A 55275-nucleotide genomic window follows, 5' to 3' on the forward strand; every position below is an offset into this window, starting at 1 on the left:
ACGAAGACGACTCTCACGTCATCGTGATCCCGGAGCGTCGCAACATTGAGCTGCCCGATCGCATTCCCGCCGACATTCAGGACCCTGGGGTTTATGAGGCCGAGACCATCTCCAATCCCCACCCCCTCCTCTCCTCTCCGGGCACCCGCGGTCGTAGCTATCTCATTCGCTACAATCCCGTAGGCATCGTCGACGTCGGAGCGTTCAAACGCTTCGAAGGCTCCGTCACCTTCGACCGGCCCGTCCTCGCCATCATCACGGCCACCAGCAAGCTCGATGCCTCCGACTCTTTCGCCTCCGCCGCACCCCTTCCCGCCACGGCGGAAGACATCACCATGCGCGGCCTCGAAGGACGGCAACCCCCTCACCCCACCGATGGGGTCCAACTTTCCGCCGACCGCCGCACCGTTTCCGTGATCTTCTGGGCAGGCGAATCCGTCGACGAAATCCGCGTCATCACCGCCGAGAACTGACCTCGCTCGGGGGCATTTGATGAAATGATCCCGAACGCTTGGGCGTCTCGTGACATGAACCCTTCAACCCACTTTCAACCCATGCGATTCCTCTTGCCGCTCGTCGGCGCCTTCCTCCTGTCTCCCCTTTGCGCCGCGCCAAGACCCAACGTCGTCTTCATTCTCGTCGATGACATGGGCTATTCCGACCTGGGTTGCTACGGCGGTGAAATCGAAACCCCGAACATCGATTCCCTCGCCGCCACCGGCCTGCGCTTCACCCAGTTCTACAACTCCGCCCGCTGCTGCCCGACCCGGGCCACCCTGATGACCGGGCTCCATCCCCACCAAGTCGGCATCGGCCACATGACCGGGGAAAATGCCAATGCCAATCGCAGCGTCCCACCTGCCTACGCCGGCAATATCAACGACTCCTGCGTCACTCTCGCCCAGGTCGCCAAGTCCGCTGGCTATGCCACCTTCATGACCGGCAAATGGCACCTCGCCGGCAAAGACCAGGGAGATTGGCCACTGCAACGGGGTTTTGATCGCTACTACGGCTGCATCGCCGGTGCCACCCACTACTTCCACCCTTCCGACTTCCGGATCATGTACGACGGCAACCAGCCAGATCGTGAACCGAAGAGCACCACCGACCGCCCCTTCTACACGACCGACGCCTTCGCGGACCACGCCCGGGAATTCATCCTCGATCACGAAAAAGGGCCTTCAAAGGATGAGCCCTACTTCCTCTACCTCGCCTTCACCGCTCCCCACTGGCCCCACCACGCCCACGATCAGGAGCTCAAAAAATACCAAGGCCGCTACGCCATGGGCTGGGACAAACTCCGCCAACAACGGTTCGCGCGCCAAAAAGCCTCTGGCTTGATCCCCGCATCCTGGGAACTCACCCCGCGCGATCCCGAAGTCCCCGCCTGGGAAACCTTGGATCCCCAGAAACAACAGGAATGCTCCGATCGCATGAGCGCCTACGCGGCAGTGATCGATCGCCTCGATCAAAAAATTGGCGACGTCATCCAAACCCTCAAAGACACCGGCGAATACGACAACACCCTGTTGATCCTCCTTTCCGACAACGGAGCCTGCGCGGAAGGATCCGTTCTGGGCCTCGGCGACCCGCGCGCCGACCGCCAGGCTGGCACCGACCTGATCCGCCCCAGCTATGGCAAAGCCTGGGCCAATGCCTCCGCCACTCCCTACCGCCTCTACAAGCACTTCGCGCACGAAGGCGGCGCCAACACCCCGTTCATCGCCCACTGGCCCCTGCACATCCAACCCGGTCGGGATTGGTATCGGGAACCCGCCCAACTCATCGACCTGATGGCCACCCTCGTCGATGTCACCGGTGCCACCTACCCCACCCAGTTCAAGGGCCACGACATTCTGCCCATCGACGGAATTTCCCTCACTCCTGCATTCGATGGCAAATCTCTGGCTCGGCCCACCCCGATCTTTATCGAACACGAAAACAACGCCTTTGTCCGCGATGGCGATTGGAAACTCGTCGGTCGTAACGTCACCCCACCTTCCGGTCTAAAACCCAAACGCTGGGAACTCTACCACCTCTCCGAAGACGGCACCGAACTCCACAATCTCGCCACCGACATGCCCGAGCGTGTCCGCGAAATGTCCCAAGCCTGGCAACAGTGGGCGCAACGCGCCCAAGTCTATCCCAAGCCAAAACCCAAACCATGAGCCGACCTTCTCTCCTCCACTCACTCGCCAGCCTCTCCCTTCTCTGCGCATTCCTCCCGGCCCAGGCCGCCCCTCAGGAAATGCCCGCAGCCATGCCGCGCGCCGAAATCGAGGCAGGCCTGAAATCGCGCGATCACGCCCTCTTCATCAAAGAAGGATGGATCCGCGATCCCTACATCACCCTGGGGCCAGACGACGTCTACTATCTCACCGGCACCACTCCCAACCCAGGCGATCCCCGCGAGCACAACGACCCTTTCAACATCGGGCTTGGTGAAGACTCCATCGTTGGAGGCACCGTCCAGATTTGGAAAAGCAAGGATCTCATCGACTGGGAACCTCTCGATCCCCCCTTCACCATGAAGGACAGCTGGCACAAAGAACCCGGCGATCTCGTTTGGGCTCCGGAAATCCACTGGATTCCCGAAATGAATCGCTGGGCTCTCGTTCATTGCCCCGAACCCAAAGCCAACTTTGCCCTCTCCGCCGGTTCGGATCTATCAGGTCCCTGGACCCATCCGATGGGACCTCGTCTCGGCCGCAAACACGACCCATCCATTTTCCACGACGGGAACCACTGGTGGATGCTCTGGAGCAACACCCTCATCGCGCCCCTGTCGAAAGACCTCAGCCGCTTCACGGCCAAGCCCGTCCGCATCGACCCATCGGGCTCGCGCCCCGGACCGAACGGTCAACCCATCTCTCGCATCGGCCACGAAGGAGCCACCATGATCAAAGTCGGAGACCTCTACGTCCATCTCGGCACCGCGTGGTCGACCGATCGCATGCGCCAGGGTTCCTACAACCTTTACTACTGCACTTCTCGTTCCATCACAGGACCCTATGGACCACGGAAGTTCGCCGGACGTTTCCTCGGCCACGGCACTCCTTTCCAAACCCGCGATGGACAGTGGTGGTGCACCGCCTTCTTCAACGCCAATGTTCCTCCCCTGCCGCGCAAAGACATCGAATCCCGTGACCTCGGTGAAACCGCCCAGACCATCAACCTCCGCGGCACCACCATCGTGCCCATGGAGGTGAAACTCGACGAAGCCGGTGAGGTGGCCATTCGCGCCCTCGACCCCGCTTACGCCACTCCTGGACCCGACGAGTCCGAGACCTTCTGATCCTCCACTTCCGTGCGCACGCTTTTTCTCCTGATGCTTCTCGGCCTCTTTGCCCGCGCGGCGGAGCGGCCGAACTTTCTCCTCATCCTTGCCGACGATCTCACCTGGTCCGACCTGGCCTTCGCCGGAAACCCAGATGTCCGAACTCCCCACCTCGATCACCTGCGTGAAGAGAGCCTCTGGTTGAAGAGCATGTTCACCCCCGCCACCACCTGCTCGCCCACCCGCAACGCCCTCTATACCGGGCTGTTTCCGATCCGCTCAGGGGCCTACCCCAATCACGCTTGGGTTGAAGACGGCACCCGCAGCCTTTTCACCCACCTCAAAGAAGCCGGTTATCGAGTCGCCCTTCAAAACAAGGAACATGTCGGCCCCAAACCCAGCTATCCCTACCAACACATGGATGGGGCCGATGACCTCACCGAAACCCGATCTTTTCTCTCCAAGGACCCAGAACAACCATGGCTCCTCGTTTACGCCTCCAACGATCCGCACTCACCGTGGAATCGCGGCCCCCAATACGACCCCGAGAAAATCAAAATTCCTCCCTACCTCCACGACAACCCCCAAACCCGCCGCCAGCGCGCCAAATACTATGGCGAAGTGAGCCAGCTCGACCAGCAGGTCGGCAACCTCATGAAACTTCTCGAAGAAACCGACCAAGCCGATCACACCGTCGTTATCTTCCTCAGTGAACAAGGCTCGTCATTTCCCTACGGAGGCAAATGGCTCCTCTACGACAACGGCATTCGCTCCACCACCCTTGTGCGCTGGCCCGGTGTCGTCAAACCCGGCTCCACCTCCTCGGCCCTTCTCCAATACACCGACGTCACCCCCACCCTCCTCTCGATCGCCGGCATCGACCCCAGCCACCTCACCGTCGGCCGCCCCCTCGCCGATGGTTCCGACGGTTTCGATGGCAAAGACTTCACCGCCGTCCTCAAAGGCGATGACCAGCCCATCCACTCCTACATTTTTGCCCAGCACACCACCCTCGGCATCTACGGCGCCAAGGAGCCCTATCCCATGCGCGCCGTCCGCGACGCACGCTTCAAGTACATCCGCAACCTCGCCCCGGAAAACACCTACGAGATCGGCGGGATTCATCATTCCCAACCGCTGCAGTCGTGGATCAAAGACGCCAAAAAAAATCCCGACCTAAAGCGCAAAGTCGACTTCCTCTACCATCGCCCTGCCGAAGAACTCTACGATCTCGAGAACGATCCCCTCGAAGAACACAACCTGGCCGGACAACCGGAATTCGCCGATACCCAAAAATCCCTCTCCACGGCTCTGGATGCCTGGATGAAACGTCAGGGAGATCGAGGCATGGCGACAGAAAAAGACGCCCGCCAGCACCAAGACGAACGCTTCCGCAAAGGGAACAAGAAATGATTCCTTCCAGCGACTTCTTGCCTGGCATCCGGCCCGAAGCCTGCTTGCCTCACGCCCATGCTTCGCACCCTCGTTCTCCTCGCTTCCACGGCCGCCTGCGTCTGCGCGGACGTCGAAAAACCGTCCCCGGAACTCATCAAGCAATTCTCGCTCCCCGCGTTTTATAAGAAAGTCGTTCGGGTTGAGGACTTTCCTGTCGTCTCCTCCGATCAAGTTCCAGACGCCGCGCTCGAAGAAGCCGCCCACAATGTTCGCCAAATGCTCGATGGCCGGGAGGACATCCTCCATGGCCTTGCAAAAAACAAAGTGCGCCTCACCGTCATGGCCGTCAGCGAGCGCACCTGCGACGTTCCCGAGCACTCCGACCTCAAGCCCGCCGCCTTCTGGAACCGGCGCGCCCGCGGCCTCGGCGCGAGCACCGAGCGACCCTGCGTTTCTTGCGGCGAGGAGAACCTTCTCCACAATCCGGGCGACCCTTATTCCACCGAATCCATCATGGTCCATGAATTTGCCCATGCCATTCACCAGATGGGACTGAGTGAGGTCGACCCCACCTTCGACACTCGCCTCCAGGAAGCCTACCGGCATGCCATGGACAAAGGCCTCTGGAAAGGACTCTACGCCGCGGAAAACCACTACGAATATTGGGCCGAAGCCGTTCAATCATGGTTCGATACCAACCGCGAAAACGACGCTCTTCATAATCACGTCAACTCCCGCCAGGAATTGATCGACTACGATCCGGACGTCGCCGCCCTTTGCCGGGAAGTCTTCGGCGATCGGGCATGGAGATACGTGCGGGCCGACGATCCATCCCGCCTAACGGAGCCGCATCTCAAAGACCTCGACCGTTCCAAGCTCGCCCCCTTCGCCTGGACCAAGCAGGAAGAAGAGGACTATCGTAAGAACCCCGAACCGAAATAGCCCTCCCCGTGCAAGGCTGGGCGCCGCCTCCCCGTAGGAGCCCGCCATGCATCGCATCATCGGAATGCTGGGAGCCCTCTCTCTGGGCATCATCACCGCCCACGCCGAGGACTCCAGCCCATGGCAGGACCTCTTTAACGGGAAAAACCTCGACGGCTGGTCCGGCGACCCTCGCCTCTGGTCCGTCGAGGATGGCATCCTCACCGGTCGCACCGACGACGGCGAGCGCAAGCTCACCGTGAATTCCTACCTCATTCTCGACGTCGACGTCCCCGCCGACTTCGAGCTTGAGTTCAAAGCTCGCGTCACCGGTGAAAACTCCGGCGTCCAATACCGCAGCTGGAAAGTCAAAGACGTTCCCTTCGGCGTCGGAGGCCTCCAGTGCGACCTCCACCCTCAGCCCGAATACCTCGGCATGTTTTATGACGAGCGCGGCACCGGGATCACCGTCAAGCACGGCGAAAAAGTCACCGTCGGCCAGGGCGTCGAAACGCTTCCTGCCTCCACCAAGCCACCCACCCAACTCGGGGAATGGAACACCTACCGCGTCCAAGCTGTCGGGCGCCACTACCGCCACCAGATCAATGGCCAAACCGTCGCTGAATTGATCGATGCCGACGACTCCCAACGTCCACTCGACGGCATCATCGGCCTCCAGCTGCACGTCGGCGGACCCATGAAGGCGGAATACAAAGACTTCCGGATTCGCCCGCTCGCAGCATGGCCTGGGCAGGCATCCACGATGGTCCCCGTACCCGAAATGCCCGGCACGCAACTCCTTGAGGGCTTTCATTTGGAGAAAGTATATGACATCCCCGCCGAAAGTGGATCGTGGGTCACCATGACCCGCGACGACCAGGGTAACTTCTATTGCGGCAGCCAATATGGCGGCATCTGGAAAGTCACTCTGGACAAAGACGGCAAGGTCACCGCCACCAACCTCAACATCCCCCTGGAGAGCACCCAAGGAGTCCTCTGGAACGATGGCTGCCTATGGATCTCTTCCACAGAGTCCCCGGATGGACGCAATGGGGTGTGGCGCGTGGACCTGCGCCAAGGCACTCCCGCAGAGCCTGAACTCGTCAAACCCGTCCCGCGGGGCGGCGAGCACGGCCTGCACACCTTGCGCCGATCGCCCGACGGCCAATTCATCTACCTCGTCTCCGGCAACCATTGCCCCCTCCCCGAATTTGATCGCTCGCTCGTCCCCGAAGTTTGGGCAGAAGATCAACTGCTTCCCCGTCGCCCCGACGCGAACGGTCACGCGGCCAACGTCATGGCACCTGGTGGCTGGATCGCCCGCTTCCGCCCCGACGGTAGCGATTGGACCCTCGTGGCCATCGGTTTGCGCAATTCCTACGGACTCGATTTCAACGCTGATGGACAACTCTACACCTACGACGCCGATATGGAATGGGACTTCGGCATGCCATGGTACCGCCCCACCCGCATCTGTGAAGTCGTCCCCGGCGCCGAATTCGGCTGGCGCAATGGCACCGGCAAATGGCCCGAAGCCTACGAAGATTCCCTTCCCGCAGCCCTCAACATCGGCCCCGGATCCCCCACTGCCCTCCTTTCCGGTCGCGGTGCAAAATTTCCCGCCGCCTACCAGCGCGCCCTGTTCGCCTTCGACTGGACCTACGCCACCATTCGCGCCATCCACACCGACCCCGGTCAACCTGTGCGTGGCGAAGAATTTCTCGCCGGCAATGGCCTGCCGCTGACCGATGGCGTCGTAGGCACCGATGGTGCCCTCTACTTCCTCTCTGGCGGCCGCCGTGCTGCCTCGGCCTTGTGGAAAATCTCCTACACCGGCAAAGAATCCACCGCACCGATCGCGCCGGCACCTGCCATCGAAGAACCGACCTTCACCCTCGATGAAGCCTGGCAAAAGCTTGGCTCCACCGACCGTACCGATCGCTTCCTCGCCCGCACCCGCCTCGAACTCTACCCGCCCTCCTCGTGGAGCGATCGACTCAAGGGAGAAAAAAATCCCTGGCGGGTCATCGGTGGAGCTATCGCCCTCGCCCGCACCGACCAAAACGACAGCGTTCAGGTCGCCACAGACGCCCTCGTCACCCTCGATTTCTCTGCGCTCGACTCCCACGCCCGCATCAACTGGCTGCGCGCCGTCGGGCTCATCATCGCCCGCCATGGCGCCCTTCCACCCGCCCAGCGCGAACAAGTCCTCGGCTGCGCCAACTCTTCCTTTCCTTCCGGAGATCGTGAAGTGGATCACGAATTGGTGCGCCTGCTCTGTGCCATCCAAGCGCCTGGCATCGTCTCACGCACCCTCGATTGGGCCGACCAAATCGGAGCCCAGCCACCACCCGATTGGCTCGAACTGGCGAAACGCAACGCCCAATACGGCGCCGACATCGAGGGCATGATCGCCAAGTTTCCCTCCGCCGACCGCATCCAGGCCCTCTACTGCCTGCGCGCCGTACCCGGCCCCTGGTCGGGCCCCGAACGAGAGCGTGTTTTCGCTTGGTTTCAGGATCTCCTCAGCATGCAAGGCGGACGCAGCTATGCCGGCTTCATCAAAGACCTCCGCCAACAAATGCTCGACTCCTGCACCCCCGAAGAACAGGAGCGCTATCGTGATGCTGGCAAAGGCAACAGCAACCCCTTCGCCAACCTCCCCCCCGTGCAGGGCCCCGGACACTCATGGACCGTCGATGAAATCGTCGCCCTCGCCAACGAAGGCCTCGATGGCCGCGACGCCCACGCGGGCGAAAACATGTTCAAAGCCTCGCTCTGCTCCGCTTGCCACCGTTTCGACGGTGAAGGAGGCGCCGCCGGTCCCGACCTCAGCGCTGTCGGAGGTCGCTTCAGTATCCGTGACCTCGCCGAAGCCATCGTCGATCCCAACAAACTCGTCTCCGACCAATACGCCTGGGAGACCCTCGTCCTCCACGATGGTTCCCGTATGAACGTCCGAGTCATCGAGGAAACCGAGGAATCGCTCACGGTCGCCACCAATGCGTTTGAACCATCCGAACAAAGCCACGTCTTCACTTCCGACCTCCATCAGCGCGAACACTCCGCCATTTCTCCGATGCCTCCGGGGCTCATCAACCGCCTCAATCCCGAGGAACTGAAAGACCTCCTCGCCTTCCTCCTCAGGAAATCAGCCTGAATTCCAAAGCCCTGCAAGTTGGGACGGATTCACCGTGTATTCGTCCCGACCCATGAAACGCAGGAACTTCATCCACTCCACCGGCATCGCCGCTTTGGCCGCCGGAGTCAGTCGTGCCGCCGAAACCACCGAGCACGCCACCCTTGCCGACCACACAGTCCGCGACATCGAATTCAAAGAAGTTCGGTTTCACTGGCCTCGATTGGTGGGAAAAAATGCCCGCCTCGATGTCCATGGCCAACACCACCGCCTGACCGTCGCCATCGTTCATACCGATCGCGGCGCCACCGGCTGGGGCTCCGGCTGGCGACCGGACGCTGGCATCGTCGACCTCGTCAAAGGCCGTCGGCTTTCTGATCTCATCGATCCCGCCTCCGGAATCCTCAATCCCCAACTGCACTTCCTCGACTTCGCCCTCCACGACCTCGCCGGCATCATCCTCGATCAACCCGTCTATCAGATGCTCGGCGCCAAGGGCCCGAAGGAAAACCGCCTCTACAGCGGGATGATCTACTTCGATGAACTGGAACCGCCCGATCATCCGTCCGGCCTCGACAAAGTCATCGAAAATTGCGCCTGGGACCTCGACTACGGATACCGTCAGTTAAAAGTCAAAATCGGCCGCAGTGGCAAATGGTACCCCCATGACAAGGGCCTCGCCACCGACATCGAAATCGTCAAACGCATTCAGGAAACCTTTCAAGATCGCGGAGTCGAAATCCTCGTCGATGCCAATGATGCTTACAGCGTCGACGACGCCATCGCCTTCCTCAAAGGCATTGAAGGCGTGCCGCTCTTCTGGTTCGAAGAACCCTTCCGCGAGGATCGCGAAAAGACCAAACAGCTCCGCGACTGGATGCACGCCAACGGACGAGAAAAAACCCTCGTCGCCGATGGCGAGGCTAATCCCGATCCCGCCTTCTGCCTCGAACTTGCCCAGGAACACATCCTCGATGCGGTCCTTCACGACACCCAGAGCTACGGCTTCTCCGCGTGGCGGAAACTCATGCCCAAGCTCATCGCCTGCGATACCTTCGCCAGCCCACACGCCTGGGGCGATCGCTTCAAAACCAACTACACCGCCCACCTCGCAGCTGGCCTTGGCAACTGCTGCACCATCGAAGGTGTCACCTGCGAATCCGAAGACGTCGACTTTGGTGACTATCCCCTGAAGGATGGCAAGATCACTGTCTCCGATGCCCCCGGATTCGGGATGAAACTGCGGGTCTGAACCCAGCCCCGCAGCCCACGCCCTCCGCCGCTCAACTCCGACCGGCGGAGATCAGCGTGTTCTTCATCAACATCGCGATCGTCATCGGCCCCACTCCACCAGGAACCGGAGTGATCGCAGCACATTTGGGCGCCACCTCGGGGTAAGCCACATCACCCGTCAGTCGGAAGCCACTCTTGCGGCTGGCATCTTCGACTCGATTGATGCCCACATCAATCACCACCGCTCCTTCGCGCACCCAGTCGGCCTTCACCATTTCCGGTCGACCCACGGCCGCGATGACAATGTCTGCCTGACGGCAAATCCCCGGCAAATCCTTGCTACGCGAATGCGCCACCGTGACCGTCGCATCCGACCCTTTGGCCATCAACAACAGCGCCATCGGCTTGCCGACGATCATACTGCGACCAATCACCACCGCGTTGGCACCCTTCGTTTCCACGCCCGCTTCCTTCAGCAACCGCATGCAACCCGCGGGGGTGCAGGGCACGAATCCGCTCGGATCTTCCAGAGCCAGCTTCGCCACATTCTCCGGATGGAAACCGTCGACGTCCTTTGCCGGATCGATCGCCCGGACAATCGCTTCCTCATCAATGTGCGGCGGAGGAGGACTCTGCACCAGAATCCCGTGAATGGCGGGATCGGCATTCAATCGCTCCACCACCGCCAGCAAATCTTCCTGCGTCGTCTCCGTCGGCAGCACGATCTTTTCGGAATGAATCCCCAGCTCACCGCAGGTCCGAACTTTCGATCCCACGTACACCTGAGAGGCGGGATCCTCCCCCACCAACACCACCGCCAAGCCCGGTGTCACGCCCCGGGCCTTCAATTGCTCCACTTCCTGCCGGCACTCTTCGAGCACCGCTGCAGCCACAGCCTTGCCATCAATGATCTTGCTCATGCTTCTGGGTTGAAATCATCCACTCCGGACCGGAGCACCGCTTCAATTTCCGCGCGCCGGTTTTCAAAGCCATCCTCCCCAAGTCCAGGGTCCACGGCAAGCGCGGCATCAAATACCACCCGAACCTTGCTGAACGGCTTGGGAATCACAAACCGATCCCAGGACTTCAACCGCCACGCCGAGGAAAATCGAACATGGATCGGTACCAAGGGAGCCCCCGTCGTTTGCGCCAACTTCACCACCCCCGCCTGCAGATGATACCGCGGCCCCCGGGGCCCATCCGGCGTCACGCAACAATCCCATCCCTCCCTCAGGGCTCTGCGCAACGCCACCAAGGCCGCCACGCCACGTCGTGAACTTGAGCCCCGCACCGAACCAATCCCAAACACCCCTACCGCCCGGGCAAGCATCGCTCCATCATGGCTGGCACTCGTCAACACCACCGCCCTTCGCCGCCCATGCACCAAGGCATCCCACGCCTCAGGCACCGCAAAAATCCGGTTGTGCCACATCGCCAACACCACCGGCCGCGCCATCGCCGCGACCCCGGCACGATCCTCAATCTCGTAGCGCAACGTGGTGCACCAAACCCGCATCAGCCAGCCCGCGGCCGTTCCTAACAAAGTCGCCTTGCGGCTCTCCCGAATCTCCGATTGATCCCCCATCACAAAAAGCCGCCTGCGTGCAAAGTTTCTACCAGATACTGTTGGCGGGCAAGCAACTGGGCATACAAATCCCTCCGGCCCGGATCAGGTTGACGCCGGGACGCCTCCACCGGCGTCACCACATATCCAGCGATTTCATCGAATCCCAAAGTCTCGCCTTGCTCGTGGAAATACACGGCCGCCGCCTGCATCGCCGCCCCCAATAGGGCCCCGCCGCCGCCTTTCACCGGCACCGTCGGCAAATCGCAAACATCCGCCAGCAGCGCCCCACCCGTCGGTCCCGGATCATGCACCAAACGCAGCTCGTTCAGCTCAAATCCCATCTCCCGCAGCCGACTCACCGCATATCCAAATGACAACGCCACCCCCTCCGCCGCCGCCCGCGCGAGATTGGCCGGAGTGAAGTTGTTCAAAGTCATCCCGTGGATCAACCCTTGGGCATCCGGAAGCTTCGGCACCTCTTCGCCCCGCAAATACGGCAGAAACGTCAGACCCTCCGCACCCGGCGCCGCCGAGGCAATCGCCTTCTCAAACTCCGCCTTACTCCACCCGTAGTGCCGACGCACCAGCTCAGGAGCCGCCACGATGTTGCGCAGCGCCATCCGCGTGAAACCATGTCCGGAAACCTCGCATCCGATCGTTCCCTCGCCGAGAAAATCCACCAACGGCTGCTCACTCACCGCCGCCATCCCTCCATCCGCAGAAAGATCCGCTACCCCCTCACCCGGTCGCGCCGTACCACTCGCAAAAAGCATCGCCGCACGTGCTCCCAAACCCGGCGCCACCCATACCCCCTCGCTCAACCCCCACGCCTGCGCCAACGCCGGACGCAACCGACCCCGAGGAGACGTCTCCACCAAGCCCGATGGGAGCATTTCTCCCACCGCAGGATCGATCCACTCCGCCATCTCCCGGCACCAAGAACGCGTCGGGACGGAAAACAACCCCGTCGTCGCTGCCGACGAAGCCGAACTCCCGCCCTCCCCGGTCAGCCAATACCCCACAAAGTCCTGAGGCGTCAGCACCTGCGCCACCTGCTGAAAATGCCGCGGCTCGTGATCGCGCAGCCACAACAACTGCGATGCCAATGAGCCCGCTTCCGGCGCATTCCCAATCAGCTCAATCACCCCCGGAGCCCCCCCGAACTCCCGCGCAATCTTTTCCGCCTGACTCTGCGCCGATCGATCCACCCCGAGCTTTGCCGGGCGAATCACCCGATCCGCCGCATCCAATACCACCAATCCTCCCTCCGCCGCCGTCACCCCCAGCGCCACCACCCGCTCCCGCCCCGCTCCCAGCTTCTCCAATACCTCGCGAACCGCTTGATCCAATGCTCCCAACCAACGAGTCGGATCTTGCTCCACAAAACCTTCCGGCAGCCCCTCAATCGCGCTCAGGGGGGCGGTCGCGATGATCGAAGCATCAGCACTTTCCAGGTCGAGCGCCATCACCCGGGCCATCAATGGGCCCATCTCGATTCCGAGAAAAAACATGGTTGGGGTGCCTGCGAGCCTCCCTTCCTCCCCGGGGCTTGGCAAGCTCTGGCTTGATTCGGAGCCGCTTGACGCCAAAGTTCTTCGCCGATGAGCGATTTTGAGGACAAAGTGCGCGAGGCCCTCGCCCAACCGCAGAACCAAGGTGAAATGAGCGATGCCGACAGCGTCGGCACCGTCGGTTCTCCCGACTGCGGCGACATGCTCCGTATGTGGCTGAAATTCACCGAAAAAGACGGCAAACGGGTCATCGACCGTGCCTCCTTCCAGTCCTTTGGCTGCCAAACCGCCGTCGCCGTCGCCTCCATGGCGACCGAGCTTCTCAAGGGCAAAACCCCCGAGGAGGCCGCCCAACTCTCCGCCGATCAACTCACCGGCGACCTTGGCCCTCTCCCTCCGATGAAGATCCACTGCGGTCAGCTCGTCGAAGGAGCCCTTCGCGACGCCCTCGGCCAAGCCCCCGAAAAGACAACGGCGCCCACCACCGCACCCACCCTCTCCTCCCAACTCCAAGCCCCCAAAGGCAAAGTCCGCATCGTGCCGCTCGACGAGTAAGGCGACCGGAAAACCTTTGCTAGGTCCCCGCCATCAAGAGCCCCTCTCACCGCTTCTCTTTGGTGAGATCGAACATTGTATCCGTCAGCCATTTCCGAAACGACTCGTTGTCCTGGAACTGTTTGAAAAGCTGGGCGTCGTCTTTGAACATGGCGGTGATCACCCGCAGCCATGCTTTGTCGCCCTTGCTTTCGAGAATGCGCTGGAAGTTGGCCGGTGGCGGCAGATGGGTCCACAACGGGTTCCAGACCGGCAGCACGGGTGCGGGCGGTTGCCGCCGATTTCGAGCAGGCGAATCCGATGATTCGACGTCGAGGCCTCCACGTCTTGATACCTTGAAAAATCAGTTTAGTCCTGATTTTCAACGTAATACTTTTCCTCTTCGAACAACATCCCGCCGTCGGAAATGAAGGCGGGCCGCTCCCCTGTAAGCCGGATTCTGTCAATCCTGAGGCCATTCCCTCAGGTGGACGATCATTTCTCTAACCTGCCGTTGCCAGCAGGTTCCCCGGTTTCCCGAGGGGCGACTAATACCCGGGGATCCAACGGGCGGGCAGCCCTTCCCCTGTTCTGTCTTGCACCGCGCGGGGTTTGCCGTGCCACCGTCGTTGCCTCCGGCGCGGTGGGCTCTTACCTCACCAACGTTCCCGGGGAAATCAATTCTCCACGTCCCACATCGATTTTTACACCCGTTTTACACCACTCCTGCAGAGGCGCTTCAGATCTTGTTCAGGTAGGCAGAGAGGGTAAGGTTTCTCTCCTCGTTCTTTTGAGGGACTGTTCCCGAGATCACCGTTACGGAAGAGGCCAACGCAGAAGCGTGCACCTCTGGGGGAGGTGCACGCTTTCATTTTCGAGATTCTGATCCTTCGTCATCGGGGGCTGAGAAGAGTCGAATTTGCGGGGGGAACTCGAAACGACGCTTGGGGGAGCGCCGCTCGACAAGGGGAGACTCCGATATTCTTCCCCAATGCGCTATGCCGAGATCGGGTGCCCGCATTTGGGGGGCCTCATCACTATGCCCGCGGATAAGGAGCACTCGGAGGCGTGAAGCTGTCGTCCGTCGTGTAGCGCGCGACGCCTTTCGTCACTCGCAATTCGTCAATCACTCCAATGAAGTCGTTGTTGTTGTCCTCCCCACCCAGGCGGACAGGGCTGCTGCCGTAGCCGACGTTGATGGCGCCCCACCCTGTATCCGACTTCACGAAAACGCCGTCGACGAACATCCGGATGGTGTCGCCCGCACGGCAAACTGCGATGTGGACGAAATCGCCGGTACCCACAGTCACCCCAGTTGACGAGATGATCTTCGAGCCGGTATCCCGTGCAAAAAAGCTCACGACCGCCGGCAATCCTGAACCCGCAGAGTAGGCAGCGACCTGAATATTGAATTCCCCTGCCGTCGGGGAACTCTGATTCCCATTGAAGCTACCGAAAATCGTGATCGCATAGGTGTTTGAGGCCGTGTTTCCGATCTTGGCGTAGAGCTCGATTGTAAAGTCCCCAGTCCCAAAATCGCACCCGCATGCTGAGGCGGTGCCTAGAACGACAGTTTCGGACCCGGTATTTCCATTGCCTCCCGACGAACCAAACAGCAACGCTCCACTCCCAACGATCGCATCAGCACCACTTATCGAGATTGCTGATCCTGTCCATGTCCAGCTACCACCAGTGGGGGCAGAGTTCACTACAGCACTTCCCCCTGGGCTGTCGAAACCGAGAAGCAAGGTCACATTGGCAAAATAAGGATCAGGTTCGACCGTGGAAGCGGTCCCACCGAAAAAACCACAAGGAAAGAGGATCATTGGAAGTCGAGGGCTGAAACGAGGTAAAGGCTGCCATCGCCAAAACTCAGGAAGGTCAGCACGTCGACCGAACCTGCGGCCGTCGAGAGCACCGGAGCGGTGCCGCCGGGAAACTTGAAGTTCGCGCCGTAGCTCAGCGTTCGGGTGCCGGTGCCATCCTGAATGACTCGCAGCACGTAGGAACCTGCGGCCACGTTCGTCGGATTCTCCAACGCGCGGTTCCCGGCCAAGGTGACAGACGCCATGTTCCCATTCGCGCAGTCCCAAGGGATGTTCGCGCCGTCCGTCAACGTGACGACACCAAAGCCGACTCTCGCCGAAAAGGTCTGCTTGCCGGTCAGGGTGTTGTCCTGCTCTTTCGCAGCCGCTTTGAGCGCCTCACGGAGGGGTCCCACGGTTGCCTCGTCTGCTCCATTGATTTCGATTGGCATGGTGATTCAGGGGGAAGGGTTAATCTTCAGTGAAGGAGATGGGTGAGCCGCTGTAGACCACGGCCTCGCCGCCGAAAATCAGCTCGAACTCACCTGCAGACGGGATCTCGAGTTCTGGATCGGGTGGAGGATTCTCTCCCGGATCCCCGCTAACAGAATCCACCAGCCACACGATGTTGTCGTTGCCCGACGCTCTGAACCGATTGACGAGATCCCGATAGGCGTGGCGTAGCGGCGACCCGAGTCGATAGGTCTTCTTCCCCGTCGCGATCGAATAGCTGTAGCCGCTGATCAGCGCCCTCATGTTCGCCGTCTCGGGGCGGAATCCGGCAATGTTCATTGCACTACCGAGAGGATGGCCGCTCGGCGGATCGGCATCCTGAACCGCGGAAACAGTCCCCTCCCACGGCAACCAGTTCTGAGTCGACAGCAGATTGTCTGCGAGGCCCTCCGGAGGATTGACGAATGCGTAGTCTTCGGGACGGATCAAGGTGGTGTCCGCAGGCCAGGACGTCTTCACCGCAATCGCACGGCCTGAGACCAGCTTCCAGTCGTACCGGTAGTGGTTCCCGCCGTAGATGGTTGCAAAGGTGTCGGCACCGAGTAGCTCGGCCCACTCTGGCCTCTCAGGCGTCGCATCGGGATCGATGCGTTTGCTGTAGGCGATCGCAGACACAACCACCTCCTTGTATTCGATCCCAGCCTGCGCCCACCAATCCTGAGCATCCCCCTTGGTGAGGAAATGAGTGAAGCTCGCCGGAACTACCCCTCCATCGGTGTCCGTCATTCGGACCGAGTAGGCATAGAGCTTTCTCAGGGAGTTCGCCGGATCTGGGCCCAAATACTTGATGCCAGGAACATTGATGTGGATCGCTCCCAGCTGCTCATAGAATGGTCCCACACCGGGATTCGCAGCGGAGGTCGCCGCAAAAATTGGCTCTATTAGCCTGAGGAGTTCGCCTCCGTTCCCAGAAAACGGCAACGATCTCACCACCACCGAGTCGGTGAAATCCTGAGGCAACCAGGTATCAATCTCGGGGCCTGAGACGAGGTTGAGCTGACGTTTCGGTAGGGCGCTCGTCACCACGCCTGCCGTTGCTGTCGTCCAGGTAGTCGCCCGCTTGTTGTCCACCGTCGTCCGAGTGGCAGCGAGCACCTCCACCTGCTCCAGCTCGAGATCGAGGCGGGGTCTGATGCGAATCAAAGGGACCACCGTTTGACCAGGGGTGATCGTCAATGTCGCGGCCGCCGGCCGCCGCTGCATGCACAACGCGGGATACCCCTCCACTGTGTAGTCGAAATAGACGATACCATCGGCAACCCAGCGCATCACCTCAGAGATTGCCTCACTGATCGGGATGTTCCTCAGGCTGAGGCGAGGGCAGGTGAAAACACTGGCGATCGACCCTTCCCGAATTGGGCACCCGAGAGCGACCGCACGGGCGATGAGTGCAATCAGCCAGGTCCTCGGAGAGGCGGTCGCCAGCACGAACTGTGTACGCTCGGATTCGGAGTCTGTTTGATCTTCGACCTCACTGGATAGCGGTGTCTTAGAAAGCCACCACCACGGACCCTCGACTACGATGTTCGCGTAGGCGTTCTCGCCATCGAAATCAATCTCGCGCGTGGTCACCCATCCATCAAATTGCCGCACGTCGTCCCGCCACAGGCTGATCTTCTGCCCGAGATCGGGCACGAGGATCGTCGCGGATACCGGGTCATCGAGCCAAATTCTCCACGCCAGCCGATCGGAAGCGAGACTCTGATATTCCGGCTCAACTCCCTCGGCCTGCACGTCCGCGAGACTCCGCGCCGTCTCGTCGACCGCCTTCCCTGCTTCGCCCTTGATCGTCCAGGTTGCCATCGGTTACGGGTTGGGGTTGCGGGCTGACTGCTCTAGAGCCTCTATCCGACGTGTAAGACTCGAAGTCGCTCGCTCCATACTGCGATGGGCGGTGCCAATAGCATTCTCGGCTGCTCCAAGCGCGTCCACAGCAGCGCGATATGCTGCAACCTGATTTGCATCACGGTCGCCAATCTGGCTGCTGAGCTGCTGGATCAATTGAAGGAGTTGATCGCTTTCGCCAGCCTGAAAGCCATTTCGCAGGATCTCATTGATCTTGTCCTGTGCTTCCTTTGCCACAGGACTATTCGCCCCGTCGACCAGGCCACTGACTATTTTATCAATCTCACGAGCGATGAGCTCCCCGCTCATTTGCTCCACCTCTGAAATCCCTGCATTCGCCACATTAGCGTTCTTTGTGGCCACCTCATTGACCTGCTGGCTACGTCGCAAATCAACTGCATCATCCGCCGCATTTTGTGCACGGTCCACGGCAATGGAAGCCTGCCGAAGATCTTCCACGGCTTTGGACAGGTTCTCCGCCGCTTTGGTCTCAGTCTCTGACGCCAAAGTTGCATCCTCCATCTGCTTCTGCAGCGTCGGGATGAGAGACTTAATCTCAGAGAGCAACGGTTGATCACTAAGCTCAACACCGGTCCCCTTTAGTCTGCCCACAACGTCCGCAAAAACCGAGTTGTAACTGTCTACCTGCGCCTTGCTTGGTGCCGCAGGCCCAACCGCACCCACATAGGTTGCTGGAACCGATAGGTTGGTAATGTCTTCCACTAAATGCGAAAGAGCCTCTGCCTGAGCCTTCGCGATCTGAGCGTCTTCAAGGGCCTGCCTTGCATTGTTCTTTTTAGCCACGGCTGCTGCTGCCTCTGCTTCGAACCTCTCAACGTCGAGCCGACCAACTCTCTCAAGACGGGCGATCTCCCTTTCAGCAAATCGCTCCCGCAGAGCTGACACCCTTGCGGATGCTTCGTCTTGACTGATCAGGCCCGTAGCAGCCTGCCGTTCTAACTCCCCAACGGCAAACTCGGTTCTATTCTTGTCCAGCTTTCCTGCCTGCTCCTCAAATTCCTGGCGCTTCTGAATGTTACGCTGAATTGCCTCCGTCTGGATATCGATCGCCGTGCTCTCTGCCTGAAACACACCAACCGTGCTGTCGTTCGAAATCTTCTTCCACGTTTCATCCAGCTGCTCCCACCTCTCTTGGATGCCTTCAATCGAGTCTCCAGCTTCTTCTGCACCATCCTTCGCTCGGCTCATTGCACCATAGATCGCAGCTCCAATTGCGAGTGCGGCCCCCGCAAGGGCTCCTCCCGGACCCAGAAAACCCAGCAGCTGCGATCCCTGCTGTGCAAACGCTGTCATCGCATTTGTGCCCATGCCCACCTGCACCGCAAAGTCTCCAACCTGATAGCCTGCTTGTTGGGCAAGCGCTCCAAAATTTCGGACGCCCCCTGCCCCGCTGCTACTTGTAATCGTTGCTCCTAGACGCCGAGCTTCCGTAGCCGCGTCAGCAAGCGCCGTCTCAGCTGCACGGACTCGAGGCACCATATCGAGAAACTCCTGAGACCCGACATCCAGCTTCATCAGCTCTCGCTGCAGCTGGACGACCTCCTGCTCAAGCGCGTCAATTGATCTCGCCGCCTGAGAAGATTCCTCGGGAATACTCTCAATCTCCTTCGTCTGATTCCGATAGCTAGCAGCAATCCTTTCGACTTCGGCCACCTCCCGCTCAGCAGCTGTGAGGAATTGCGCTCGATGAGCATTTCGCTCCTGCTCGGTCTTTTCGACAACCTCCAACGACCTGTTGAGTTCGTCCACTGCCTCTTTGGCGCTCGCCGCTCCTTTGGTGTCGGCCGTCGTCTTGATGCCGATCTTGAAATCTTTGTCGTTTGCCATCAGTCAGCCTCGGTAAATGTTGGTCGAGGATCCGCGACGAAGGTCCACTGCTCCCACGTCGTTGCTCGTCCGTAGAACGGAAGTCCCGGCGTCACGCCGGCGCAGACGGCCGGGCCAAAAACCCACCTTGAGCCGTCCTCAAAGGAGAGCTGCAACACGCCGGCGGCTCCGATGGGAAGGCCGCTTTCACCGACGTCGAGGTGTCGCGCCTGCTGCGTCTCACGATCGGCGTGCTCAACCTCAACTCCCAGCGTGATACGCGCAGTCGCCCCGCCAAGAGGTTTGAAAAATCCCCACATCGCGAGGACGCCGCTCGCCTCAAACATCCTCTGCGAAGCAATCGCCTTCGGAGCACCAACGATCCAACCACCGGCGGCTACGAATTCATATTCGTCCCCATCGATCGCAAATGCCCACTGTGCTGCTGATTCCAAAATCATGCGTCGACCATGGGTGAGGCGGTTCCCCCAGATATCGTCTTCGGAGCACCGGTCGGGTATCTCTGCGAATCCCTCTCTTCATCGGTTCCTTCGACTCCGGCTCCTAGAAGGGTGAACAACACCATCCCTGCCCGTGCAGTGGTAGTATTGGAGCTGCCTCCTGCGTATGTCTTGCTCGCACGATTCGCGATTACCACCTGATGGCTGTCGATGATCTCACCATCCTTCCGCAGTTCAACCGTGACTCCAACGTCAACAGTGCAGGTGCAATTCGATCCCTCCGGACCGCCGTTCGCGTAGCTATTGCCAGAGGCGATCACGAGAGGATCGAGGACAGGAGGGGTATTAGTGGAATACCACCAGTTTTGATAGATCACGAACGACAGGCTCCGCGCCCCTGTTACCTGTCCATCCCCGTTGGCATCCAGGGATCCTAGGCTTTGCCACGCCCCGCCCTGAACCCGATAGGAATAGGCACCGCCTGAGCAGCCCACGAAGTGGATCTTATACGCTCCCGTCACGGTATGAGTGCCACTTTGCCCTCCTCCGCTCACTTCGTAGGTCTCCACCGGAGGCTCGTCATGGTCTGCATCCACTTCAAGGGACTGGCCACCCGCTCCCCCATTACCCGTTCCGCCTACTGTGTAGACCCCGTCATTGATTCCAGCGACACCGGTGATTTGGACCTTGTCTCCAGGATTATAGTCGTTTCCTCCCGGTCCACTGCCGCTAGGAATCTCAATAGTGATGGTTCCATTCGGAGTCTCGTCAGTCGGTGGATTGTAGTAGCCGCCAATAATCGTGACTCCATCGCCCGCTTGCACGAGGCCAATACCGATGCGGAAATCCCATGTGTGCTGAGTGCGCTGAAATTCGATCACCTGATGGTCCGACGTTTCCAGCGCAGCTCGAAACCATCTCGCCGCGCCTTCTCGCGGCATGACTTTGAGGAGCTTCTTTGCTCCCCATGGATCAGCTGCGATGGCGCTGCACCAGCCATGCAGGACCTCGGCACTGCTTCCGTGCTCGGTCACTTTCCCGATCTTCAATCGCTTGATCCGGTTTCCACCTCCCGCTGGCTTGCCAGTCGGCGCGAGATCGAAGCGACCGACAGTCACAGTTTGGGCAAGCGACTGCGCGAGTTCCTCTGGCATCAAATCGCCAAAATCCAGGATCACCCATGGTGACTCACCATCGGGATCCCAGACCACTCGCCAGTCACTCTCGCGCATCAGACCGCCGCGGGGAAAGTCACTCCATCAAGCTCTGCCTCACCACTGCTGATATACTCAATCTGGTAGGTAGGCATACCGCTCTCATTCTTCCACTCGGGCACGTCGCCGAGGCGAAGGCGAACCCAGAGCTCGAAGGTGCAAAGCTCGGTGCCGTCTTCCTTGATGGCCTTGATCTTCATCCAGCCGTCCAGATGACGAAACGACTTCTCAAAGGGCTTTTGAGTCGTCCCAGGGGTCGGCGCCGTCGCGAGACCGAAAGCGAGCTGGTGAACGATCTCGTTGTATTCGAGCGTTTGGAAGGTGAACTCGTCGCGGATGACCCACTCGCGCTTGCGCTCAAAGTATCCACCTTCTGGCCGGGAGGCCTCGCGGGTTTCTTCCTTCTTCGCGGGAGCATGCTGAACGCGGTTGATCGAGCCCAAGGAATAGCCGTCGTAATCAGTCAGGTCGGCAGGCTTGGAGTCGATGGCCACGGCTTCTGCCGGATCGCCCACCTCGGTTCCAGCGGGAACAAAGTGGATGAGGGCGCCAATGAGGAGTTCTTCGGTGAGTGGAAACATCAGATGAGGGTGTTATGAGTTGAGGATGCGAATCTTCTTTTCGGCGGCAAGCTGCCTGGCCTTATCGGCGTCGAGAGTGATGCGAGCGCCTTTGCCTTTGTGGTGGCCTCTGATTTGAGTGCGGGCCACCAGAACGACAGCCTTCACGGATTTCGCCTCCTGAAGCTTCGGCTCGGGTTCGGGTTCGGGTGTGGTCTTCATGATTATTCAAATGAAAGGGTGACGCCTTGAGAGGGCAGAAGGACACGCATCTGCCAAACGGCGTGACCTTCGAGCCGCGCAGGGAAAAACTCAGGGACGACGAGGAATTGCTTTGTTTGAGAACTCGGAAGATTCGCTGGTTCGAAACCGTGGATCGCGGCCACCATTGACTCGATGACTTCGTCGGCTGCCGTGCTATCCTCGTCCTGTAGCAGAGCTGGCGCGTAGAGCGTCACGAGATAGGAAAGAACGAATCGAGGCTTTCGGAAGTTCTCGGAGCCATTGCGGCCCCTTTGCGGCGAAACCACGCAATAGATCTCTGAACCCTTTCCAATTGCGGCGTCGATCATGGACGCCAGGTTGTTTTGCCTCTCAACCATGCACGCGTCAGCGAGCTCGGGAATCTTGTCCCGAAGCTGATTCTTAATCGCCGAAGCAGTGGAATAGATGCACGTGCTCATCGTCAGAAATTGAGTTTACGGTCACCACCCCAACAGACACTCGAAGGACGGCTTGAAGTGCTCTCGTGAGGGTCGACGAACATTTCCCCTGGTTGATTCGGGATCGAGTCGATGAACTTGCGTGCATCGCGGTACTCGTCCCGACGCGGATCGATCTCGCCGATGTCCAGCGGGACTTGAGTGATCATGGAATGCCGCGCAATGATGGCGGCAGCGGAAATGCATGAGTCTGGCAAGGTGCCATCCGGACCCAACCCAGCGACATCTGGATTGGCTCTGATCTTGCCGCGGATCTCATTGCAAACCTGCGAAACTATTTCGGTGATTCGCGCCTCCGCATCTTCGCCGTCAGCCTTCGACTGGTTGACATAGTGATTCAGCTCTCGTGCTGAGAGCCTCAATTTTACTTGAGCGGGTGTGAATTCAATCCAGGCCATGGCTTTCAAAAACAAGCCCCCACCCGCAGGTTCGGGCGGGGGCCATCATGCTTTGGGTGGTGTGGAATTATTTCTCGGACTCCGATTCTATCGGGTCGGGCGGGTTGTCTTCGCCGCTCTCAGCGCCATTCGGTTTGGAGTCATCAGAGTCCCCGTCCTCCTTCTTTCGGGCCTGCTTCTTGGCCCGCTTTTTGGCGGAAGGTTCATCGTCGTCCGATGGGGATTCGGCCTCCTTCTGCTCAGGCTCGTCGACTGCATCGACCTGTCCAAACCGTCTCCAGGCGATAATCTGCGAACTCCCGGGATGGGCGGTGATTTGCTTTCCCTGCGGAATTCGCTTTCCGTTCAGGAGAACCCCGTTCGGATCTTTCACGATGAATTTCATGATGATCAGCCGAGGACGTTGGAAAGGTGGTAACCGCAAGCAGCCGCCGCGATCTTCTCGTCGACGTCGTGCTTGAGCTGATGGATGAGCGCGGGCGGGTTGTTTTCGCGGTAGCTCATGACCGCGATCTCGCCTCCCTTTGCTCCTGTGTAACCAGACCATGCAAAGGTCCGACCGAAAGACGGGCTCTCAAGATCCAGCGTTGCTGACACATGCGCCAGCACCACCGAGTCTCCCCATACTTTTGCCACGCTGATGGCTTGGCCTTCGGCGGCGGCATTTTTCACCGTGCCTGCGACCACGACACGATCCACCTGGAGGATTGCAGCAAGGATCTGCGCAGTGATGTTCCCACCTTGGGTGTATTTGTATTTGTCCCGAATCTGATCGAGTTCAATCAGGATGTTGAACACGTCACGAGGGATGATCGCCACGTTCGGGTCGAGACCGCAGTTGTCGTGAATCACTTCGCGTGCGGCTTTGATGTCGCCAATAGGATCGCCTCCAGCGGCATCCCACTTCGTGCCGGGAGAGGAACTCGGCACGCCTCCACCGGTGGCCAGATCATGGCAGCGCTGTTCCTTGTTGAGCAGCAGAATGCGAGTGCCCCGCTGCACCTTGCCCCGGTCGGCGTCAAGAGCACTTGCGTAGATCGCTTTCTGCCGGTCATCGAGTGGCAGCTCGATACCGTAGTCACGAGTGGCAAAAGTATCTTCGTCGAGTGTCAGGTCGGCACGCTCATACGGCGCACCAGCAGCTCGAGGCTTGACGGCAGGAACGGTCAGCAGGTTGTCCCTTAGCCACACTGGAAAGCGAGCTGCCTGCACGGCGGCGGGGAAGACGGGGAACAACGCTCCCGCTGCATATTCCGCCTCATTGACGGCGTATTCCGAAGCGGTGCGAGTGAGGACGTGATTAAAAATTGCGGTCGATTTCATGAAGCTTCAAGGATGAGGTTTTAGGGGACAATGACCGGCTCGATGACATCAATGATCTCAACGACGTCATCTTCCGCACTGTTGCCCATGGCGGTCTTCCGACCGAATGTGCGATAGGAGCCTGCGACGGCGGGCTGGGTGATTACCTTGGCACCGGCGCCCCAAATCACGCGGGCATCCTTGGCAATCACTCCGCCGGCCTTGACCTTCACTGTTCCGCCCTTGCCGAGCAGCCGCACTGCGACCTCGCGAGATTCCATGCTGGTGCGCTGATGCAGGACGCCGATAGCGGCATCACCTGAGGTGGCGAGTTTGACGGTGTTGTCGGCGTTGCCGAGCATCACGAGGAAGCCTTCCTTGTCGACGAGATCGCCAAGCGTCTCCTCCTGGAAGCTCTTGTAGGGTCCTTCAGAGTAAGTATCCATGATGATTGAGAGAATGAAGGGGAAGAGTTAGTTCTGGGTATCGAACTGCTTGCAGTAATCCTCGTAGAGTCGCGGGTTCGAGGCGGCGACTTGTGCGTAAGCCTCATCCAAACTCGTAGCCTGTTTGGCCGAGATCAGCGCTTCAGCCCTCTTCTCAAACTCGCTCACGGAACTGCGCCCATCGCCGGCAGCAATCTTGAGCGCTGGCGTCTCAATGTCATCGGCACCATGGGTCGCCGGAATTGCATTGAGAGCGGCAACCGCAGTTTCCCCACCGTTCTCGATCGTGTTTCGCCAGAAGCTCTTAGTCGCTTCGTCTTTCGGCGCGATGCGACCTGCCTTCACCGCATCTTCGACAGCAGTCTCAGCTCGTTTCGCTTTAGCCTTCTTGTCTGCTTCCTCCATGTCGGAGAGGCGCTTCTTGAGATCCGCGTTTTCTTTGTCAGATGCGGCCAGCTTCGCCTCCACATCCTTCAGCTTTTCACTGTCGGATCGCATGGCGGAGATTCGGGTTCGAGCGAGGGTCTCGGCGGTTTCGAGCGCGGCCTCTTTCTCGGAAAGCAGGCCACAGGTGGCGAGGATGAGGGCAGTAGCCATGGGGTCAGGTTGGTTTGATTTGAAGTGGTGCTCGGCGTTGGCCGCGGCAATACGAGGGATTTCGCGGAAGGCGGGATCATTCACCAGCCCACCCAGTGGTCCCCGCTTTGGGAGGCCCGTTGGCTCACCTGTTTCTTGGTTGAGGAGGAACTCGGGCGAGAAGTATGAGAAATCCCGTCCCTCGACCGCACGGCGACCACTGTCCGTCCAGTCGACGGCCGCAATCACGCCGCGGCCCACCTCATATCGAAAGCCAGTCGGAATAGCTGAGGCGGCACCGTTCTTGTGCTCGAAGTCAAAGATCGGACGAACATTCTCACGCTGGCGCTCCGCAAGGTCCTGCTGAAGCTTCGCCGCGATGGAAGGGCCACGATCCGGAGAGACTTTCACAGTCAGCCTGCCAGCCTTGCCGTTTACGAGAGGCGTGATGGTGTGAGTGCCCTCGGGGAAATAGACAATCTCGGCCGGCGCTGAATTCCCGTCGGGGAGCGCCATCGCGAAGGCGGTGACATGAGTGATCATGCCAAAATGGAACAGTCCCCCTTCTTACTCTCCCAGCCGTCGCGATGGTCCCCACCATCAGAAGGGAATGCCACCGCTCAAAATCTCCGCTGCGACAGGTTCGAGAGCCCCATCACCGGTTCGCCTCGGGAGGAGGAGCCAAGCCAAGGTCTCCCATCCCTGCAATCATGTATTCAACTTGATCCGCCGTCATTCCTGCGGCCATCAGTCGAGGGCGCGCCTCCTCGAGAGAGATTTCACTCCTCATCAACTCGTCGATGATCTCGTTCAGTTTCTCTTCGTCGCGTTCCATATCATTCAAATGGGATTCGGAGCCATCCACGGCGGGCAAACAATCTCCGCAGCTCCTCACGGATAGGCTCAAAGTCTGAATCTGTCCACTGCGTCGCCCCTTGGCGGCGTCCCTCAATGGCCGCCTGTTCGGCCCGAAGCGCCTTAAGCATTCCTTCATCCCCCGATTCAATGGCAATCCACTGGGCGTAAGCCCGTGCAAACAACTCGTGAGGTTCGCAGGCGTATTCTCGATAGCGAGATGGAAGGTTAGGGTCGACGCTCAGAGCCTTGTAAGCCTCCGAAGCCTCCACAGCCTGCCGGAAACCCGCGAATTCGTCTCCGAAACTTCCCCATGTTCCAAGTGCTGGGGCATACGGAGGAGGATTAAAGTTGGGAGGTGGTTTGATGGGAGACGGGTCCCCTTTTCCATTCCAGAAGGCCCAGTGGTCAAGATAGTGGCCCGTTTCGTGAGCAATCGTCAGACCGCGATCAGGGGTTTCCGGGATGGGTGGAGTGATGCGGATCTTCGGGGAGTCGAAGGGATTGAAGTCACCTCTCGTTCCTCCCGGCGCTCCGGGTCTCCGCTCATAGGAGCACACCGCAGCGGCAGAGTCTTTGAACTCCACACCGTGCACTCGATCGATGGCCTCAAGAGCCCGCCGAATCTGCTGCCCCATCTCCCCTCTCACCCGAACACTGGCATTGGAGCTGATGTCGACTCCTGAGACCCCTTCGGCCGTTTGCGGATTCGCTGCGACCTCGGGCTTGATCTTCATCTCGTCGCCTTCCCGGTTGGCGATCTGCCGCAATCTCTGCGCAAGCCTTCTCCGTAACTCGGGATCGAGCTTCCCAACCTCAGCCCGCAATCCTTCGTTGAATCCCGGTGTCTTGGGCGCCGGTTCGTTCACTTTCAGGCCGAGTCTTTCTGCTTCTTCGCGCCTGACATCTTGCTGACCCATGCCTGAATGAAATCCGTAGGGCTCCCACGGGACCCCGAATCCTCCGATCAGCGGATCATTGTGCCACTTCGCCCAGAAGTCGAAATCGGTTTTGAGGCGTACGTCTCCCTCTCCTGCAGCATGACGGAGCCGAGGTTCCTTCACCCCGCGGACCCTGACGAATCGAGCCGCAGGAAAGGCGCGGCGGACCGCTGGCGACATGCTTTGACGCCATTTCCCATACCCAAATGCCTGCCGGATGTTCGTGTCGAAAATCAACTTGAGCCGGGCAGCTGAGCGAAGGTCCGTCACGTCGTTGCGATTCACTTCCCCGAATCCCCCCTTGGCCATTCCCTCCTTCAGCATGAATTCCCGGATCTTCTTCACGAAGTCCGCCCTTGATCCGACTTTGAGTGCTTTCCGTTTCACTCCGTCCGGACCGACGACCTCCTCCGTAGCTTGAGTCAGGAAGTCCAGGAGCAGCTGGCGGGTACGTTCAGCGAAGCGGGCATCTTCGATGCCTGCCGACCAGATAGCACGCACCCGCACAGCAGCGCGCTGGTTCCCCCACTCGGCCGAGTCCCAAAGTTCTCCTCGCGGAACCTTCTTCTCGATGAAGCCCAGCGTCTCCATAAATGGCTTGGGTCGGGTAATCATGGCATGTCAACGATCGTTGCGAGTTCCTCAAGCCAACCGCGCCGAAAGGCTTCAATGAGGTCTTCTTCCGGGGGCAATGCACCCAGCCAAGGGTCCTGAGTAATGCCCCGGCTCAGCAGGTAGACTGCGCGAACTGTGGACCGCGCCGCCAATCCTGCATTGCGACCGTTCCTTTTTCGGATTCGCGTAGGAGTAAGAACTGAGAAATCCCCTTCGTTCTCAACCCTCTCGAAGAGAGCCATTTTCCCGGGAATCATGAACAATCGGCTGCTGAAATCCCTCGAGTAATCGATCGCCCGACGACCATGGGCCTCGGGCACAATGGGAATGGTGAGGAATTTTACCCTCTTCGGTGTGATAGGTCCGCCCTTTACCTTGTGGCGGTAGAGTGGCGCGCCATTAGCGATGATTGCGCCAGTCGCATCGGAGGAAGCGACATGCCAGGCAACAGCGATGTCCTCGCCGAAGCCCGTCGACTCGCGGCCTGGCCCATGTGTGCCAAGGCTGGGATTGTCCCATTTACGATCCTGAGCAAAAGCGAGGTGATAGTCCCGGGCTGCAAGAACCGCCGATTGGGCTGCCACCTGATTGAGTTCGGTCGCCTCGGAACCAGTCATCGCTCCGATCAGGCGCTTAAGCTCCGCATCCAGCTCGTGGATTCCCTCGAAGTTGACCTCAATGTGGATCACGGCTTAAAGCGATAGGTCGAGCCCTCCAGCATTGCCGCGGCCATTGAGTCTTCGAGAGCGTCGCTCAGCGCCTCTGTGTCGAGGCGATCAAATAGCTCCGGCATCTCTCCCTGAGCTTTCTCGACGGCCTCAATCAGATCCTCATCGCTGACGTTACCAGACTCAGCCAGAGCAGCGAGACGTGCGAAGAACGGCTGCACATTGCCGAGCCATTCGGCGGACACTCCCGTTAAGTTCTCAAGCATCGAATCGACGATCTTCTCAAGGCCATCTTCTGGAGGCGGCGTTTCCTGCTTCGCTGCAATTTTCGTGCTCGGCATCCGGTGCAGGAGCATCAATGCCCTCATGGCAGGCACTCCAAGCATCTGCGACTCAATCTGAGCTTCGGGATCCAGCTCAAGTTGGGCGAGCCAGCGGTGATGTCCATCGATCACGTAACCGTCGCTCGACGTGAGAATCGATCCTCCTTTCAACGTCCCGTCAGACATCGCTTGCTTGATCGCATCGACCTTATCCCGTCGGAAATTCTTCTGCGATGGTTTCAGGTCCCCTGCTCTGGGAAGAGTCAGCGAAGCATCGACACCCCGAGCACGAAGGAATTGGACCAACGCTGATCGGTTGCGATTGGTGGTTTGGGGCATCTCCGACCGTGGCACTCCCAGGCTATCCTCGAACTCCTCCCATACCTCCTCTGCCGCTCTTTTCGCTGCGGCCCGGGCAGTTAAATCGGGAGCACCAGACGGAGGAGTGTTCGCCACAGGGGCAGCACCTGCTGCGGGACCTCCTTGCTCACGACTACCACCAGCAATGAAGGTATCGGAGACGTCTTTCGGCTTCTCGATTCCGTATCGCTCCCGAATAGCCGACTCCGACCACTCCAGGCCGGGAAAGGCACGGACGATGATCTCGTCACGCTCCGCCATCGCTTTCTCGTCCTTGTTGTCGGGCCAATCGGGATAGATTTCAGGAGCCTCTTCGTGGGAACCGTAGTTGAGACGGAGAATGTGCCGCCCGAGCTGTCGGGTGAGAATCCCGCCGATGAAGTCGCAAACTCCCTCAATGACATCCTGCCGGATGTTCTGGTGCACCATCCCGAGCGACCGGTTGCCGTTCTCGCCGGTATCCGTGGTGAGAGTTTGCCCAAGAATGAATGCATCGCACTGCCGGTCAGCCAGCTCGATCAACTCCTTCTGTGGGATCTGGCTTGCGCCCTTCATCACGTCGAGCGGCTTCAACTCCATCCCGCTGGGTCCCACTCCGTAGCCATTCGCGGCCATCTCAGCCAGCATTTGGCAAACCGGGTCTCGATCCGGGTCCGACTGATAAGTTGCCCACATGTAGGGCGTGCCGAACTTCTGGGTGTATTGAAGGAACCACTTCAGGCCATACTGCGCAGCAAGCCAATATGTGGACAGCGCCCGAAGTGGTGCGGCAACCGTCGGGTGTCCGAGGTGCCCTCGCTTGATCGCTACCAAGAATCGGTTGCGGTATTTGCCTTCGTTGAACGGAACAAGATTGGTCCATCCCGTCAGGCCTCCCTCAGGATCGAGCATCAGTTGATCCTCGATGTCCCCGAAAGTGCCGGTAGAGGGGTAAGCGCAGAATCTCGCTGGCGTCAGAAAATAAGCCCGTGGGACGATCATCCCATCCTCCCGCTTCTTCCAGCGCACTTCGGAAACCCCGATACCTGTGAAATACTGCCAAGTGAGCCATTCAAAGAGATCCTCAATCGCACCTTCGCTTTTCTCCTCAAGGGGATCAGCTCTCCAAAGGATTCGCCGGAAGAAGGCCGCCTTCTCCTCAGCACTGGACGTCGGTTCAGTGTCCTCGTCCTCGGTCCAGGCCTTGATCTTCCATGGAGCCTTACGGGCTGCCCTTGCCAACTCGCTGATCGCCTTCTGCAGGTGTGGCCACCGGTCGGCCATCGTCGCAAAAAACAGGCTTGAGGCCTGAACGTCGCCATTGATCGCGCTATCGACAATCAGCGCAACGTCATCGGGCAGCATATCCCGCTGCATCCGCTCAAACGAGCGATCCCGGGGAGTTGGGGAAACGATGGGCCTGATGCCACCTCGCGGCGCCCGAGCAGAAGGCAATGCGATTGAAGTGTCAGCTGCGGTAACACGGACGATTTCGTCGCGACGCGGAGGAAGGCTTGATCCGACTGGATTCATCGCCCGTATTCAGAGCTCGAACCCAATCTTAGACGAAGCCGTTCAAGCGGTCCCCATGTCCGAGGAAAGACGGGTCACTTTTGAAAGCGGCTTTAAGACCAAACGTTCACCCCTTTTGGGTTGAATGGAAATTAGACATTTGCTCCTACTCCCGAATGAAAGTTTGTCGACTCAGGACGAACATTGAGCCAGGTCAAAATCCCGAAAATCTCCCAATGGAATCCATCTGTGATGAGTGCATTGAAGAAATGAGCACCGTCCTTATGCCAGGCGATGAGCCTCTCATTTTGAGCAGCCACGAATGGAACGACTCTTGTCCCGACATCTGTTTTATTTGCGACAAGACCAAGCAGGAAGAAGACAACGAATAGAATACTGCGCCCCGCCCAGATCACCTCTTCCCCGTTGAAATTGCGCACCTTACTTCCGATTTTCGCTTCTCCTTCTGAAGTCCAAGTATTGCAGCTCGTCAGGTAGGCCGGTTTTAGCCACCCTTGAGCCTTGCTGATCAAAGACCGCAGCAGAAACTGCTATTCGCCAAAATATATGAGTACCATTGGATCGTTCTACTTGCTCAGTGACAACAATCGCGCTGGGGTAGTCGAGGCGGCCATGTCGCAATCCAAGGCGCTTCGAAAAAAGCGATTCGGCTTCTTGCCGCCAAAGCTCCCTCTCCATCCAGACCCATTCTGGGCGTTCATTCGCTCAAATGCGCAAGAATTGGATGACTACCCGTATTCTGGGCACTTGCTCTTGGATGTCGAATTGATTGCCCCTGACACCCTCGCCTCAACGGACCAAATCGGGAAAGATCTCACCCGAATTGTAAAATCGACCTTCATTTCTTTTAGACCCGAAGATTCTGCACAGTCTACGGCGATATTGGAATCCGCCGATTTTTCTGAGTCCTCAATTAGGTCGTTCCTCCTCCAAGAAGGGAGAGAACACGAATTAGCCGACTTTATTGGACCAATCAAGGTGACTGTCGAGCACCTAAAGAGTTGGCTTGGAGCGGTTACTCATGGATACGTCGGGATACTAGCGATCGGGTAATGACACACCAGAAGCCACGCTCTCGAGCAAAATGACACGGGGCAGATCTTACCGCCTCTTCCAATGGCAGCTCTCCATTCCGCAGCCTTTGGCCATGCGTTCAACGTCGGCCTGGAGGCGTTCAATGATCTTGTCCTGAGCTGAGAGACGTTCCTTCATCGTCGACCAGAGAAGCCCGGCGAGCGCTGAGATAACGCCGCCGAGCACTCCGATGATTCCGAGGATCCAGGCAATGGGGAGTTCGATCATTGGCTGAGCAGATCGGCGTCGACGTAATCGGCGACCTTGTTCTGGGCGTTCGAGAGAAGCGTGACGGCTTCGGTCAGTAGGGGATCGGCACCGACCTCCTCCACGGCATCCAAGGCGGCGTGGATGGCCTTCTCCGCCGGTGTCCAGCGGAGCATGTCGTTACGGCGCGGGATGACTGGAAGTGGCGAGACGGGCAATTCAACCCCAAGGAACCGAAGCACACCGGCAGCGATGGCAGTGGCTGAGCGCTCCTGGAAAGCTGCATCGTTCAGCAAGGACTCGCCGGCGTCGGTGTCAATGAACTCCAGTTCGAACAGGATGGCGGGGCCACTGGTGCGGACCAAGACCGCGTAACCTGCCTCCTTATCAACGTCTCCGTCGGTGAGGTCGACTCGGCGAATGCTGCCGGGGTTGGCTGATCCGAACTCCTCGAACACGAGAGTCGCAGCGCGATCGCTCGTAGTTTCGCCACGTGAGGTGTAGACCTCGAAGCCCGTCCCTCCTCCGGCATTGCAGTGAATCGACACGAAGAGATCTGCAACAGCACGATTGGCGATCTCCGCCCGCTCTGTCAGCCCAAGGAACACATCCGAGTCCCGCGTGAGGATCGAGCGCACCCCCGCCTCGATCAGGATCGCGTGAACTCTTTTCGACACATTTAGGGCAATGTCCTTTTCCTTCGATCCTCCGGGCCCGAGGGCTCCAGAGTCATGGCCACCGTGGCCGGCATCGATAACTGTCGTGGGAGTTTTCATTAGGAGATTACTTCGGCCTGGATTTCATGGGGCGGCCGGTGTCCCCACCTTATGTTGGAGTGCCTTCAGTGGGTGAGGACTCGCCAGAGGATCACTTTCCCGAGTCGACAACTTCAGCGACAACATCGACCACGGTGCCGACATCGTAGAGTCCGCTCACAGGGAAGGCTGTACCGGCCTCCCGCGCCTTCTGAGCGGCGACCTCAGCTTTGAGGACATCGACGGTTGCCACCTGGAAAGGTTCGGCAGTGGGTTCGTCGAGTCGCAGGACTGCGACCGACGCGACAGGCTGCCCGGTGAGCCCCGAGATGACTCCCGTGCAGGATTGGAGGGTCAGGAATCCGACGGCAAGTAGCAGAGGAAGCAAGATTGCCGAGAGCTTGCCGAAACTGTCGTTCTTCTTCCCGTCATCGAGATAGTCCCCCACCAGCAAAATGACGTGACCGAGGGCAATGGCCGCCACAGGCAAGATGGCGATGACTCCGGCCACGTTCTCAGGCAGGATGTTGATAATGCCCTTGAGGTCGAGACCGCCGAGGGCCGAGCAAGCAGCCGCTACGGCGGCGAGGATGTGGAGCGCTTTCTTCATAGCACTTCCATGGTGGCTAAGGAGTTCATCCCGGACCACGCAAGGCAGTGGTCCCCGAATAAGTCAGTTCCACATAGCAAGCCTAACTTTATGTAGTTTTTTGACCATCAGTGAGTTTTGAATATCCCTATCGACTCCACTGTGGGGCGCGAATATGATTTGGCGCATGGAGACGTTCGGAGGCGAGCTGAAGAAGCTGAGAGAAGAGCGGGAGGTCTCGCTTGAGATATTAGCCCAAAGAGCCGGAACCTCACCTGCGCATTGTCGCGAGGTCGAGGAGGGGAGAGTTATCCCCACTCCTATGGAAGCTTTCCTCCTCTTGAGAGCGTTGGGATTCCCTCCTTCCGAAGTCTTGGAAATCCTCGGTAGTCGGAGGCACGAGGAGCCGTGAAACTCATGCCCAAACCCGATCAGGATAGTCAGGCCAGTCGGGTCGGGGTGCGCCGGAGTCGCTGCGCCAAACGATGACGGCTGCCAGATCGGGAGGGAGTTCGAGGGCAAGAGGATGGTCTTCGGCGACGCGGCCGAGCACCCACCAGCCGGGAACTTCTGTCATTTCGGGTGCCTCGTCGGTGCCGCCGGTGCGGTAGGCATGCCGCCCGATCACCGAGAGATTGAGGCCTGCGGCGAACGGGAATGTTTCAGCGGACTCTGGATCGGTGGTCCCGAGCGCTACGCCGGCCGCGGTCGCGGTTTCAACGTCCGGATATTTCATGAGGAAGTCGATCATGGCATGGAGTCGAGGAGGGCCCGCACCTCGGAGGGAGTGTAGAGCCCGGGAAGGAAAGCGAGGTTTCGGAGATGTCCGTCGAGGTTGCTGCCGATGGACATGCTTGCGGGAGTGGTGCCGGAGAAGTTGCCGATGTTGGCAGAGGATGCCGCCGCGCCGTCGCCAATGCGGCGGTGGAGATAGCTTCCTCCAGCGGTGGAGAATGAGAGAGCGACGTATTCGCGAGCCGAGACGGTCGTCGTTCCGGCGTTTGTGGGGCCTGACAAGCTGGTACCATTGCCAACGTATGCATGCGGGTAGCCTGGGCCGGTGTCGGCCGCGCGAAGGATGATTCGATCGTTCCCGCTCCCGAGTGCAATGATTTGCCGCGCTTGGCCGGTCAGGCTTCCCGGATACGCGCCCACTTCGGCGAGGATGACGCCAGCCGAGGGGTCAAACCAGTCCATGTCAGATAGACTCATGACGTCCTGTTGGCGCGTTGCTGCCGCTGCACCGGTCGGAATGTAGGAAGAAACTCCCCCCAGTTCCATCTGCCCACCAAACGCGTGGACTCCGGCTGGAGGGGTAATCGCGGGAAGTCGCGCAGCCGCAAGTCCTGTAGACAGTGCAGGAGCCATAACCCCATTTGTCCCCGCCGAAGCAACAACCCGGTGGTTGCATCTGAACCACCCATTTACCAGGGCTCTGATATTGCCTACCCCACCAAACGCGGTCAGAGTTCCGTTATTCAGGTCAAAATTGGTGTGCTGTCCCGTCCCGAATGCTGCACTGCCGCCCGTAATTTGCAGAAAGTTGGTGAGACCAGGTTTCCCAAAACAAGATAAAGAATACGTCGAATTTTGAACAACCGTGGCAATGCGGCTCACAAGAATTCCAGCCGCTGCGCCCGCTGATTCTAGAGTTTCGGCAAGGTTTGTCCCGGCAGGATCCGTAACCGTATTTGGAGTGACATCTAGAGCGCTTGGGTTCCACGCATTAGTGTTGTTCAGCTGATCGCTGTGCCATTGCAGGTTGGTGCTTTGACGCTCAAAAAGTGCGCCTAGGAAAGCTCCGGTGAGAGGGTCGTGGTCAGAGCGAAGTTCGTTGGACGCCGCAAGTCGCAGGAGGCCATCAGCGTCGAAGTAACTGGCCTGCGAGGCGCGAGAGACCGCCGGGATTTCCGGACCTCGGATCGATTGAAACCGTCCGCCTTTGGGTCCCCAAAACAGCGTCGCCCCCCGCGCCCATGACGGTAGGTTGCCACCGCCAAGTAGGCTCACCAGCATTGGAGCTTCCGTCGGCGTGAGGACGGCTGGGATTTGAGGTCGAAGAATCACTGGTTATCGGTCACCCGGATTTCGTTGGCCTCGTCACTCAGGTTGACCACCCTGATCTCAGGAACTGGAGTAACCACGATGCAGCTTCCGTCAGCCTGAGTGCGTCCGAGGAATCGCCAAGTTCCCGGAGACCGAAGACCCTGGACTTCTGCAGGTCGCTCGGACATCACTCCAACGACAGCTCCAGTCACGGTTTCGAGTTCCCCGGTGTTTCCACTGGGGGCGACATCAGCGGCAGCGTGTAGTTCAGCCATGGGAAGACGATGCCTTCAGTTTGGCTCATATTGAACTCGGCGGCGTGGTCCCCGCTCAGAAGCGCACCGTGCGGCCACCAAATGGGTTTGCTGGAATCACGCTGGATTTAGCAGACTCAGCGGTCAGAGATCCTGTCATTCTTGCTCCGCACATGATGGACATGAGGTAGGTGTCTGCCCGGTCGGGACTCTTCACGCCCCGCTCCTTCATCTTCTTCTTTGACTCGATTCGAAGGCGCCCTCGATCGTCCCATTCAAGGCGGCGAGTCGTGAGTTGCTCGAACAACTCGGCGCTGAAATCCCCTCGAGGCCCGAGGTGGATCTTCCCTCTCTCGATCAGTCGGCACCCTTCAATCCAAACCTGCGAAATGAGGTTCGTGTACTTCTCGTCGTCAATCGCCGGAAAGCCGCCCCGAAACTCCTGAGGCTTGAAACCTTCCTCGGCCATGTCCTTCACGATCGGAATACCCATGCCATCTGCATCCGCCCAGACCTGCCAGGGTTTGAGGCCATGAACTTTCGTGTAGAGATTCACATGCTTTCGACGCGACTGGACCGTGTCGCTATCTCGCCACGCTTCGACGAGCCGCGGAAAGTTCCCTCTTCTGATCGAGATCGTGTCCTCATCACCTCCAGCCGCGAAGTCCGAGGCCCCGACAATCTCCCCTGCTTCGTCTTTCTCCGGTTGCCTCACAAACGCCAACGTCAGAGCTTCCGGGGTGATGACGACCCGGGTGTCTAGCGAGGTAAACTCAGCTAGGTGCATCGACCTGAACAATGGAGAATCTTCCCCAAGCTCCTCCCGGTCGAAGGCGATCTTTGCAGGGTCGATGTGAGGGCACTCAGAGGACGGAATCCGCCTCGTCCAGTAGAGTCCTGCGTTTCGATTGAACGCCTGGAAGAATTTCCCCTCAGGCTTCCCAGGTGAACTGGTCCAGAGTTGGAACTTCCGAGTGCATCGCTGGAAGGCACCAAAGATCTCATCCGGGACTCCCTTTGCCTCGTCGACGATGATGAAAACCGGATCATCAGAAAGACCCGACAGCGGATCTCGAGGCAGCTTAGGGTGCCATCCTTCAGCTCGGTTGGGATCGTTGGTGGAGAATCCGATCACGCCACCAATTCCGCTCTGCCTTCCCGTGGGTGTGGTGACTGTGCACTCAGAACCTCGCCGGACACGCCAGCCAGGATTCAACCGTTTCAGACCGGCGAGCGAAGGCCATAGCTGATTCTTGAGCTGATTCCATGACCCTGAAGTCATGATCACCCACCCTTGCGGGAATTTCCTCAGAAACCACGAGATTGCCGGCGCGATAACGTCGTTGGTCTTTCCCGATCCATTTGCAGCAGCGAGCGCGACAGGTGGCCCTCCGAATTCCTGAAGGCCAATCGCCTCAAGGGCTGCGATTTGCCAATCGTAAGGGTTGCGTCCCAGCTCAAGAATCGCGTGCTCTGCGGGCGTAAGACAGTATCTCATGCTCCGTCACCCTCGCGCTTTGCCGACTGCGTCTCCCGGATCTGTCGCACTCTCTCAACTGCCTCTAACTGCTCCGGTGAGAGCCCCACCGCAGAATTGAGTGGCGCCCCATCCGGACCACTGTGCTCGATCCCCTGCGCGAACATCTTCAGGTGCCTTCCAAGGAGTTCCAGTTGCTGAGTCTTGCCCGCAAGCTTGAGCGTAAAGTTTCCATTCCGGTCCCATGACCAGCCAATAATTGCCCGCCGAACCTCTTCCGGAAGCTTGGCGATATCAGCCGGACAGTTGATGCTGGCCTTTCCAAGATCGCCAGGATCGTAGAACGCCATCACCTTCAGTTCCTGAAGCACTCGATCTGCAGTCAGCTCGACCCGCTTCGACCGCTCGACCATGAGCCTCTGAACCTCAGTCTGGATATGAGGTTTTGTGAGGTTTTCGAAACCGATCTCCTTCGCCGTCGCTTCACTGTATCCAGCCCGGATGGCAGCCTGAGTTGCGTTCAGGTCGACGAGATACTCTTCACAGAACATCTGCTGCTTAGGCGTCAACGATGGTTCCGAGATGCGGCATTCACGAGTTACACGCTTCTTCGCAGCCTTCTTGGCTGGGGCGTTCTTCTTCGGCTGGCGCTTTGTCGGGCGAGTCACGTTGGAAGTACGCGACGCAACGGAAAACAGGTCAACCGGGAGCCGTGGTCCCCTTCCTACACCAAAACGCGAGAGGGCATTATAAATTCAAGCTCCTATTTTAGCTGCCGTCCCTGATCAGAGAATTAAAATGGCGAGCGTGGACTACTTTTCGATCCTTCGCTCAAGCATTTCCGTGATCGCCGCGACACTGGCGTTAACGGGAATTTGTTACGGCACTAGATGCCCGGAGACAGGCAGATTCACGAAAGCCGGGCGTATCATGGTTGTACTGATCGGGATTTCATGCATCCTAACCATTGCGCTAGAATTCCTCGCAAGCCATAGCAGTCGAACGGAGCGGGAACGAGATCTTGCAGCATTTTCGGCTATTGAGCGGAAAACATTCTCTGAGACCGTAAGGTACGGTCGCTTTCAGGACAGCACCATAAAGGGTTGGCCCGAGGGAACCGCCTCATATGCTCTCAATTGGTTAACCTTGCCAATCGACGAATTAAACCTTCAATCAAAAACAGAAACTTCCCGCGAAAGATGCGCTCGCGTCTATAATGGAAGAACTTCAATGATGGCAAATGAGAACGGAGATGAAGTTTTCGCCTATTATGGCCAGCGTGTTCGGCTCCGGTTCAGCCCTAGAAATTCTCCTATATCCCAACAAGACTGGCTCGCAGCCAGAATCAAATACAAAGAGCTGGCTGATATTCAACTCAAAAGCAAAACCACCTACGCGATATCATGGGAACCAAGGGATGACAAATCCTATTTCGAGTTCCTCGAATGGTACCATGATTTCTGGTGCAATCCACCTTCTCTTCCGACTACCGTGATGATTGGAACTTGGGAGCACACCTTTGACTATAAAGAGTCTCAGACAGATTTAGTCCTCGCCTCCCCCATTGGGGGGACACCTATCCCTCGAAATGTAAAAATGCCAGTTCTGGTGAGAACTTATAACCATCCATTCACGTTTGATATTTCGGTTGAGATCGTTGATGCCGTCCCCCAAGGCGACACCATTCACTACTCAGATTATGTTCGCACCGATGCCGCTCTTGGCACAGTCGCTCACATGCATCGCTACTGGACTGTGGTAGATGAAATTGCCGAAGAGAATTGGCCTGAATAGCTCAAGCGGAATTCATAGTGCCGAATTAAGATCCGAATAAAACGAGGTGTTCTCAATTTTCTACCCATTTGAGATTCGCTCTGCCTTTTCCAACGCCGCGATGATTAAGTCGCGGCGCTCAAGTGCCTCCCGTAGATCTCTCGTCCCCAGCCCCTGTGTGATGCGTACTCCGACGAGCTTTGGCCCTCGATCGATCGTTGCCCTCATTTGGTAGAGGCCGCTCGGCTTCCTCTTGATGTGATGCACTTCCTCCAGGCGAATCCGCATGTAGTCGCTGCTTTCGAGGGAGTGGATGGCAGCAAGAACAGTTGCTTTGGCAGGACTCCTGCGACCAGAAAACCACTTCCTAAAAGTGCTCTCCTCGAAACCGCAGATTTCCGCGGCTCTACTGATTGCAACACCAGTCAATTTAATGATTTCCGAGAGACACAAAACTGGATCTCCCGAAGTCCTTAACCGGGACTCTGTCCCGGTTTTCCTCGCGCCTGAAATATTTTTTCGGTCACTCATTTATCGAACGGGGACGATCAGGGTGTTGTTGATTAGGCGAGAGAGGATTGGCGCGAACCGGTTGCGCTTCGAGGCCACGCCATCTGGGTCGAGTGCCGCCGTCAGCACCTCGGGCGACGAGAAATCTTCGTCGATGTCGTCCGGCTGAGGGTTGAGGCTCCAATGGGTCACCAGTCCCTCCCCGTGGCGATGTTCGAGGATTTCGAATAGCGCTGTTTCAAGTGGCGCCGTCCATGCTGACTTTCCCAGGTCATCGAGGAAGAGAACACGACAGCGCTGCCACACCCGGAGCTGCTTGCGAGCCTCTTCGCCGAGCCTCCTGTCGGTCCGATCCCGCCACGCCTGCTCAAGCTTGAAGGTGTTCATCCACCCGATGGTGCGGTGACGGTGAATCATCTTCTTCGCCACGAGGGCCAGGATCCGCGTTTTGCTTCGGCCTGGAGGCCCGACGAGCCCGATGGAACGCGATTCCCATGCTTCGTCACGGATTCGCATCCAGACCCGGCGGTTGAAGTCGGCATGTTCGATGTCGGTGGCCCGATAATCCGCAGGCACGATGGCCTCCCACTTCGCTTTCATGTCCGCGATCTCCTGCTTTCGGTCTTCCTCAGCCTGTTGCTCCTTTTCCCGGGCTTCGCAGGCATCGCAGAGGTGCCGGCAGTGAGCGAGCATGTCCTTTCCGAACATGAGCACAGGCTCGTAGGGCGACGGCGAGCCGCAGGAATCACAGGCCCGGACCTCGATCGTCGAACGCTCGTCGTCGGTTTCAATGGTGGTTGTGGGATCAGTCATCGAGGTTGAGAAGTTGAGGTTTGCGACCACCGACATCGATGGTCGCGGGTTTGTTCAGGCCGACCTTGGCAGCTCGACGCGACTCCCAGCTTTCCGGGGCTCGACGCCATTGGTCGTCCCGGAAGAACTTTTCGGCGCTTGGTGCCCAGGCGATCCGTTCGTTCTCGGGCCAACGCCTGACTGCCGCGGTCGCGGCTTTGGTGGCTTCAAGAATCTCGTCGAAGGTGTGGTTGCCGTCGTGCCGCTTGATGCACTTCCTTGCGGCCTCAAGGGCTGGCATGGTCAGATCAGGTCGTGGACAGGCGGATACCAGCGACTCCGCCTCGCGGGCGCGAGCTGCGGCAGCAGCTTCCCTTCCTTTCCTTTCCTCATTCCCTTCCCTTCCCCTTCCTTTCCTTTCCGTTTCAGCGATTTCGAAGCGTTGGGATTCCGTTGGGTTTTCCGATTCGAAACCGGGTGGTTTATTTTCGGTTACCTCCGGGGTATCGGGTTGGGTTTTCTTTTTCGGCCTTCCCCCTTTTCGGCCATTGGCACGATTGGTTTTCACCTCGGTTTCCTTTTCGACCGGGTAGAACAGAACCACGAGGCTTTCCCCGTCCCATTCCCAAAGCTCCGAATCGGTTTCGATCTCGCGTCTGGTCACACGGACCAGCTGCTGCCACTTACGGTCTTTCCAGTCTTTGCACGACTCGATGCGGCCGCCGTTCTCCTGTCCGATGCAGAAGCGCTGGAGCTTGAGCCAAGTAGCCTGATTCACCGGTTCCTCGCCCACGAACTCAGGCGAGTCGAGAACGCTGCTGTGTAAATTGAGCCATTCCATAGAGTCAGAAAAGAGTGCCCTGGGTTCCAGAACTAGAGAGTCGGGCCGATTCAGTTGGGGCGAAATCTGCTGCTGCACGAATTGTCTCAAGTGGAGAGGTCAGCTTGTGCGTAGCTCGATCCTTCTCCTGAAAATGAAGTGCCGTGAATTGGAGCACCTTCCACCCAAGCCGCTGGGCTTCGTTGAGCTTCTCACAGTCACCGGACATACCCGTGATGGATGCGTGCCGTCCGATGTGCCCGCCGCCGGTCTGGCCGTGCCCGTTATATTCGACCGCGAGCATCTTGTTTGGCACTGCGAAGTCGAACCGCCAACGCCTCGTCGCGTGAAACCGGTGCTCCGTTGAGACCGAGTCGCCGAAGATACTCCGGAGAATCTGCAGGAGCTGAAGCTTATTGCGGTCTCCAGATTTCATGCGGACCTCCTCTCAACTCCAAGGCACTCAGCCGGGATTCCTGCCCGTCGTATTGCTTCATCCAGGCACGCTTGCGAGCGGTGACGTTGTCCCGGGCTTGCAGTGCTGACGTCAATCGAGCAGGACCTCCCCGCTTTGAAGTCTTCGCGAATCCAGTCAAGGAATCGCACCGTCAGCGCCTCGTCCTGACGCTCAATGATCGCGGCATTCTCAAAAACCTCAGCCTCGAAAATGTGGAAAGGTGCGATCGCTCGACGCGACTGAGCCGCCTGCTGCTTTGCCCTTTGGTGGAGATCGAGCCAATATCGCCGACGGTAGGCAGGCTGAGCCACCCACCATCGCATGTCTGAATCATTGGGCGTTGTTCCCTGCATCCATGAGAGGCAAAGGCGCTCAGGCGTCCAAAATTCACGCTGCCGACGCGCATTCTCCGACCACTGGAAGCGCAGGCGCGTCTCGAAGTCATTGCCTTCGAGATCGAGATTGAGTTGATCGCTCATGCAGCGGCCTCCTTCCCTTCCTCTGCGTCCACGAGGTGCGAAACGTCCTCACGTTGCCCAACAACTGCGGCCACCAGAGCTCGAGCGAGCCGACGAGGAACCGCATTCCCAATCTGCTTCACCTGATCAGTCTTCGTGCCGGTGAATTGGTAGTGGGATGGGAATCCTTGCGCCGCCGCCAATTCGTGCGGTTGAAGCATTCGAAAACGGATGTCGAGCAAGTAGCGGTTGCCATCAATGTCGATCACCGGACGGACCAGGCCGAACCTGTCCTTGCAGGTGACGGTTGGTGCTGGCTGGTCGATGTCATGTGGTTGACCGTTCCCGTAGAACGAAACAAGGAACGGCTCCACGAGAGCAATTGCTCCTGATGTCGCCACGGTCGGAGCTGGTTCACTGATCGGACGCAGCCTTCCGTCGCTCTGCTGTGGGAGGAGATGAGGTTCAATTAGCGCGAGATCTCCACGCTCGCCGCAGATGGTCGGGGTGGGATCATTGAGCGACTTGACGCGACTCGCCTCCCCGGCACGGCTCATGCCGTTCGCGGTCTTGATCAGGAATGGCTCAACAAGTCCCAAGTGGGCACCCCCTGCCGTGACGGTGGGAGCTGGATTACTGAGACTCCGGGCCGTGCTGTTGATCTGCCCAGCGGCCGTGCCGCGCAGCTCGACAAGGAAGGGCTCAGCCACTCCGTGTCTCGCTTTTGTGACCACAGTCGAGATCGGTTCTTCAATCGAACTGATGCCTCCTCCCGGTCCCCCGCTTTGGTTGTCCCAAGCGACGATGAACGGCTCCGCCAAATGAAGGTGCCCCTGAGCAGTGACAGTTGGCAGAGGTTCGCCGAGCCCGTGGACACGCGGCGCCTGCGTTGGTCTCTCGCCATTGCCCGGCGTGATGAACGGTCCCAGCCCGAACTTCTTCAGCCCCGCCATGATCCGAGCCATGGTCTTGTCGCTCAGTGGACGCTTCCGCTCGTAGATCGAACCGGCCGGCAGCGACCAGTCGATGATCTCCCGCGCTGGAGTCCAGCGGCGTGTTGCAAACAGGTCATCACCCTTCGAGTGTGTCTTCTCTGGCCACACGATTTTCCTCCGGCCGCGCACCGCTTGAACAAAAAGCCGCGTCCGAGTTGTTGGATCGCCGTAGTCGGCGGCACACAAGAGCCGAAAATCGGTCTTGTATCCCAGAGATCTGAGAGCGGCCAGCCAAGCCTGAAACGTCTCCCCCTTTTTGGAGGCGAGCGGACGCCCTTTGCTGCCGATTGGCCCCCAGGTCTGGAACTCGGGAACATTCTCAATCAAAATCACCGGAGGCCTGAGGGCCTCAGCCCACCGGACTACGCACCACGCGGTGGCGCGGCTTTGGTCATTGATCGGCTTTCCGCCCCTCGCGATGGAGTGGTGAGTGCATTCCGGGCTCGCCCACAGCAGATCCAGCTCGCCCTCGCCAAAGAGTTCGCGAGGATTCACTGCGTCGATGCCCGTGCAGAGATGCCGCGCATCGGGATGATTCGCCGTATGCGTTTCGATCGCTCGCGGCCAGTGATTGATCGCCGTCAAGGAGGGGCGCTTCCCCATAGCCTCGATGGCTTCCATCGCGCCGGCAGATGTCCCGCCAGCCCCACAGAAGAGGTCTGCAATGTGAAAGCTCACGCCGCCACCTCCATCCCAAGTGAACGACAGATCGAAGGCATACATTCCAGCACCGGCTTATGGATATGATCGGCTTCGAACTCCTCGAGAAACTCAGGCGTCCGCTCGATCAGCTCCGCGCAGAATTGGGTCACGTGCTCACCAAGCTGCTCAGTGTAGGCATTTCGCCGCACTTCGATCACTTTGAAATCGAGTGGGTACGCCTCTGGGCAATAGAGAACAAACGCCCACGCATCGAACCCTGAGAGCCAAAGGTGGCCGTGGACCTGAGGTATGTTCTCAGTCGGAAGCTCTCCTTTTTCTAGGATCGAGAGGTGCTTATCGAGGTTGAAGCACTTAATTTCGATACCGGACACAGCTTCACCGAGATCACCGAACATGTCGTAGATCAGGCCGTCAGGCGAGCCGCCCGCCATGCAATGGTCGCTCTGGATGAAGGCAACCTCGCGGACGTTGAAACCGGTCTCCTCGCGAAACCTATCGCGAGCTTCGGGTTCAAGCGCCTGACCTCGATCTGTCCACTTGTTCCCTGTCCATTTCGGAAGGTCATACTTGGTGCTGATAGCCAATCTTCGCATGTAGGCCTCGCGCTGGCCGGAGGCCTTCCCACCGCCAGTGAGTATCTTGCCGAACTCAGACGCCGTGGGACGGACGGCGCGGAGCTGATCCCACTCCTCGTGCCCTTGGTGAATTCCTGTGATGATCTTCACTGAGCACCTCCCTCTTTCGCTGCGTGCCACGCTGCATTGACCGCTGAAGCAAACTTCGTTGCCCGTTCGACATTCGACGGATGCTTGAGGTTCGCCTTGGCAGATTTGATCGGGCCAAAGGCCATCACCACCGCGGACTCGAACACAGTCCATTCCGATGCTGCATCCATGTCGGCATCCGAGGCCTCCTGAGGTTTCGGTTTCCGTGCGAAAGGTGAATCGTCGAGTGACGGGGCGATCACCGAAGCGCCCTCCATCTTGGGTGCCTGCGCCTGCTTCACAGTCTCTGCTTTCGCCGCCTCAGCTTCGGCGCGAGCCTTCGCGGCTTCTTCTTGTGCCTTGCGCTTCTCGTCCTCGGCACGCTTCACATCGAGGCGGCGGCGTAGTTCGGCCTCCACCTGGTCGGGCGTCTTCGTTTCGAGCGACTGACGATCCATAATCAGCTCGCGACCGTGGACGCCCTCGAACTCGTCGAGGATCGCTTTCGCTTTCGAGATCCTGCCATTGATGATGGCCACCGTCGTCTTGAGGTCCTTGATGATGGACTTGAGCACTCTCTTGCCTTTGATCACAGCTTCCAGCTCACCGCCGAAAGTGCGCTCACGCTGGCTGACCGGTGCGTCCCATTCGATCCGCTCAATTGCGTCAGCGATGTGCTTATCTCGCACCTCCTGCTTCTTCGCCTTCACCAGCTTGTCGAGATCGAGCCTCGCACGTCTCACTTCTTCTCCGGCCTCCTTCAACGAAGCCTTCAGTTTGGCAACATCGCCTTGGTCCATCTCTTCGATGGCCTTCGAGATGGATTCTTCCGCCACCTTCAGAGCTTTGATATTGGAATCGGCTTGGCCAAATTCCTCGTCTGTCTTCGGGTCTCGATTGATCCTCCCGAGAGCGGCACGGACCATCTCCCGGAACTCGACGATGTTCGAGGCGAGCACCTCTCCCTTCGTCTCCACCTCAAGCGGGATCAGCTTGAACTCTTCCTCGGTTCGGGGCGTTGCAGCAATAACCTTCACAGCAAATCCCCTTCCGCGTTTGAGTTCTCGAGGAGCTGGTAGTCTTCCAGTGTAAACTGCCCCTTCGTGCTTGAGGTGATCGTAAGGCGCACAGCTGTGCCTTGATCTAGTCGGCTCAAATCCTCACCCAGGGAGGAGGAGAAGGTCGATAGATCGATGGATTTGCCCCCGATGTTGAAGTTTGCGACCCAAAAGGGGTTCCCGGATTCGGTCTGTTTCTCACTCAGGCTTCGGAATCTCCCATCTCGATGAATGCGATCCTTTTTTTGCCGACCTGAGGCAGGCGTGATCGATGGGTTGGGATGGATCTGAGCAGGGTTCTCAGCTTTCGCCTCAGCCACTTGTCTTCCACCTTCAACGCCTCCCTCAGCTTCGTTTGGCACGATCTCGGCTTGCGGATCGATCGCTTGCTTGCGGGTAATCGCGCGCCGCGGAGTGACGTCTCGCATAGGTTCCGGCTCGAATTCGTCAGGAGAATAGACCCCGAGCATCACAGCTGGAGCATGGCGCCGTGCCCATTCACGGGCTCCACGGTAGGCGAGCTGACGTTCCCAATTGTCGGGGTTCGCCCAAGGGGATCCATTGCCGGTGGTTTCCCATTGCGCCACGGTGCCCTCAATAGTCCGAGGGTTGTCTTCATCGGGGAAATGACCTGAGACGACGACTTTCTTCTGCTTACCGCTTCCGGAGTATTCGTAGTCGAGCCGAATCCCTAGCTTCGCATCAATGACCGATGCGACCAGCTTACCTTCCCACATGAGGCGCCCGTGGACGACACTTGCGCAATCGAGAACAGCAAAGGGTGAAAGTTGCCAACGGGACGCTTGCTCGACGACACGCAAGCAATTGGCTGCGATCTTCTCGGGCGAATAGGGTCCGGATTTGTCCTCACAGAGCGTCTTCGGCACCAAGGAGCTTGCTGCGAGAGCATGTGCAACCTGATAGAGGCGTTCAAAGGCTCCACTGTCGAAGATGCTGAGCCCAGTAGAAGGGAACTCAGAAGAAGGCTGATAGGGAGCCAAATCGGCGGGTGATTTTGATAAAGTCTGCATTGGATCTTGGAAATTCAGGATTCAACGCCCGGTAGTTCGGGCTGGTTTGGGTCCGGCAATGGTGCCGATAGTTTGGTCTGATACTTCGCGGTGAAGCTGATGGAGGTCTCGATACGAGCGGCTTCGATATCGACGGCAGCTGACATTGCCACTTTGAGCGGCGGGAAGTCCTTCGCGTTCTCCTGTGCCTCCTCAATGTTCTCGTGCCATGCCTTGAGGATATCGTCTGAGCGCTCGTGTAGGGCTTCGCGCACCTGGTCCGCGATCGTGTCGAGGAACGCCTCCATGCGTTCGTTATTTAAGTTGATCGAGCTCACTGGATACGTGCTGAGGTTGCCTCTCGGGGATCTCGCACCCCGTGAGCGTGAAACAGATTTTCAGTTTCCCGGCGGGCCAGCTCGACGGCGCGGGCTACCCTTCCGGCCGACCAGAGTGCATGCAGACACCATCCGAAGAAGAAGGAGACGGCGAAGAGGATTACCCCGCAGAAAAACAGGGCAGCGCTGGACGGAATCATGAAGCCTCCTTTCCTGCGAACCTCGCAACAGCTTGCTCAAGCTCACCCAGACTATCACCTTCAATGATAGGATAACGGGGCGGAATGTTACAGGTGGTGAAGAACGTTCCTCCTGTGAGTCCTACTGGACACAGTCGCAGATCAGGGAACTCATCACGGAGGCGAGCGGTAATTTCCCTCATCTCACGGGTTGCGTCCACCTGCCACGCTGGCAGATCTTGACGTTGGTCTTGTTCGGTGCTCATTTGCGTTTGTTCTGTTTGTTATTCAGTTCACTTGCCCTCGACCGGTTGCAGCTGGTCGGGGGCTTTTCGATTGGGCTCCCAGCCCATGAACGGATCGATTTAACCCCCACCCGGGAGGGGCATTGTTTTCCATGGTCGCCACCCATGCGTTCATTGAGCTGGGAGAAATGGTTGAGGTGGGAGGTGCCGCTCACGCCTTCCCTCCTTTCAAGAAGTCCTCGAAGTCCCGCCTAATGTCATCTTCCGTCACCTCCCCGCCTGCCCGGTCCGCCATCCAGCGGAAGAAGGCCGCAGGCACCACCCGCGGAGTATGCTTACGATCCCCGGGGATCCGGGCCACCGGCAGACCGCAATCGAGCAATTGTTGAGAGTCTTTCGGGCGCTTGCCGATGAAACGGCAGATGGTCGCCATGGGTTGGAGCTTCATCACGCGGTCTTCGGGTAGCGTTCGGTCGGGAGGTTTCGCAGCCCGTTGAAGTCGCCACGGTCTTGAGCGGCGAAGTGGCGCTCAAGATAGGCCGGGAGGCTCGCCGGCATCGGCGGCGCGGGCTCGTCTTTGCGGATTCGCAGGGAACCGCGCAGCACGGCGGCGACTTTCGATAGGGTCGGTTTCATCGGATCAGGCCGACTTCTCGCTTTTCGAGGTGAGGGATTGAGCAGCTTGAATCGTCCACTCTCGGACGATCTCGATAGCGCGGACGCCACGGCGGATGGCCTCTTGGCGGACTGCGCGGACGACCTCTTCAGGGAGGCCCTCGGCCCACTCTGGGGCAGGCGGATTCGCAATTGGTGATCGCATGACCCGAAAAGACTTCCTTTTGAGAACTCTCGCAACCCCAAAATTCACTTTGAATGAATTTCTTTTGCATTTCGTTCTCAATTTGCGACTATCGAGACATGGAATCCATTACTCCTCAGGAGATCCAACGTTGGCTGGATGACAATCGCCGGGATAGGGATTGGCTCGCTGAGCAGACGGGCGCAGCTAAGGGCACGATTGCGAACTGGCTTGCCGCGAATAAACGCAAGCCCATCCCCGAGCCGACTTTGCGGCTCATTGAGAGGCTGATGTGCGACGATCTCCTTGGAGAGCCTCAGTTCTCTTTCGGTGAGGCGAAGATAATTCGCCAAGCAATGGACCAGGAGGGCTACAAGAGCCTTCGCGACTTCATGCGCGACGCTGTGATTGCGAATGCCCGACAACTCGTCTCAAGCTCGGAATCCGCCGGAGACTGCGACTCCATCTTAGCCTTCCCCGAGATCACCCTCCTCCACGCAGCAGCTGGCTCACCAGTCCACACCGATGGTGACACCTGGACTCCGAACCGCCAAGTCGGCCCAGGACGCTTCGCTTGCCAACTGCATGGTGACTCTATGGCGCCGAACTATCCCGACGGCTCAGTCGTGATCCTGCGCGAACGGAACACCCTCACCAACCCCACCCTCAAAAAGGGCCAAATTTACCTGTTCGACTGCGGGGGCGAGAAGGCGCTGAAGGTCTATCAGACCCGCGTGGCTACGCAGGAAGAGATCGAAGCTGGTCTCTCGTACGTTTCGCCGCGAGACGGAAAGACCAAGGTGCCAGTTCTCAAATCCCTGAATCGATCCCATCCCGATATCGTCGTCAAAGAACCAATCGAGTGGCTGGGTTGGCTGGACAAAGCGGACAACAAGTGATGCCTTGCCTCCCTGGGAAATCGACCGTTAGATTTCCGTGTGTCAGATAAGCATTCTCATCCAGCTGTTGCTGCACTTAGTCTTTTCGGCCTCATCGCTCTATTCTTCGCCGGAGGATGCCTCTTGCTTTATGGAGCCACAGAAGGCAAAAATTCCGCCCTATTATGGATCTCAATTTGGGCGCTCCCATCTGCGATTTCATGTTGGGTGCTATCTGTTGCCCTTTCCGCACTCCTTCGAATTGCTGATTCAGCGGAGTTGATAGCAGAGCGGGATTACAGCCATTTGGTGGAACTGATGACGGTTGAAACCAAGATCAGGCTCGACCAACGACAAACCGAGATGCAGTCCGATACTCCGGCCATTTCTGAGAATCCGCAGCTTGAGGCGGCACCAGCCACCCAGGCAGAGCTCAATGTTCCGAACTTCATGACCACGGTACCATTCGGCGAGACTACTGTGGCGCCTGAAAGAAACGAGGTGTCCGAGCACGCGATGACAGAATTTCACCGCTACTGTGCTGAGGTGGACGCCAAGGTGTTCGATCAAAAAGAACGCCAACGGATGAAGTTAGAAGCAGCGGACCAACTACTGGGTGATGGCCCAGTTTGAATCTTTCTCCTATACACCGTAATTACTGCCCCGTCCATGCCCCGCGATCCGAGGTAGTGGTACAGTGTAAATCCGGGTTTTTTCAGGCCGCTTGAATCGGGACGCGATCCGTGGGAGCGTAGGCCATGCCTGACCGCTCACGAAAACGACCACGCGACCCCAATCAGCTCGCGAAGTTTATCGTGGATCAATCCACAGGGGACACTCAGGAAGAAACTCCGCCTGACGACAGCGGGAAGGACAAAGCCGCTATTGAGCTTGGAAGGAAGGGCGGACTAAAGGGTGGCAAAGCAAGGGCGCGGGCGCTGACAAAAGAGCAACGCTCCGAGATCGCCCGTATTGCAGCGTTGGCGCGGTGGAAAAAGAAGGACTAAGCAACGTCTTCTTGAGCGTCGCCACCGTTCAATCTCCACTGCACGTCTTCAGTAAAGTCATTTTCCATCTCGATTGGATCTTCAGCGGGATTCACTCGATTCCAGTGATCCAAGTCGAGCGTAAGCTGTACAAGGTCGCCCACTACTTGCTCACGACGATTGATCGCCGATTTGAGCATCGGTCCACGAGGTGCTTCATCGATATCAATCCACAGCACAAGGTTGCCGTTTGAATCAGCCTTGTAGGCGTGATTTACCCGATAGGGTTGACCTGTGACATTGTCCACGCGCGTCTCTTCCCTTGCCGCCTTAGAGAACTCTCTGGCTAGCAAGTCGAGCGCGGTGGCCGGTTTTGGAAGCTTCCATCCCATTTTGGCAGCCATGTCGGCAACCTTGTGCATGTCCACTTCCTTCTCATTCGTCTTGTTTTTGTAGTGACGAATGAATGCCTGCATTTTCTGGTGTTTAGTCTCCATAGCTGGATTGTTGGTGATCAGTTTTCGACTGGGTGAATTTCGCCCCAACCGTCGATGTAAGCCGAGGGAGCAACTTTCTCACGGACATTCGTGAGATACTTTCGGAATATCTCATACCGTCCGGTTTTATGTTGGAGTTGTCCCACTACAATTCCGGGATGAATTTCTAAGCTTCGGGAGAACCCCAGAAGATCTCTCTCCGAAAAGAGAGGGGCCTTACGCTTAATAAAGCTCTGCATGTTTTTCTCCGGAACGCAGAAGTTAGAAGCGGCTTCGTTGGCAACGCGCTCCTCTTCGGGAATGTCTGCACCGCTACCTGCATTCTCGCCCTCAAGCTCGGCATCGAGCATCATTTGTTCGCGGCCATGGCCTTGAATAACGTGCTCAAGCTCATGCCGAAGCACGAACCAGAAGTTATCAAGCCGGTCGAATCGAAGAGTCATCCCGATTACTGGCGATCTTTCGTTTAACCAAAAGCATACACCATCGATCTTCGCGCCGGGGAGGGATTCGACGATAACGAAACGGATTCCTGATTCCATCAGAATGCGAGGAACCTTGCGCACGGCATCCGCCGAAACCCTCAGAGCTCGCAGCTTTGTCACCGCAGATTGTCCCTTTTTTAACGTGTAGGGGGGAACAATCATTTCGGCCGCGATCTGCCTGACACGATATAGCCAAGCCAATTGAGCCGGCGTCGCCGGGGTGTTCACATTCGTTTTCTTGGCCGCATGCGGAAGGATCTCGATCTCCTCGGCAGACTCACAGCCGAAGAACTTGGTTAAGGCCGATTCAACCTTCGGGACATCGCGCATGTTTTCAGCGTCAAGCCATCCACGCTTGATCATATCTGCGATGGGAAGGCTGCCGAACAACTTTGCCCTCGTCGCCCGTCCAGGGTCGGGTCGCTCGATTAACTCGGCCTGCTTAAGCGAGTAATCAGCTTGGATCGCCATGAGCTTTGCTGGCTCGATGCCCAGTACGTCGCCGATTGCGATCGCGTTGGAGGCGTCCAAAGGGCGCTTCCCGGAAATAATTTTGTTGATGCCGCCCTCATCCATTCCAAGGACGATGGCCAGCACCCGCTGAGTCCAGCCAAGCTCCTCAAGCCGATCTTTGATCAGCTGGCCTGGCGTTCGGTATTCTGAGGTATTGAAAAGGTCTGGCATGGGTGTGCCGGAAGCCTTAGGAAATCCAAGCATCGTGGTCAATCGGGAAATTGTCCGTTTTCGCAAACTGTAACATAATGCTTGACCGAGGAGGTGGTGATGCCACCATCCGCCCATGAACAAGCTGAGCACCGAGAAACGCAGGATGGTCGTTTCTATGCTGGTTGAGGGAAACTCCCTCCGCTCGATCACCCGGATGACTGGCGTCCATCGCACTACGGTCATGAAGCTCCTTTCGGACCTCGGTGCGGCCTGCTCCAACTATCAGGCCAAGGTTTTCCGCAACCTCCCCTGCAAGCGCATCCACTGCGATGAAATCTGGTCGTTCGTCGGAGCTAAGGGAAAGAACGCCAGCGCCGAAAAAAAGGCGGAGGGATGGGGCGATGCTTGGACTTGGGTTGCCCTTTGCGCCGACACGAAGCTGGTTCCCTGCTGGCATGTCGGAGGGCGTGACGCGGGCTTCGCTTGGGACTTCATGCAAGACCTTGCTGCCCGCCTCGCCAATCGCGTCCAACTTACAACGGACGGCCACAGGGCATACCTGGATGCTGTGGAAGAAGCATTCGGAACGGAAATCAATTACGCCATGCTTGTGAAACAGTATGGGGCGACCAGCGACAAATCCCCGGAGCGCAAATACAGCCCTGCTGAATGCACCGGAGCCAAGAAGGTGGACATCACTGGCAAGCCCGACAAGAAGCACGTTTCCACTTCTTACGTCGAACGTCAGAACCTCACCATGCGGATGGGGATGCGGCGTTTCACCCGCCTGACGAATAGTTTCAGCAAGAAGCTTGAGAACCACGAACACGCCATCGCGCTCCACTACATGCATTACAATTTCTGCCGTATCCATCAGACGCTCCGCGTCACCCCTGCGATGGAGGCTGGAGTGAGCAATCACGTCTGGTCACTCGAAGAGGTCGTTGCCCTTCTCGATTGAAACTGTACCACTACCCGATCCGAAGGACGGACCCAAGGAGAAACCATGATCCTCACCATCGCTTTCATCTTCCCGTAAACACGTAGCACTCATAGCCCGATCTTGAACCACGCTTCCCCCACTTCCACCGGAACCGGACGCCGGTAGTTGCGACGGATTATCGCCTCGGAGTTCCCAGCTTCCTCTGCCACCTTTCCGATCGAATGGGTCTGAGCCAATCGGTAGCTGCAGAATGAGTGACGGCAGACGTCATTCGGCCACCGATCTAGGATTCCAGCCTCCCTCACCAGCCCCGACAGCCGCGTATCGGCGTTGAGCGGCGCCGCGAACACCCTCAGCCTCTCCTCATCGCGCTTTTTCCGACTTGGATCACGTGAGGGCGGTATCAACACGTCGGCCTCAGACGGCAGCGTTCCCAGAATCGCCGCCAAATTTGGCCGCATCGGCACGAACCGCTCAGCTCCCAGCTTGCCGGCGACAGCGGCTCGAACGTGAACGTAGCCCGGATGGGAGGTGAGATCGTCGAGCCGGATCGCCTGCGCTTCCGACGGTCGCAGCCCTCCCCAGCATTGCAGCGCGAAATATCGTATCAAATCCGGCGATTGTTCTCGAAGCAGGCTCAAGATCCGCTCTCCGTCCGGAACCGGCCAGATGGACGGCGACTTTCGTTCCTCCCGACGCTTCGGCACGATCTCCGCCGCCGTCCGCTGGTTCGGATCGATCCATCCCAGCTCCCTTGCGCGACCGAGCGCCGTGCTCCATTTCGCACGACGGTTGTTGTAAGTCCTGGGCGACGGCGTGCCCCGCGAGCACCATTCTGCAATCAGATCCGGCGAGATCGCTCCAAGGCCAAGATCGGCCAAAGAATCCGCAAATGGCTTCAGCTCCACTTTGAGTGACTTCCACGTCTGCGCCCTTCGGTGTTCCCGATACTCATCCTCCAAGCGGCGGAACAGCTCTCCCAACGTCCACTGCGAGCGTTTCGATTTCGCATAGGCCTCTGCCGCAGCGGTCAGTTCTGCCAAGCCTCCTGCCAGCCTCAGCGCATCACCGCAGGCATCGAGCACCGCGAACGGAGAACGATCGCCGGCAATTGCCTTCAGCTTCGCAAGCACCTCGGCATCCTGGCCTGTCACCCACTGCTTCCCCGTGGCACCGTCGAGCCGCTTGGCTTGGGCCTTGGCAGCCTCGACAGCGTCTTCATATTTAGTTTTTGTAGTCCCCCGTCCTTTCCCGGCCTCACGCCATTTTAGCGCCCACTTCCCGTCCCCTCGCTCATAGACGCGGACGATGGCGCTGCCGAATCGGATGGTTTCCATGCCCGGATTTTACACCCTATTGCACCGGAAATCAGCCCATAATTGTCACAATGAGACCAATTTTGGCAGGCATAGACTTTCGACGAGGCGTCAGCAGAAAGGGCGGGCCGCTCCCCTGTAAGCCGGATTCTGTCAATCCTGAGGCCATTCCCTCAGGCGGACGATCATTTCTCTAAGACGCTCTTTACGAGCGACTTCCCTGATTTTTCAGGGGGCGACTAATACCCGGGGATCCAACGGACGGGCAGCCCTTCCCCTGTTCTGTCTTGCACCGCGCGGGGTTTGCCGTGCCACCGTCGTTGCCTCCGGCGCGGTGGGCTCTTACCCCACCCTTTCACCCTTACCTGTTCCCTTGCGGGCCATCGGCGGTTTGCTCTCTGCTGCACTTTCCGTCCAGTCGCCTTGACGCGACCGTCCCTCGTTTTCACGAGGCACGCTGCCCTGTGGTGTCCGGACTTTCCTCTGGCGGATTTCGAAAAACCCACCAGCGATCGCCCGGGGAGCGGCGCGCGGAGTCTCCTCATCCGCCGCTGAAGTGCAAGGAACAATCGCTCGTCCTCAGGAACCGATGAACGGCACGTCGATCGCGAACCACACGATCATGAGAATTCCCACCACCAGTTTGACCACCAACGAGGCCACCGTCCCCACTGCGGACCCCACCCCTGAATGGAGGGCTTCTCGTTGACCGATCCGCGCAAACGCGACCTCAAAGCCATAGGCACCAATCAACGGACCGAGCACCAATCCAAAGGGCATGAAGAACATCCCCACCAAGGCCCCGACCATCGCCCCGACCGCCCCCCACTTTGTCCCTCCAAACCACTTCGCTCCCGCCGCACCACTCACCCACTCAAACACTTGCGATCCTACCAACAACGACCCCAACACCACATAGGTCCACCACTCCACCCCTGAATCCTCTCCCAAAATGAGCCCATGCCACACCGCCGCTCCCAAAATGAACAAGTGACCAGGAATCACCGGAACGACACAGCCCACCAACCCCATCGCCAACAAAGAGATCGTCACCACCCAAACGCCTGTTACCCCGACGCCATGCCACATTGGAAGATTCGTCAGCCATTCCCACATGCCAGCCGGATACTCTCGCCCGCGACCTGAGGCAACTGAAACGACCGCTCCCCCCGGCGTTGACAGATGCGTCAACCCGCTCCGTTGTAGGAAGCATGGAACACCGCTCTGAAGCGTGGAAAACCTTCCGCCTGCTGGCCATCATCGCCGCCTTCATCGCCATCGCCTGGCTCGGCGTGCGCGCGGTCGAGGGGTTCACCCGTGGCACTTCCTCGGGAATCGAGCGCAGCCTCGACAAAGTTCTCGCCGCACTGACCCACTCCAACACCCGGGTGGTCGAAGGCCGCGCCGAGATCATCTCACAAAACGACATCCGCGAACTCGCACTGGTCGAACTTCGCATGTCGGCCACCCGTAGCTTCGAAAACGAAACCTACGTTCTGAAATACCTCCCTGCCGGCACCAAAAAGCTCGTCGCCCGTGGCAACTACCGCATCACCGCAGGCTACCGCCTGCAAGATGGCGTCTCACTGCGTATGGAAAATGGCCGCACCGTCGCCCACTTCCCCCCCGCTGATATTCTCGGCGTCGAGCTCATCGATTTCGAGGTGCTCAGTGAAAAAGACGGCTGGGCCAACACCATCACTCCCGAAGATCGCTCGACCTTGCTCCGCGAACTCCGGCAACAGATGCGCGTCGAAGCGAAAAAATCCGGACTCCTCGAT

Annotated in this window: 63 protein-coding genes and 1 other RNA gene (2 of these 64 running past the window's edge); 15 read left to right on the top strand and 49 right to left on the bottom strand. The window is 58.5% G+C overall.

What is annotated here, in order from left to right; all coding sequences use genetic code 11:
• The 7 genes from HNR46_RS07565 to HNR46_RS07595 form a co-directional block, all read left to right on the top strand.
• Positions 1 to 473, top strand: partial view of a FecR domain-containing protein gene (locus HNR46_RS07565; RefSeq protein ID WP_184017402.1) — the end only. 925 nt of this gene lie to the left of the window's left edge; the window shows 473 of its 1398 coding nt (coding positions 926-1398); the start codon falls outside the window, past its left edge; it ends in the stop codon at positions 471 to 473.
• 81 nt (positions 474 to 554) lie between these two features.
• Positions 555 to 2168, top strand: a complete 1614-nt coding sequence (locus tag HNR46_RS07570; protein ID WP_184017404.1) for an arylsulfatase — start codon at positions 555 to 557, stop codon at positions 2166 to 2168.
• The gene (locus tag HNR46_RS07575) at positions 2165 to 3295 is read left to right on the top strand and encodes a family 43 glycosylhydrolase (RefSeq protein WP_184017406.1); all 1131 of its coding nucleotides are present in this window, start codon (positions 2165 to 2167) and stop codon (positions 3293 to 3295) included. Before HNR46_RS07570 ends, HNR46_RS07575 begins: the two co-directional genes overlap by 4 nt.
• Positions 3296 to 3307: 12 nt before the next feature.
• Positions 3308 to 4690 carry a sulfatase-like hydrolase/transferase gene (locus HNR46_RS07580; RefSeq protein WP_184017408.1) on the top strand — a complete coding sequence of 461 codons (1383 nt, stop codon included), beginning with the start codon at positions 3308 to 3310 and terminating at the stop codon, positions 4688 to 4690.
• A gap of 57 nt (positions 4691 to 4747) precedes the next feature.
• Positions 4748 to 5614: a hypothetical protein gene (locus HNR46_RS07585; RefSeq protein ID WP_184017409.1), complete on the top strand. Its 867-nt coding sequence runs from the start codon at positions 4748 to 4750 to the stop codon at positions 5612 to 5614.
• A 46-nt stretch (positions 5615 to 5660) separates the two neighbouring features.
• Positions 5661 to 8753: a 3-keto-alpha-glucoside-1,2-lyase-like domain-containing protein gene (locus tag HNR46_RS07590; protein ID WP_184017410.1), complete on the top strand. Its 3093-nt coding sequence runs from the start codon at positions 5661 to 5663 to the stop codon at positions 8751 to 8753.
• Positions 8754 to 8805: 52 nt separating this feature from the next.
• Positions 8806 to 9984, top strand: a complete 1179-nt coding sequence (locus HNR46_RS07595) for an enolase C-terminal domain-like protein (RefSeq protein WP_184017411.1) — start codon at positions 8806 to 8808, stop codon at positions 9982 to 9984.
• A gap of 31 nt (positions 9985 to 10015) precedes the next feature.
• Here the strand turns inward: HNR46_RS07595 and folD are convergent, their stop codons facing one another.
• The 3 genes from folD to HNR46_RS07610 are packed head-to-tail and all read right to left on the bottom strand — an operon-like array spanning position 10016 to position 13043.
• Positions 10016 to 10885 (bottom strand): bifunctional methylenetetrahydrofolate dehydrogenase/methenyltetrahydrofolate cyclohydrolase FolD, encoded by an 870-nt coding sequence (gene folD / locus HNR46_RS07600; protein ID WP_184017412.1) that lies wholly within the window; start codon positions 10883 to 10885, stop codon positions 10016 to 10018.
• Positions 10882 to 11550, bottom strand: coding sequence for a lysophospholipid acyltransferase family protein (locus tag HNR46_RS07605; protein WP_184017413.1), 669 nt, complete (start codon positions 11548 to 11550; stop codon positions 10882 to 10884). Before HNR46_RS07605 ends, folD begins: the two co-directional genes overlap by 4 nt.
• Positions 11550 to 13043: an FGGY family carbohydrate kinase gene (locus HNR46_RS07610; RefSeq protein WP_184017415.1), complete on the bottom strand. Its 1494-nt coding sequence runs from the start codon at positions 13041 to 13043 to the stop codon at positions 11550 to 11552. Before HNR46_RS07610 ends, HNR46_RS07605 begins: the two co-directional genes overlap by 1 nt.
• Before the next feature lie 90 nt (positions 13044 to 13133).
• Between HNR46_RS07610 and HNR46_RS07615 the strand changes: the two genes are divergently transcribed.
• Positions 13134 to 13598: an iron-sulfur cluster assembly scaffold protein gene (locus HNR46_RS07615; protein WP_184017416.1), complete on the top strand. Its 465-nt coding sequence runs from the start codon at positions 13134 to 13136 to the stop codon at positions 13596 to 13598.
• 46 nt (positions 13599 to 13644) lie between these two features.
• On the opposite strand, the gene HNR46_RS07620 is transcribed toward HNR46_RS07615, so the two are convergent.
• The 20 genes from HNR46_RS07620 to HNR46_RS07715 all read right to left on the bottom strand — a co-directional run bounded on the left by HNR46_RS07620 (position 13645) and on the right by HNR46_RS07715 (position 31032).
• Complete coding sequence (locus tag HNR46_RS07620; RefSeq protein ID WP_184017418.1) at positions 13645 to 13857, bottom strand: hypothetical protein; 213 nt, start codon at positions 13855 to 13857, stop codon at positions 13645 to 13647.
• Positions 13858 to 14614: 757 nt separating this feature from the next.
• Positions 14615 to 15403: a LamG-like jellyroll fold domain-containing protein gene (locus HNR46_RS07625; RefSeq protein WP_184017420.1), complete on the bottom strand. Its 789-nt coding sequence runs from the start codon at positions 15401 to 15403 to the stop codon at positions 14615 to 14617.
• A complete protein-coding gene (locus HNR46_RS07630; protein ID WP_184017422.1) occupies positions 15400 to 15834 on the bottom strand; it encodes a hypothetical protein in 435 nt (144 codons plus the stop codon). The genes HNR46_RS07625 and HNR46_RS07630 overlap by 4 nt, the downstream gene beginning before the upstream one ends.
• Positions 15835 to 15853: 19 nt before the next feature.
• A complete protein-coding gene (locus tag HNR46_RS07635) occupies positions 15854 to 17698 on the bottom strand; it encodes a hypothetical protein (protein ID WP_184017424.1) in 1845 nt (614 codons plus the stop codon).
• A 3-nt stretch (positions 17699 to 17701) separates the two neighbouring features.
• Positions 17702 to 19588: a hypothetical protein gene (locus HNR46_RS07640; protein ID WP_184017426.1), complete on the bottom strand. Its 1887-nt coding sequence runs from the start codon at positions 19586 to 19588 to the stop codon at positions 17702 to 17704.
• Positions 19588 to 20028, bottom strand: coding sequence for a hypothetical protein (locus tag HNR46_RS07645; protein ID WP_184017428.1), 441 nt, complete (start codon positions 20026 to 20028; stop codon positions 19588 to 19590). The genes HNR46_RS07640 and HNR46_RS07645 overlap by 1 nt, the downstream gene beginning before the upstream one ends.
• Positions 20025 to 21260: a hypothetical protein gene (locus HNR46_RS07650; RefSeq protein ID WP_184017430.1), complete on the bottom strand. Its 1236-nt coding sequence runs from the start codon at positions 21258 to 21260 to the stop codon at positions 20025 to 20027. The genes HNR46_RS07645 and HNR46_RS07650 overlap by 4 nt, the downstream gene beginning before the upstream one ends.
• Entirely contained in the window at positions 21260 to 21823 is a 564-nt protein-coding gene (locus HNR46_RS07655; protein ID WP_184017432.1) for a hypothetical protein, read from the bottom strand. Before HNR46_RS07655 ends, HNR46_RS07650 begins: the two co-directional genes overlap by 1 nt.
• Positions 21824 to 21835: 12 nt before the next feature.
• Positions 21836 to 22024, bottom strand: a complete 189-nt coding sequence (locus tag HNR46_RS07660) for a hypothetical protein (protein WP_184017434.1) — start codon at positions 22022 to 22024, stop codon at positions 21836 to 21838.
• Between the two features lie 2 nt (positions 22025 to 22026).
• Positions 22027 to 22485 carry a hypothetical protein gene (locus HNR46_RS07665; protein ID WP_184017436.1) on the bottom strand — a complete coding sequence of 153 codons (459 nt, stop codon included), beginning with the start codon at positions 22483 to 22485 and terminating at the stop codon, positions 22027 to 22029.
• A 2-nt stretch (positions 22486 to 22487) separates the two neighbouring features.
• On the bottom strand, positions 22488 to 22922 hold the full coding sequence (locus tag HNR46_RS07670; protein WP_184017438.1) for a hypothetical protein: 435 nt from the start codon (positions 22920 to 22922) through the stop codon (positions 22488 to 22490).
• Positions 22923 to 22989: 67 nt separating this feature from the next.
• On the bottom strand, positions 22990 to 23307 hold the full coding sequence (locus tag HNR46_RS07675; protein ID WP_184017440.1) for a hypothetical protein: 318 nt from the start codon (positions 23305 to 23307) through the stop codon (positions 22990 to 22992).
• A 5-nt stretch (positions 23308 to 23312) separates the two neighbouring features.
• Entirely contained in the window at positions 23313 to 24245 is a 933-nt protein-coding gene (locus HNR46_RS07680) for a major capsid protein (RefSeq protein WP_184017442.1), read from the bottom strand.
• A 20-nt stretch (positions 24246 to 24265) separates the two neighbouring features.
• Entirely contained in the window at positions 24266 to 24670 is a 405-nt protein-coding gene (locus HNR46_RS07685) for a hypothetical protein (RefSeq protein ID WP_184017444.1), read from the bottom strand.
• Positions 24671 to 24697: 27 nt separating this feature from the next.
• A complete protein-coding gene (locus tag HNR46_RS07690; protein WP_184017446.1) occupies positions 24698 to 25789 on the bottom strand; it encodes a phage protease in 1092 nt (363 codons plus the stop codon).
• Positions 25790 to 25901: 112 nt separating this feature from the next.
• On the bottom strand, positions 25902 to 26081 hold the full coding sequence (locus HNR46_RS07695; RefSeq protein ID WP_184017448.1) for a hypothetical protein: 180 nt from the start codon (positions 26079 to 26081) through the stop codon (positions 25902 to 25904).
• A 1-nt stretch (position 26082) separates the two neighbouring features.
• On the bottom strand, positions 26083 to 27657 hold the full coding sequence (locus tag HNR46_RS07700) for a hypothetical protein (RefSeq protein WP_184017450.1): 1575 nt from the start codon (positions 27655 to 27657) through the stop codon (positions 26083 to 26085).
• Positions 27654 to 28346, bottom strand: a complete 693-nt coding sequence (locus HNR46_RS07705) for a hypothetical protein (protein ID WP_184017452.1) — start codon at positions 28344 to 28346, stop codon at positions 27654 to 27656. Before HNR46_RS07705 ends, HNR46_RS07700 begins: the two co-directional genes overlap by 4 nt.
• A complete protein-coding gene (locus tag HNR46_RS07710) occupies positions 28343 to 30352 on the bottom strand; it encodes a phage portal protein family protein (RefSeq protein ID WP_184017454.1) in 2010 nt (669 codons plus the stop codon). Before HNR46_RS07710 ends, HNR46_RS07705 begins: the two co-directional genes overlap by 4 nt.
• A 299-nt stretch (positions 30353 to 30651) precedes the next feature.
• Positions 30652 to 31032 carry a hypothetical protein gene (locus HNR46_RS07715; protein WP_184017456.1) on the bottom strand — a complete coding sequence of 127 codons (381 nt, stop codon included), beginning with the start codon at positions 31030 to 31032 and terminating at the stop codon, positions 30652 to 30654.
• On the opposite strand from HNR46_RS07715, the gene HNR46_RS07720 reads away from it, so the two are divergent.
• The gene (locus HNR46_RS07720) at positions 31022 to 31573 is read left to right on the top strand and encodes a hypothetical protein (RefSeq protein WP_184017458.1); all 552 of its coding nucleotides are present in this window, start codon (positions 31022 to 31024) and stop codon (positions 31571 to 31573) included. The two genes, HNR46_RS07715 and HNR46_RS07720, sit on opposite strands and share 11 nt — an antisense overlap.
• A gap of 48 nt (positions 31574 to 31621) precedes the next feature.
• On the opposite strand, the gene HNR46_RS07725 is transcribed toward HNR46_RS07720, so the two are convergent.
• The 3 genes from HNR46_RS07725 to HNR46_RS07735 form a co-directional block, all read right to left on the bottom strand.
• On the bottom strand, positions 31622 to 31822 hold the full coding sequence (locus tag HNR46_RS07725; protein ID WP_184017460.1) for a hypothetical protein: 201 nt from the start codon (positions 31820 to 31822) through the stop codon (positions 31622 to 31624).
• A complete protein-coding gene (locus HNR46_RS07730; protein WP_184017462.1) occupies positions 31819 to 32577 on the bottom strand; it encodes an N-acetylmuramoyl-L-alanine amidase family protein in 759 nt (252 codons plus the stop codon). The genes HNR46_RS07725 and HNR46_RS07730 overlap by 4 nt, the downstream gene beginning before the upstream one ends.
• A 91-nt stretch (positions 32578 to 32668) precedes the next feature.
• On the bottom strand, positions 32669 to 33166 hold the full coding sequence (locus tag HNR46_RS07735; RefSeq protein WP_184017464.1) for a hypothetical protein: 498 nt from the start codon (positions 33164 to 33166) through the stop codon (positions 32669 to 32671).
• A 166-nt stretch (positions 33167 to 33332) separates the two neighbouring features.
• Here HNR46_RS07735 and HNR46_RS21500 point away from each other — a divergent pair, with 166 nt between their 5' ends.
• A complete protein-coding gene (locus HNR46_RS21500; RefSeq protein WP_184017466.1) occupies positions 33333 to 33557 on the top strand; it encodes a helix-turn-helix domain-containing protein in 225 nt (74 codons plus the stop codon).
• Between the two features lie 3 nt (positions 33558 to 33560).
• Here the strand turns inward: HNR46_RS21500 and HNR46_RS07745 are convergent, their stop codons facing one another.
• Genes HNR46_RS07745 through HNR46_RS07765 form a run of 5 tightly spaced genes read right to left on the bottom strand, consistent with a single transcriptional unit; the run spans position 33561 to position 37590 of the window.
• Positions 33561 to 33896, bottom strand: coding sequence for a hypothetical protein (locus HNR46_RS07745; RefSeq protein WP_184017468.1), 336 nt, complete (start codon positions 33894 to 33896; stop codon positions 33561 to 33563).
• A complete protein-coding gene (locus tag HNR46_RS21505; RefSeq protein ID WP_425491687.1) occupies positions 33893 to 35161 on the bottom strand; it encodes a phage head spike fiber domain-containing protein in 1269 nt (422 codons plus the stop codon). Before HNR46_RS21505 ends, HNR46_RS07745 begins: the two co-directional genes overlap by 4 nt.
• Before the next feature lie 47 nt (positions 35162 to 35208).
• Positions 35209 to 35466, bottom strand: coding sequence for a hypothetical protein (locus HNR46_RS07755; protein WP_184017471.1), 258 nt, complete (start codon positions 35464 to 35466; stop codon positions 35209 to 35211).
• Positions 35467 to 35521: 55 nt separating this feature from the next.
• On the bottom strand, positions 35522 to 36943 hold the full coding sequence (locus tag HNR46_RS07760) for a DEAD/DEAH box helicase family protein (RefSeq protein WP_184017473.1): 1422 nt from the start codon (positions 36941 to 36943) through the stop codon (positions 35522 to 35524).
• The gene (locus HNR46_RS07765) at positions 36940 to 37590 is read right to left on the bottom strand and encodes a terminase small subunit (RefSeq protein ID WP_221285069.1); all 651 of its coding nucleotides are present in this window, start codon (positions 37588 to 37590) and stop codon (positions 36940 to 36942) included. Before HNR46_RS07765 ends, HNR46_RS07760 begins: the two co-directional genes overlap by 4 nt.
• A gap of 139 nt (positions 37591 to 37729) precedes the next feature.
• Here HNR46_RS07765 and HNR46_RS07770 point away from each other — a divergent pair, with 139 nt between their 5' ends.
• Complete coding sequence (locus HNR46_RS07770) at positions 37730 to 38716, top strand: hypothetical protein (RefSeq protein WP_184017474.1); 987 nt, start codon at positions 37730 to 37732, stop codon at positions 38714 to 38716.
• Positions 38717 to 38776: 60 nt separating this feature from the next.
• On the opposite strand, the gene HNR46_RS07775 is transcribed toward HNR46_RS07770, so the two are convergent.
• The 13 genes from HNR46_RS07775 to HNR46_RS07835 form a co-directional block, all read right to left on the bottom strand.
• Entirely contained in the window at positions 38777 to 39226 is a 450-nt protein-coding gene (locus HNR46_RS07775; protein WP_184017475.1) for a hypothetical protein, read from the bottom strand.
• Entirely contained in the window at positions 39227 to 40018 is a 792-nt protein-coding gene (locus tag HNR46_RS07780) for an ATP-binding protein (RefSeq protein WP_184017476.1), read from the bottom strand.
• Complete coding sequence (locus HNR46_RS07785) at positions 40011 to 40838, bottom strand: hypothetical protein (RefSeq protein WP_184017477.1); 828 nt, start codon at positions 40836 to 40838, stop codon at positions 40011 to 40013. The genes HNR46_RS07780 and HNR46_RS07785 overlap by 8 nt, the downstream gene beginning before the upstream one ends.
• Before the next feature lie 4 nt (positions 40839 to 40842).
• Entirely contained in the window at positions 40843 to 41253 is a 411-nt protein-coding gene (locus HNR46_RS07790; RefSeq protein ID WP_184017478.1) for a hypothetical protein, read from the bottom strand.
• Positions 41250 to 41753 carry a hypothetical protein gene (locus HNR46_RS07795; protein WP_184017479.1) on the bottom strand — a complete coding sequence of 168 codons (504 nt, stop codon included), beginning with the start codon at positions 41751 to 41753 and terminating at the stop codon, positions 41250 to 41252. Before HNR46_RS07795 ends, HNR46_RS07790 begins: the two co-directional genes overlap by 4 nt.
• A complete protein-coding gene (locus tag HNR46_RS07800) occupies positions 41750 to 43450 on the bottom strand; it encodes a DNA cytosine methyltransferase (protein WP_184017480.1) in 1701 nt (566 codons plus the stop codon). Before HNR46_RS07800 ends, HNR46_RS07795 begins: the two co-directional genes overlap by 4 nt.
• Entirely contained in the window at positions 43402 to 44115 is a 714-nt protein-coding gene (locus tag HNR46_RS07805) for a YqaJ viral recombinase family protein (RefSeq protein ID WP_184017481.1), read from the bottom strand. Before HNR46_RS07805 ends, HNR46_RS07800 begins: the two co-directional genes overlap by 49 nt.
• The gene (locus HNR46_RS07810) at positions 44112 to 44858 is read right to left on the bottom strand and encodes a hypothetical protein (RefSeq protein ID WP_184017483.1); all 747 of its coding nucleotides are present in this window, start codon (positions 44856 to 44858) and stop codon (positions 44112 to 44114) included. Before HNR46_RS07810 ends, HNR46_RS07805 begins: the two co-directional genes overlap by 4 nt.
• A 269-nt stretch (positions 44859 to 45127) precedes the next feature.
• Positions 45128 to 46183, bottom strand: a complete 1056-nt coding sequence (locus tag HNR46_RS07815) for a recombinase family protein (RefSeq protein WP_184017484.1) — start codon at positions 46181 to 46183, stop codon at positions 45128 to 45130.
• 14 nt (positions 46184 to 46197) lie between these two features.
• Complete coding sequence (locus tag HNR46_RS07820; RefSeq protein ID WP_221285070.1) at positions 46198 to 46470, bottom strand: hypothetical protein; 273 nt, start codon at positions 46468 to 46470, stop codon at positions 46198 to 46200.
• A 665-nt stretch (positions 46471 to 47135) separates the two neighbouring features.
• The gene (locus tag HNR46_RS07825; protein ID WP_184017487.1) at positions 47136 to 47372 is read right to left on the bottom strand and encodes a hypothetical protein; all 237 of its coding nucleotides are present in this window, start codon (positions 47370 to 47372) and stop codon (positions 47136 to 47138) included.
• Positions 47372 to 47560: a hypothetical protein gene (locus HNR46_RS07830; protein ID WP_184017489.1), complete on the bottom strand. Its 189-nt coding sequence runs from the start codon at positions 47558 to 47560 to the stop codon at positions 47372 to 47374. Before HNR46_RS07830 ends, HNR46_RS07825 begins: the two co-directional genes overlap by 1 nt.
• Before the next feature lie 4 nt (positions 47561 to 47564).
• The gene (locus HNR46_RS07835) at positions 47565 to 47744 is read right to left on the bottom strand and encodes a hypothetical protein (RefSeq protein ID WP_184017491.1); all 180 of its coding nucleotides are present in this window, start codon (positions 47742 to 47744) and stop codon (positions 47565 to 47567) included.
• Positions 47745 to 47842: 98 nt separating this feature from the next.
• On the opposite strand from HNR46_RS07835, the gene HNR46_RS07840 reads away from it, so the two are divergent.
• Both HNR46_RS07840 and HNR46_RS07845 read left to right on the top strand, forming a co-directional pair.
• The gene (locus HNR46_RS07840; protein ID WP_184017493.1) at positions 47843 to 48622 is read left to right on the top strand and encodes a S24 family peptidase; all 780 of its coding nucleotides are present in this window, start codon (positions 47843 to 47845) and stop codon (positions 48620 to 48622) included.
• 207 nt (positions 48623 to 48829) lie between these two features.
• Positions 48830 to 49234: a hypothetical protein gene (locus HNR46_RS07845; protein WP_221285071.1), complete on the top strand. Its 405-nt coding sequence runs from the start codon at positions 48830 to 48832 to the stop codon at positions 49232 to 49234.
• A 370-nt stretch (positions 49235 to 49604) separates the two neighbouring features.
• On the opposite strand, the gene HNR46_RS07850 is transcribed toward HNR46_RS07845, so the two are convergent.
• Both HNR46_RS07850 and HNR46_RS07855 read right to left on the bottom strand, forming a co-directional pair.
• Positions 49605 to 50084, bottom strand: a complete 480-nt coding sequence (locus HNR46_RS07850) for a hypothetical protein (protein ID WP_184017497.1) — start codon at positions 50082 to 50084, stop codon at positions 49605 to 49607.
• A 17-nt stretch (positions 50085 to 50101) separates the two neighbouring features.
• On the bottom strand, positions 50102 to 51253 hold the full coding sequence (locus tag HNR46_RS07855) for a helix-turn-helix domain-containing protein (protein ID WP_184017499.1): 1152 nt from the start codon (positions 51251 to 51253) through the stop codon (positions 50102 to 50104).
• A 115-nt stretch (positions 51254 to 51368) separates the two neighbouring features.
• On the opposite strand from HNR46_RS07855, the gene HNR46_RS07860 reads away from it, so the two are divergent.
• Positions 51369 to 52196, top strand: coding sequence for an IS1 family transposase (locus HNR46_RS07860; RefSeq protein WP_184017501.1), 828 nt, complete (start codon positions 51369 to 51371; stop codon positions 52194 to 52196).
• An 89-nt stretch (positions 52197 to 52285) separates the two neighbouring features.
• Here HNR46_RS07860 and HNR46_RS07865 read toward each other — a convergent pair whose 3' ends face one another.
• The 3 genes from HNR46_RS07865 to HNR46_RS07875 form a co-directional block, all read right to left on the bottom strand.
• A complete protein-coding gene (locus HNR46_RS07865; protein WP_184017503.1) occupies positions 52286 to 53515 on the bottom strand; it encodes a tyrosine-type recombinase/integrase in 1230 nt (409 codons plus the stop codon).
• A 102-nt stretch (positions 53516 to 53617) separates the two neighbouring features.
• Positions 53618 to 54022, bottom strand: an RNA gene (gene rnpB / locus HNR46_RS07870) — RNase P RNA component class A.
• 51 nt (positions 54023 to 54073) lie between these two features.
• The gene (locus HNR46_RS07875) at positions 54074 to 54610 is read right to left on the bottom strand and encodes a DUF456 domain-containing protein (protein ID WP_184017505.1); all 537 of its coding nucleotides are present in this window, start codon (positions 54608 to 54610) and stop codon (positions 54074 to 54076) included.
• A 95-nt stretch (positions 54611 to 54705) separates the two neighbouring features.
• Here HNR46_RS07875 and HNR46_RS07880 point away from each other — a divergent pair, with 95 nt between their 5' ends.
• Positions 54706 to 55275, top strand: partial view of a DUF4230 domain-containing protein gene (locus HNR46_RS07880; RefSeq protein WP_184017508.1) — the 5' portion only. 117 nt of this gene lie beyond the right edge of the window; 570 of the gene's 687 nt are visible here — the first part of the coding sequence; it begins with the start codon at positions 54706 to 54708; the stop codon falls past the right edge of the window.

It is taken from the genome of Haloferula luteola, from assembly GCF_014201715.1.
Lineage (GTDB): Bacteria > Verrucomicrobiota > Verrucomicrobiia > Verrucomicrobiales > Akkermansiaceae > Haloferula > Haloferula luteola.

Bases quoted from the DNA above. Each gene is read 5' to 3' on its own strand.
- HNR46_RS07570 (WP_184017404.1), top strand. From the start codon at position 555: ATGCGATTCCTCTTGCCGCTCGTCGGCGCCTTCCTCCTGTCTCCCCTT.
- HNR46_RS07575 (WP_184017406.1), top strand. From the start codon at position 2,165: ATGAGCCGACCTTCTCTCCTCCACTCACTCGCCAGCCTCTCCCTTCTC.
- HNR46_RS07585 (WP_184017409.1), top strand. From the start codon at position 4,748: ATGCTTCGCACCCTCGTTCTCCTCGCTTCCACGGCCGCCTGCGTCTGC.
- HNR46_RS07590 (WP_184017410.1), top strand. From the start codon at position 5,661: ATGCATCGCATCATCGGAATGCTGGGAGCCCTCTCTCTGGGCATCATC.
- HNR46_RS07595 (WP_184017411.1), top strand. From the start codon at position 8,806: ATGAAACGCAGGAACTTCATCCACTCCACCGGCATCGCCGCTTTGGCC.
- folD (WP_184017412.1), bottom strand. From the start codon at position 10,885: ATGAGCAAGATCATTGATGGCAAGGCTGTGGCTGCAGCGGTGCTCGAA.
- HNR46_RS07605 (WP_184017413.1), bottom strand. From the start codon at position 11,550: ATGGGGGATCAATCGGAGATTCGGGAGAGCCGCAAGGCGACTTTGTTA.
- HNR46_RS07610 (WP_184017415.1), bottom strand. From the start codon at position 13,043: ATGTTTTTTCTCGGAATCGAGATGGGCCCATTGATGGCCCGGGTGATG.
- HNR46_RS07615 (WP_184017416.1), top strand. From the start codon at position 13,134: ATGAGCGATTTTGAGGACAAAGTGCGCGAGGCCCTCGCCCAACCGCAG.
- HNR46_RS07625 (WP_184017420.1), bottom strand. From the start codon at position 15,403: ATGATCCTCTTTCCTTGTGGTTTTTTCGGTGGGACCGCTTCCACGGTC.
- HNR46_RS07630 (WP_184017422.1), bottom strand. From the start codon at position 15,834: ATGCCAATCGAAATCAATGGAGCAGACGAGGCAACCGTGGGACCCCTC.
- HNR46_RS07635 (WP_184017424.1), bottom strand. From the start codon at position 17,698: ATGGCAACCTGGACGATCAAGGGCGAAGCAGGGAAGGCGGTCGACGAG.
- HNR46_RS07640 (WP_184017426.1), bottom strand. From the start codon at position 19,588: ATGGCAAACGACAAAGATTTCAAGATCGGCATCAAGACGACGGCCGAC.
- HNR46_RS07645 (WP_184017428.1), bottom strand. From the start codon at position 20,028: ATGATTTTGGAATCAGCAGCACAGTGGGCATTTGCGATCGATGGGGAC.
- HNR46_RS07650 (WP_184017430.1), bottom strand. From the start codon at position 21,260: ATGCGCGAGAGTGACTGGCGAGTGGTCTGGGATCCCGATGGTGAGTCA.
- HNR46_RS07655 (WP_184017432.1), bottom strand. From the start codon at position 21,823: ATGTTTCCACTCACCGAAGAACTCCTCATTGGCGCCCTCATCCACTTT.
- HNR46_RS07660 (WP_184017434.1), bottom strand. From the start codon at position 22,024: ATGAAGACCACACCCGAACCCGAACCCGAGCCGAAGCTTCAGGAGGCG.
- HNR46_RS07665 (WP_184017436.1), bottom strand. From the start codon at position 22,485: ATGAGCACGTGCATCTATTCCACTGCTTCGGCGATTAAGAATCAGCTT.
- HNR46_RS07670 (WP_184017438.1), bottom strand. From the start codon at position 22,922: ATGGCCTGGATTGAATTCACACCCGCTCAAGTAAAATTGAGGCTCTCA.
- HNR46_RS07675 (WP_184017440.1), bottom strand. From the start codon at position 23,307: ATGAAATTCATCGTGAAAGATCCGAACGGGGTTCTCCTGAACGGAAAG.
- HNR46_RS07680 (WP_184017442.1), bottom strand. From the start codon at position 24,245: ATGAAATCGACCGCAATTTTTAATCACGTCCTCACTCGCACCGCTTCG.
- HNR46_RS07685 (WP_184017444.1), bottom strand. From the start codon at position 24,670: ATGGATACTTACTCTGAAGGACCCTACAAGAGCTTCCAGGAGGAGACG.
- HNR46_RS07690 (WP_184017446.1), bottom strand. From the start codon at position 25,789: ATGATCACTCATGTCACCGCCTTCGCGATGGCGCTCCCCGACGGGAAT.
- HNR46_RS07695 (WP_184017448.1), bottom strand. From the start codon at position 26,081: ATGGAACGCGACGAAGAGAAACTGAACGAGATCATCGACGAGTTGATG.
- HNR46_RS07700 (WP_184017450.1), bottom strand. From the start codon at position 27,657: ATGATTACCCGACCCAAGCCATTTATGGAGACGCTGGGCTTCATCGAG.
- HNR46_RS07710 (WP_184017454.1), bottom strand. From the start codon at position 30,352: ATGCTGCCCGATGACGTTGCGCTGATTGTCGATAGCGCGATCAATGGC.
- HNR46_RS07725 (WP_184017460.1), bottom strand. From the start codon at position 31,822: ATGATCGAACTCCCCATTGCCTGGATCCTCGGAATCATCGGAGTGCTC.
- HNR46_RS07730 (WP_184017462.1), bottom strand. From the start codon at position 32,577: ATGAAAACTCCCACGACAGTTATCGATGCCGGCCACGGTGGCCATGAC.
- HNR46_RS07735 (WP_184017464.1), bottom strand. From the start codon at position 33,166: ATGAAGAAAGCGCTCCACATCCTCGCCGCCGTAGCGGCTGCTTGCTCG.
- HNR46_RS21500 (WP_184017466.1), top strand. From the start codon at position 33,333: ATGGAGACGTTCGGAGGCGAGCTGAAGAAGCTGAGAGAAGAGCGGGAG.
- HNR46_RS07745 (WP_184017468.1), bottom strand. From the start codon at position 33,896: ATGATCGACTTCCTCATGAAATATCCGGACGTTGAAACCGCGACCGCG.
- HNR46_RS21505 (WP_425491687.1), bottom strand. From the start codon at position 35,161: ATGCTGGTGAGCCTACTTGGCGGTGGCAACCTACCGTCATGGGCGCGG.
- HNR46_RS07755 (WP_184017471.1), bottom strand. From the start codon at position 35,466: ATGGCTGAACTACACGCTGCCGCTGATGTCGCCCCCAGTGGAAACACC.
- HNR46_RS07760 (WP_184017473.1), bottom strand. From the start codon at position 36,943: ATGAGATACTGTCTTACGCCCGCAGAGCACGCGATTCTTGAGCTGGGA.
- HNR46_RS07775 (WP_184017475.1), bottom strand. From the start codon at position 39,226: ATGAGTGACCGAAAAAATATTTCAGGCGCGAGGAAAACCGGGACAGAG.
- HNR46_RS07780 (WP_184017476.1), bottom strand. From the start codon at position 40,018: ATGACTGATCCCACAACCACCATTGAAACCGACGACGAGCGTTCGACG.
- HNR46_RS07785 (WP_184017477.1), bottom strand. From the start codon at position 40,838: ATGGAATGGCTCAATTTACACAGCAGCGTTCTCGACTCGCCTGAGTTC.
- HNR46_RS07790 (WP_184017478.1), bottom strand. From the start codon at position 41,253: ATGAAATCTGGAGACCGCAATAAGCTTCAGCTCCTGCAGATTCTCCGG.
- HNR46_RS07795 (WP_184017479.1), bottom strand. From the start codon at position 41,753: ATGAGCGATCAACTCAATCTCGATCTCGAAGGCAATGACTTCGAGACG.
- HNR46_RS07800 (WP_184017480.1), bottom strand. From the start codon at position 43,450: ATGTATGCCTTCGATCTGTCGTTCACTTGGGATGGAGGTGGCGGCGTG.
- HNR46_RS07815 (WP_184017484.1), bottom strand. From the start codon at position 46,183: ATGCAGACTTTATCAAAATCACCCGCCGATTTGGCTCCCTATCAGCCT.
- HNR46_RS07820 (WP_221285070.1), bottom strand. From the start codon at position 46,470: ATGGAGGCGTTCCTCGACACGATCGCGGACCAGGTGCGCGAAGCCCTA.
- HNR46_RS07825 (WP_184017487.1), bottom strand. From the start codon at position 47,372: ATGAAGCTCCAACCCATGGCGACCATCTGCCGTTTCATCGGCAAGCGC.
- HNR46_RS07830 (WP_184017489.1), bottom strand. From the start codon at position 47,560: ATGAAACCGACCCTATCGAAAGTCGCCGCCGTGCTGCGCGGTTCCCTG.
- HNR46_RS07835 (WP_184017491.1), bottom strand. From the start codon at position 47,744: ATGCGATCACCAATTGCGAATCCGCCTGCCCCAGAGTGGGCCGAGGGC.
- HNR46_RS07840 (WP_184017493.1), top strand. From the start codon at position 47,843: ATGGAATCCATTACTCCTCAGGAGATCCAACGTTGGCTGGATGACAAT.
- HNR46_RS07850 (WP_184017497.1), bottom strand. From the start codon at position 50,084: ATGGAGACTAAACACCAGAAAATGCAGGCATTCATTCGTCACTACAAA.
- HNR46_RS07855 (WP_184017499.1), bottom strand. From the start codon at position 51,253: ATGCCAGACCTTTTCAATACCTCAGAATACCGAACGCCAGGCCAGCTG.
- HNR46_RS07860 (WP_184017501.1), top strand. From the start codon at position 51,369: ATGAACAAGCTGAGCACCGAGAAACGCAGGATGGTCGTTTCTATGCTG.
- HNR46_RS07865 (WP_184017503.1), bottom strand. From the start codon at position 53,515: ATGGAAACCATCCGATTCGGCAGCGCCATCGTCCGCGTCTATGAGCGA.
- HNR46_RS07875 (WP_184017505.1), bottom strand. From the start codon at position 54,610: ATGTGGGAATGGCTGACGAATCTTCCAATGTGGCATGGCGTCGGGGTA.